General features: G+C 67.2%; 49 protein-coding genes (2 of these 49 running past the window's edge). 20 read left to right on the top strand and 29 right to left on the bottom strand.

Annotated features, from left to right (window positions below):
- On the top strand, positions 1-722 hold the 3' portion of the coding sequence (locus ENSA7_RS33055; protein ID WP_181234345.1) for a DUF4360 domain-containing protein. 121 nt of this gene lie to the left of the window's left edge; only the last 722 of its 843 coding nucleotides appear in the window; the start codon falls outside the window, past its left edge; the stop codon is at positions 720-722.
- On the opposite strand, the gene ENSA7_RS33050 is transcribed toward ENSA7_RS33055, so the two are convergent.
- Positions 719-1,903, bottom strand: coding sequence for an AgmX/PglI C-terminal domain-containing protein (locus ENSA7_RS33050; RefSeq protein WP_181234344.1), 1,185 nt, complete (start codon positions 1,901-1,903; stop codon positions 719-721). The two genes, ENSA7_RS33055 and ENSA7_RS33050, sit on opposite strands and share 4 nt — an antisense overlap.
- Positions 1,904-2,306: 403 nt before the next feature.
- On the opposite strand from ENSA7_RS33050, the gene ENSA7_RS42745 reads away from it, so the two are divergent.
- The 6 genes from ENSA7_RS42745 (at position 2,307) to ENSA7_RS33025 (ending at position 8,188) form a co-directional block, all read left to right on the top strand.
- Positions 2,307-2,510 (top strand): hypothetical protein, encoded by a 204-nt coding sequence (locus ENSA7_RS42745; protein WP_146158416.1) that lies wholly within the window; start codon positions 2,307-2,309, stop codon positions 2,508-2,510.
- A gap of 10 nt (positions 2,511-2,520) precedes the next feature.
- The gene (locus ENSA7_RS44475; protein ID WP_181234343.1) at positions 2,521-2,685 is read left to right on the top strand and encodes a hypothetical protein; all 165 of its coding nucleotides are present in this window, start codon (positions 2,521-2,523) and stop codon (positions 2,683-2,685) included.
- A gap of 28 nt (positions 2,686-2,713) precedes the next feature.
- Positions 2,714-4,882 carry a beta-propeller domain-containing protein gene (locus ENSA7_RS33040; protein ID WP_106093390.1) on the top strand — a complete coding sequence of 723 codons (2,169 nt, stop codon included), beginning with the start codon at positions 2,714-2,716 and terminating at the stop codon, positions 4,880-4,882.
- Between the two features lie 72 nt (positions 4,883-4,954).
- The gene (locus tag ENSA7_RS33035) at positions 4,955-5,581 is read left to right on the top strand and encodes a class I SAM-dependent methyltransferase (protein WP_181234342.1); all 627 of its coding nucleotides are present in this window, start codon (positions 4,955-4,957) and stop codon (positions 5,579-5,581) included.
- Between the two features lie 168 nt (positions 5,582-5,749).
- Positions 5,750-6,961, top strand: a complete 1,212-nt coding sequence (locus ENSA7_RS33030; protein ID WP_146158415.1) for a proprotein convertase P-domain-containing protein — start codon at positions 5,750-5,752, stop codon at positions 6,959-6,961.
- A 117-nt stretch (positions 6,962-7,078) separates the two neighbouring features.
- Positions 7,079-8,188, top strand: a complete 1,110-nt coding sequence (locus ENSA7_RS33025; protein ID WP_106093387.1) for a TFIIB-type zinc ribbon-containing protein — start codon at positions 7,079-7,081, stop codon at positions 8,186-8,188.
- A 5-nt stretch (positions 8,189-8,193) separates the two neighbouring features.
- Here ENSA7_RS33025 and ENSA7_RS33020 read toward each other — a convergent pair whose 3' ends face one another.
- Positions 8,194-9,150 (bottom strand): hypothetical protein, encoded by a 957-nt coding sequence (locus ENSA7_RS33020; protein ID WP_106093386.1) that lies wholly within the window; start codon positions 9,148-9,150, stop codon positions 8,194-8,196.
- Positions 9,151-9,401: 251 nt separating this feature from the next.
- Here ENSA7_RS33020 and ENSA7_RS33015 point away from each other — a divergent pair, with 251 nt between their 5' ends.
- Both ENSA7_RS33015 and ENSA7_RS33010 read left to right on the top strand, forming a co-directional pair.
- Positions 9,402-10,175: a lysophospholipid acyltransferase family protein gene (locus ENSA7_RS33015; protein ID WP_106093385.1), complete on the top strand. Its 774-nt coding sequence runs from the start codon at positions 9,402-9,404 to the stop codon at positions 10,173-10,175.
- A 53-nt stretch (positions 10,176-10,228) separates the two neighbouring features.
- The gene (locus tag ENSA7_RS33010) at positions 10,229-11,035 is read left to right on the top strand and encodes an SDR family NAD(P)-dependent oxidoreductase (RefSeq protein WP_106093384.1); all 807 of its coding nucleotides are present in this window, start codon (positions 10,229-10,231) and stop codon (positions 11,033-11,035) included.
- Positions 11,036-11,047: 12 nt separating this feature from the next.
- Here the strand turns inward: ENSA7_RS33010 and ENSA7_RS33005 are convergent, their stop codons facing one another.
- From ENSA7_RS33005 to ENSA7_RS32960, 10 genes are all read right to left on the bottom strand, one after another.
- Positions 11,048-11,971: a TerB family tellurite resistance protein gene (locus ENSA7_RS33005; protein WP_181234341.1), complete on the bottom strand. Its 924-nt coding sequence runs from the start codon at positions 11,969-11,971 to the stop codon at positions 11,048-11,050.
- A 51-nt stretch (positions 11,972-12,022) separates the two neighbouring features.
- Entirely contained in the window at positions 12,023-12,898 is an 876-nt protein-coding gene (locus ENSA7_RS45545; protein WP_244923991.1) for a Smr/MutS family protein, read from the bottom strand.
- A complete protein-coding gene (locus ENSA7_RS32995; protein ID WP_106093382.1) occupies positions 12,895-13,119 on the bottom strand; it encodes a hypothetical protein in 225 nt (74 codons plus the stop codon). Before ENSA7_RS32995 ends, ENSA7_RS45545 begins: the two co-directional genes overlap by 4 nt.
- Positions 13,120-13,129: 10 nt before the next feature.
- Complete coding sequence (locus tag ENSA7_RS32990) at positions 13,130-13,753, bottom strand: hypothetical protein (protein WP_106093381.1); 624 nt, start codon at positions 13,751-13,753, stop codon at positions 13,130-13,132.
- 32 nt (positions 13,754-13,785) lie between these two features.
- Positions 13,786-15,351, bottom strand: coding sequence for an FG-GAP repeat protein (locus ENSA7_RS32985; RefSeq protein WP_181234340.1), 1,566 nt, complete (start codon positions 15,349-15,351; stop codon positions 13,786-13,788).
- Between the two features lie 467 nt (positions 15,352-15,818).
- Positions 15,819-17,723, bottom strand: a complete 1,905-nt coding sequence (locus tag ENSA7_RS32980; protein ID WP_106093379.1) for a DUF3604 domain-containing protein — start codon at positions 17,721-17,723, stop codon at positions 15,819-15,821.
- Between the two features lie 10 nt (positions 17,724-17,733).
- Positions 17,734-18,798, bottom strand: a complete 1,065-nt coding sequence (locus tag ENSA7_RS32975) for a HupE/UreJ family protein (protein WP_219908101.1) — start codon at positions 18,796-18,798, stop codon at positions 17,734-17,736.
- Positions 18,791-19,615: a peptidylprolyl isomerase gene (locus ENSA7_RS32970; protein WP_106093378.1), complete on the bottom strand. Its 825-nt coding sequence runs from the start codon at positions 19,613-19,615 to the stop codon at positions 18,791-18,793. Before ENSA7_RS32970 ends, ENSA7_RS32975 begins: the two co-directional genes overlap by 8 nt.
- A 54-nt stretch (positions 19,616-19,669) precedes the next feature.
- Positions 19,670-20,689, bottom strand: coding sequence for a serine/threonine-protein kinase (locus ENSA7_RS32965; RefSeq protein ID WP_106093377.1), 1,020 nt, complete (start codon positions 20,687-20,689; stop codon positions 19,670-19,672).
- Positions 20,690-20,789: 100 nt separating this feature from the next.
- Positions 20,790-21,767 (bottom strand): hypothetical protein, encoded by a 978-nt coding sequence (locus ENSA7_RS32960; RefSeq protein ID WP_181234339.1) that lies wholly within the window; start codon positions 21,765-21,767, stop codon positions 20,790-20,792.
- Positions 21,768-21,777: 10 nt separating this feature from the next.
- On the opposite strand from ENSA7_RS32960, the gene ENSA7_RS32955 reads away from it, so the two are divergent.
- Entirely contained in the window at positions 21,778-22,410 is a 633-nt protein-coding gene (locus ENSA7_RS32955; protein ID WP_181234338.1) for a 2-thiouracil desulfurase family protein, read from the top strand.
- A 21-nt stretch (positions 22,411-22,431) separates the two neighbouring features.
- Here ENSA7_RS32955 and ENSA7_RS32950 read toward each other — a convergent pair whose 3' ends face one another.
- Positions 22,432-23,010 (bottom strand): ExbD/TolR family protein, encoded by a 579-nt coding sequence (locus ENSA7_RS32950; RefSeq protein WP_106093374.1) that lies wholly within the window; start codon positions 23,008-23,010, stop codon positions 22,432-22,434.
- Positions 23,011-23,118: 108 nt separating this feature from the next.
- Positions 23,119-24,828: an FG-GAP repeat domain-containing protein gene (locus ENSA7_RS32945; protein ID WP_181234337.1), complete on the bottom strand. Its 1,710-nt coding sequence runs from the start codon at positions 24,826-24,828 to the stop codon at positions 23,119-23,121.
- A gap of 637 nt (positions 24,829-25,465) precedes the next feature.
- Between ENSA7_RS32945 and ENSA7_RS32935 the strand changes: the two genes are divergently transcribed.
- The 3 genes from ENSA7_RS32935 (at position 25,466) to ENSA7_RS32925 (ending at position 29,301) form a co-directional block, all read left to right on the top strand.
- Positions 25,466-26,230 carry a GAF domain-containing protein gene (locus tag ENSA7_RS32935; protein ID WP_106093371.1) on the top strand — a complete coding sequence of 255 codons (765 nt, stop codon included), beginning with the start codon at positions 25,466-25,468 and terminating at the stop codon, positions 26,228-26,230.
- Positions 26,231-26,432: 202 nt separating this feature from the next.
- Positions 26,433-28,058 carry a peptide MFS transporter gene (locus ENSA7_RS32930; RefSeq protein ID WP_244923990.1) on the top strand — a complete coding sequence of 542 codons (1,626 nt, stop codon included), beginning with the start codon at positions 26,433-26,435 and terminating at the stop codon, positions 28,056-28,058.
- Positions 28,059-28,098: 40 nt separating this feature from the next.
- On the top strand, positions 28,099-29,301 hold the full coding sequence (locus ENSA7_RS32925; RefSeq protein ID WP_106093370.1) for a peptide-N-glycosidase F-related protein: 1,203 nt from the start codon (positions 28,099-28,101) through the stop codon (positions 29,299-29,301).
- Between the two features lie 167 nt (positions 29,302-29,468).
- On the opposite strand, the gene ENSA7_RS32920 is transcribed toward ENSA7_RS32925, so the two are convergent.
- Positions 29,469-30,596, bottom strand: a complete 1,128-nt coding sequence (locus ENSA7_RS32920; protein ID WP_146158411.1) for a hypothetical protein — start codon at positions 30,594-30,596, stop codon at positions 29,469-29,471.
- A gap of 349 nt (positions 30,597-30,945) precedes the next feature.
- Between ENSA7_RS32920 and ENSA7_RS32915 the strand changes: the two genes are divergently transcribed.
- Entirely contained in the window at positions 30,946-31,578 is a 633-nt protein-coding gene (locus tag ENSA7_RS32915; RefSeq protein ID WP_106093368.1) for a peptidoglycan-binding protein, read from the top strand.
- Between the two features lie 12 nt (positions 31,579-31,590).
- Positions 31,591-35,145 (top strand): protein-arginine deiminase family protein, encoded by a 3,555-nt coding sequence (locus tag ENSA7_RS32910; protein ID WP_106093367.1) that lies wholly within the window; start codon positions 31,591-31,593, stop codon positions 35,143-35,145.
- A gap of 61 nt (positions 35,146-35,206) precedes the next feature.
- Here the strand turns inward: ENSA7_RS32910 and ENSA7_RS32905 are convergent, their stop codons facing one another.
- Positions 35,207-36,160 carry a DUF808 domain-containing protein gene (locus ENSA7_RS32905; RefSeq protein ID WP_106093366.1) on the bottom strand — a complete coding sequence of 318 codons (954 nt, stop codon included), beginning with the start codon at positions 36,158-36,160 and terminating at the stop codon, positions 35,207-35,209.
- 287 nt (positions 36,161-36,447) lie between these two features.
- Between ENSA7_RS32905 and ENSA7_RS32900 the strand changes: the two genes are divergently transcribed.
- The 3 genes from ENSA7_RS32900 to ENSA7_RS44470 all read left to right on the top strand — a co-directional run bounded on the left by ENSA7_RS32900 (position 36,448) and on the right by ENSA7_RS44470 (position 39,008).
- The gene (locus ENSA7_RS32900) at positions 36,448-37,293 is read left to right on the top strand and encodes a DUF4349 domain-containing protein (RefSeq protein ID WP_181234336.1); all 846 of its coding nucleotides are present in this window, start codon (positions 36,448-36,450) and stop codon (positions 37,291-37,293) included.
- Positions 37,294-37,312: 19 nt separating this feature from the next.
- Positions 37,313-37,768, top strand: coding sequence for a hypothetical protein (locus ENSA7_RS32895; RefSeq protein ID WP_106093364.1), 456 nt, complete (start codon positions 37,313-37,315; stop codon positions 37,766-37,768).
- Positions 37,769-37,916: 148 nt separating this feature from the next.
- Positions 37,917-39,008: a hypothetical protein gene (locus tag ENSA7_RS44470; RefSeq protein WP_181234335.1), complete on the top strand. Its 1,092-nt coding sequence runs from the start codon at positions 37,917-37,919 to the stop codon at positions 39,006-39,008.
- A 45-nt stretch (positions 39,009-39,053) separates the two neighbouring features.
- Here ENSA7_RS44470 and ENSA7_RS32885 read toward each other — a convergent pair whose 3' ends face one another.
- Positions 39,054-39,635, bottom strand: a complete 582-nt coding sequence (locus ENSA7_RS32885) for a hypothetical protein (RefSeq protein WP_106093363.1) — start codon at positions 39,633-39,635, stop codon at positions 39,054-39,056.
- 96 nt (positions 39,636-39,731) lie between these two features.
- On the opposite strand from ENSA7_RS32885, the gene ENSA7_RS32880 reads away from it, so the two are divergent.
- The gene (locus ENSA7_RS32880) at positions 39,732-40,853 is read left to right on the top strand and encodes a tetratricopeptide repeat protein (RefSeq protein WP_106093362.1); all 1,122 of its coding nucleotides are present in this window, start codon (positions 39,732-39,734) and stop codon (positions 40,851-40,853) included.
- A 27-nt stretch (positions 40,854-40,880) separates the two neighbouring features.
- Here the strand turns inward: ENSA7_RS32880 and ENSA7_RS32875 are convergent, their stop codons facing one another.
- On the bottom strand, positions 40,881-41,537 hold the full coding sequence (locus ENSA7_RS32875; protein ID WP_181234334.1) for an RNA polymerase sigma factor: 657 nt from the start codon (positions 41,535-41,537) through the stop codon (positions 40,881-40,883).
- A gap of 292 nt (positions 41,538-41,829) precedes the next feature.
- Between ENSA7_RS32875 and ENSA7_RS32870 the strand changes: the two genes are divergently transcribed.
- The gene (locus ENSA7_RS32870) at positions 41,830-44,070 is read left to right on the top strand and encodes a substrate-binding and GGDEF domain-containing protein (RefSeq protein WP_181234333.1); all 2,241 of its coding nucleotides are present in this window, start codon (positions 41,830-41,832) and stop codon (positions 44,068-44,070) included.
- A gap of 16 nt (positions 44,071-44,086) precedes the next feature.
- On the opposite strand, the gene eda is transcribed toward ENSA7_RS32870, so the two are convergent.
- The 11 genes from eda to ENSA7_RS32815 all read right to left on the bottom strand — a co-directional run.
- Complete coding sequence (gene eda, locus ENSA7_RS32865) at positions 44,087-44,707, bottom strand: bifunctional 4-hydroxy-2-oxoglutarate aldolase/2-dehydro-3-deoxy-phosphogluconate aldolase (RefSeq protein ID WP_106093359.1); 621 nt, start codon at positions 44,705-44,707, stop codon at positions 44,087-44,089.
- Positions 44,704-45,672, bottom strand: a complete 969-nt coding sequence (glk, locus tag ENSA7_RS32860; RefSeq protein WP_106093358.1) for a glucokinase — start codon at positions 45,670-45,672, stop codon at positions 44,704-44,706. Before glk ends, eda begins: the two co-directional genes overlap by 4 nt.
- Entirely contained in the window at positions 45,672-47,492 is a 1,821-nt protein-coding gene (gene edd, locus ENSA7_RS32855) for a phosphogluconate dehydratase (RefSeq protein ID WP_106093357.1), read from the bottom strand. Before edd ends, glk begins: the two co-directional genes overlap by 1 nt.
- Positions 47,489-48,196: a 6-phosphogluconolactonase gene (gene pgl / locus ENSA7_RS32850; RefSeq protein ID WP_219908100.1), complete on the bottom strand. Its 708-nt coding sequence runs from the start codon at positions 48,194-48,196 to the stop codon at positions 47,489-47,491. The genes edd and pgl overlap by 4 nt, the downstream gene beginning before the upstream one ends.
- A 7-nt stretch (positions 48,197-48,203) precedes the next feature.
- Positions 48,204-49,658, bottom strand: a complete 1,455-nt coding sequence (gene zwf / locus ENSA7_RS32845; RefSeq protein ID WP_106093420.1) for a glucose-6-phosphate dehydrogenase — start codon at positions 49,656-49,658, stop codon at positions 48,204-48,206.
- A 21-nt stretch (positions 49,659-49,679) separates the two neighbouring features.
- Positions 49,680-51,377: a hypothetical protein gene (locus ENSA7_RS32840; RefSeq protein WP_106093355.1), complete on the bottom strand. Its 1,698-nt coding sequence runs from the start codon at positions 51,375-51,377 to the stop codon at positions 49,680-49,682.
- Positions 51,378-51,390: 13 nt separating this feature from the next.
- Positions 51,391-52,152, bottom strand: a complete 762-nt coding sequence (locus tag ENSA7_RS32835; RefSeq protein WP_146158410.1) for a hypothetical protein — start codon at positions 52,150-52,152, stop codon at positions 51,391-51,393.
- Positions 52,153-52,171: 19 nt separating this feature from the next.
- The gene (locus ENSA7_RS44465) at positions 52,172-52,945 is read right to left on the bottom strand and encodes a hypothetical protein (protein ID WP_181234332.1); all 774 of its coding nucleotides are present in this window, start codon (positions 52,943-52,945) and stop codon (positions 52,172-52,174) included.
- Between the two features lie 59 nt (positions 52,946-53,004).
- Positions 53,005-54,456: an NHL repeat-containing protein gene (locus ENSA7_RS32825; protein ID WP_106093353.1), complete on the bottom strand. Its 1,452-nt coding sequence runs from the start codon at positions 54,454-54,456 to the stop codon at positions 53,005-53,007.
- 82 nt (positions 54,457-54,538) lie between these two features.
- Positions 54,539-57,532 carry a glycoside hydrolase family 9 protein gene (locus tag ENSA7_RS32820; RefSeq protein WP_106093352.1) on the bottom strand — a complete coding sequence of 998 codons (2,994 nt, stop codon included), beginning with the start codon at positions 57,530-57,532 and terminating at the stop codon, positions 54,539-54,541.
- Between the two features lie 12 nt (positions 57,533-57,544).
- Positions 57,545-57,671: the 3' portion of a hypothetical protein gene (locus ENSA7_RS32815; RefSeq protein ID WP_181234331.1), read on the bottom strand. It continues 665 nt past the right edge of the window; the window shows 127 of its 792 coding nt (coding positions 666-792); its start codon lies beyond the right edge, outside the window — the gene reads right to left on this strand; it ends in the stop codon at positions 57,545-57,547.

The following is a 57,671-nucleotide window of genomic DNA, read 5'->3' as shown; positions in this document are numbered from 1 at the left end:
TCGAGGCGCTCGCCACGGTCGACGAGCTCGCCGTGCAAGAACAGATCGCCGCGCTCGAGCAGCTCGACGGCGACAGCCCCAACACGATCAACTTGTCCCCGGCCGGGGAGCTTCACAGCGACGACCCGGCGCTCACGTGGCAGGAGCCGGCTGACCAGCTCGCCGCGCTGCCCGACCCCAACGACGTGTACATCGAGGGCATCATCGCCAACGGCGCGGGCTGCCCGAGCAACAAGCCCGGGTCGGTCGTGTCGCAGATCGCCACCGACCAAAAGAGCTTCATCCTGATCTTCCAGGACATGCTGCTCGAGAACCCTCCCGGCCCGCCGATCAAGACCACGAACTGCCTCGCTAGCGTCAAGCTGCACGTGCCCAACGGCTGGCAGGTGTCGGTCGCGACCGTGAACACCCGCGGCTACGCGTTCCTCGAGAAGGGCCTCACGGCGCGGCAGACGTCAAACTACTTCTTCGCTGGCGATCCGATCGGATTCAGCGCCCACACCCAGCTGAAGGGCTACTACGACGACTTTTACGTGTTTACGGACAAAGTCCCGTTCCAGTCGGTCGTGTGGTCGAAGTGCGGCGCCTCGGCGATCTTCGCGATCAACACCACGCTGAACCTCAACGCCATCAAGAACAAGAAAGGCTACGGCATCTTCAACACCACGGATGTCGATGGCGCGTTCAAGAAGCAGCTCCACTGGCAGTGGAAGAAGTGCTAGAACGAAAAGCGCCCGCTGATGCGGCCGGGCGCTTCACTGGGGAATCGCCAGCGCCTGAGCTCGTGGGTGACGCAATTGACCAGCGTGGGATCGTCGCTCTCGACCTCCTGCTCGATGACCTTGCCGTCGACGCCGACCTTCAGCTCGAAGCCGATCGTGCCCGAGCGCTTCGCGTCCCGCTCGCTAGCCGTCGCGACGCAGCGAGCCACGGTCCGCGAGCGCGCGTTGATCAGCCGCTTGGCGGCCGCCCGCTCGATCCCATCGGTCGTGAGTGAAGCCAGCTCGACAACGGGTAGCGCGGCCTCGGCTGGCGGACTGACCGTGATTCCGCCGATTCCGCCGCCGTGGCGGTCCATGGTCAGCCCGTCAACACCATCGAGCACGCCCAGCGCGGCGCCGTCGGAGCCCTCACCCCACAGCTCCGCGATGAGGTCCGAGCTCGTGGGCTGTCCCTCGACGATCGCGTCAGCGGGAAAACATAGTCGACCCCCGGGGCTCGCCGTCGGACCCAGCACGATCGCAAAGCAGCTCAGCGCACCAACCTGGGGGTTCGCGTCCACACGCTCACCCGGCTCGGCGAACGCATGCAGCGCAACCACCTCTCCGGCCTCGCTGCCGTCCGGCCAGTAGGCCGTGGTGCCTGGCCGCACCCGCCAGTCGATGGTCGAGCCCGTAGCTCGGACACGACCGGACTGTAGCGGTGGATCGCCCGCGACGGTCCCGAGCAACACGCTGATCTGACCCCTCTCTACCAGCGGCGTGATCGACAACGCTTCCCCGCTGCCTGCCTGCACGTACAAGCGCAAGCGGTACACGTCCAGGTGCTCGATCGGCTCGGCGTCGATCTCTGGCAGCTCGCGCGCCCGCACGGTCTCGACGATCCACCGATCACCCTCGCTGCCGACCACCCGCACGACGCGTCCACGATCAGACGTCTGGGCATCCGCGTGGAGTGTCAGCGCGGCCTCGCCCACCGAGCTGGCGTAGAGTCTCGTGCCCCAAGGTAGCAACAGCCACTCGGGCGGCGCCTGCTCGGGCGCCTGCTCGGCCGCGGCTCCGGACTTGCTCGTCTCGCCGTCAGGCGCGTTCACAGCCTCGCCACCACGCTTGCAGCCGATCGTCAGACACGCGGCGCTCAGCAGGGCCAACGACACGAACATCGGCGACAGTCGGACGGACATGGGGCGGATTAGAGCCCCGCGTAGCGGCCAATGCAACCCGCCGAGTTCTGGGTTCTGAGGCCTTCTGTCCGGTGACATCAGCGACTGCGAGGGGCTCGACCTCCTGGCGTCGGTCGGGCCCGGCTGCCGGTTCTGGTGCGCATCGAGCGAGGGGTCAGCGCGCCACCCGCCACCGTCTTGGCGCCACGGCGACGCTGGGCGTGGCGCCACGCTGCTCAGCGCCTGACGACCCACAATTGTTCTGCCTCGGTTTGCAGGGTACACCCGCAACCAGCAAGTAGCGTGGAGAGCACCTCTCCCAGATTCAAACTGTGCTCAATTTCAAGCACGAGAGAGCCCCGAGCCACCGGAGGCCGACGGCAATCGTGACGTCGCTGGTCACTATCGCGCTCCTGCTCGTGGCGTGCCGCTCGAACACGAGCACCAGGACGCAACGGCCAAGCAAAACGAGCATTGCTACAATCTGGAGACTCTCGACAGCGCCAGCTTTCGCAACCGAATCGTCACCTTCGTGCGGCAAATCGCCACACGCGGCCCAGGCCTCGCCTGCACATTGCCAGCAATCGCTGCTGTTTTGGCTGCTGATGCAGTACACTCACTCGCCTGAGAATTCTTTCGTGACCAAGAATCCAGACATGGCCCGGGGCGGCTTGTTCTGGAACAGAATCGAACGAGTCGTCCGCACGGACTCGATCTGCCACGCGATGAATGCCTACGTGTTCATGATCGATCACCTGCCACGAGGCACCCTCCTCGAGCTACCCGAGCCCCCCTGTCGCTGATCCACGCTCCGTAGTTAGGCCCTCGAGTATGAAGACCGAACGAATCATCACCCCACTCGCCTTGACACTCCTGGCCGCGCAACCAATCGGCTGCACGGATTCGGACACAGAGTTGGCGTCGGCGTCGGCGTCGGCGTCGGCGTCGGAGTCGGAGTCGGGAACGACCAACGAGGGTGCCACCACCGACGAGGGCGAGCCTGGCTCGTCAGCGCTGGTCCCCGCCGGCTCGTGTGAAAGCGTCGAGGCCAAGCTCGAGCTGAAGCTCGTCCAGGACATGGAAGCGCGGTTGCTCGAGCAGCTAGACCGGGCCGTGCTGGCGGCCAACAATCCTTGCGAGCACTGGGGCGAAGAGGAGGAAGAGGAAGAAGAAGAGGAGGAGGAGGAAGAGGCCAGCGAGTACTCGGGGACCAACAACCAAGAGGCCGACGTCGACGAGGCCGACTTCGTCAAGAACGACGGCGGACACGTGTATGTCCTCGCTGACGGAAAGTTCTGGGTGCTCGACGCCTGGCCCGCGGACCAGGCCCACACGCTCTCGACCTTCCCGATTGAAGGCACGCCACGCCGGATGTACGTCCACGAAGATGTGGCGATCATCTACTCCACGATCGATGGGGTCTGGCCTGGAGGCTATGGCAATGAGTGTACCTACGGCTACGACTGCGACTTCACCGGGGACGGGAGTCCCCTGCGGATCACCGTGCTGGACATCAGTGATCGTGCCAATCCTCAGCGCACCCGCAAGTTGGAGTTCAACGGCGCCTACTTGAACTCTCGGCGGGTCGACATGGACGTCCACACCGCGATGGTGTTTCCCGACGTCGAAGTCCCGGGGCTGTCCTACTGGCCAGAGCAGCTCCCCAAGTCCTACTGCCGAGATAGGCGCCGCAGCTACACGGTGCCCGAGATCTATGAGCTGTTCGAGCAGCTGCGCCTCGCCAACGTGGCGCTCATCGAGCAGTTCCCGACGTCGTCGCTGCTCCCCTCGGTCAAGGACACGCGGTATGGCGAGAACGGCGGCCAGACCAGCGAGGGTCCGATCTCGTCCTGCGAGTCAATGTTCCTCTCGCCGGCCAGCGACGCCCGCGGGTTCCTGTCGCTGGTGTCGTTCGAGATCGGCGAAGAGCAGCCGGTCGCCGCGAGCACGATCATCAGCCGCCCCGGCGCGGTGTACGGCACCGCGGACTCGTTGTACGTCGCGGTCAGGCACAGGCGACCTTGGGGCGACGACGACTGGTTCCCCGAACTCGGGGACGCGATCGACGACGCCACCTCCGTGCACCGGTTCGCGCTGAACCCTGGCGGCGTGGCGGCGGACTACGAGGCCAGCGGCGTGGTCAAGGGCAGGATCCTCAACCAGTTCTCGATGAGCGAGCACGAGGACGTGCTCCGGATCGCCACCACCAGCGGTCACCTCCCCAGCCCGGACGTCCACAGCACCATCTCGATCCTGGAGGAGCAGGGTCCGCAGCTGGTCGAGCTCGGCCGAATCGATCACCTCGCCCCGACCGAGGACATTCGCTCCGTCCGGTTTCGCGGCGACGTGGGCTACGTCGTCACGTTCAAGAAGACTGACCCGCTGTTCGTGCTCGACCTCGAGCACCCGGCCGCACCCGGCGTGCTGGGCGAGCTCAAGATCCCGGGCTACTCCACGTACATGCACCCGTTGGGCGAGGACCACCTCCTCACGATGGGCTACGACGCCGATGACAAGGGCGACTTCGCGTATTTTCAGGGCATCCAGCTGCAGGTCATCAACGTGACCGATCTATCGGACCCGCTGCTGCAGCACAAAGAGATCATCGGCACCCGCGGCTCGACCTCGGAGGCCGCCACCAATCACCTTGGATTCACCTACTTCAAGGCCCGCGACCTGCTCGCGGTGCCCATGACGATCTGCGAGGACGGCGGCGGCTCGCAGTACGGAGACTTCATGACCTTCAGCGGGCTGCTGGTCTATCACGTCACCGTCGACGGCGGCTTCACCCTGCTCGGCGGGGTTCCGCACGAGGAGCCCGAGATGATGGGGGGCTGGAACAGCGCGTGCGGCAACTGGTGGACGAACTCGAATAGCAAGGTCAAGCGGTCGGTGTTCATGGAGGACTGGGTGTTCTCGATCGCTCATGATCTGGTCAACGTGGCGCAGATCGACGACCTCGAGAATCCGGCCGTGTCGATCCCGCTGGTCGGGGGCTGATCAGCCGGCTCAGCGCGCGCGCCGAAGCTGGTCGATGTCAGACGAGTCCCACGCTGGGCTATGATCCGCGCCGTGCCACAGCCAGACTGGGATGAACGCTACGCAACCGCCGACCTGCCATGGGACACGGGCAAGCCTGATCCGCACCTCGTCGAGCTCGTCGAAGCCGGCGTGATGGCGCCGGGCCGGGTGCTCGAGGTCGGCTGTGGAACCGGGACCAACGCGATCTGGCTGGCCGAGCGCGGCTTTACGGTTCACGGCGTGGACCTGTCTGCCCGCGCGATCGCACAGGCCAACACCAAGCGCGAGTCGGCCGGCGTAAGCGTGGAATTCTCGGCGCTCGACTTCCTGCGCGACGAAGTGCCTGGCGCCCCGTACGAGTGGGTGTTCGACCGCGGGGTCTTCCACGTGTTCGACCTCGCCGAGGATCGAGCTGCGTTCGCGCGACGCGTCGCCGCTGCCCTGCAGACGGGCGGGCGGTGGCTGAGCCTCGCTGGCAGCACCGAGGGGCCCGAGCGTGATCATGGACCGCCGCGCCGATCGGCTCGGGATCTCCTCGACGCCGTCGAGCCCGAGCTCGAGCTGCTCACGCTTCGCTCGACCGAGTTCGACGCCGACACACCGACCGTCGCCAAGGCCTGGCTGATGCTGACCAGGGTCCGTGAGCTGCCCGCGCAGCCATCGACCCGACGCGGGTAGATCAGCGCAGCGTCGCTGCGGATGCGCACGAGCCGGCGCCGATGATCGACGCGACCAGGGTCGGATCCGCCTGCGCATGCGGAGATCGGCGAGGTCGTACTCGAGTTGTCACGCAGCCGTCATGAGCTGGGCTGGGAGCACGGACGAGAATCGCATACCTTCCGCGCCGTGACCCGGCTTCCCATTTTCGTTTGCGTTGCTGCCTGTTTCTCGTTGCTCGGCGCGTGCAGTGATGACGCACCAGGCACGGATGGAACCACAGACACCGAGACCAGCGGTGACGGCGACGGCGATCCCGGCGACGGTGACGGCGATCCCGGTGACGGCGACGGCGACGGCGACGGTGACGGCGATGGCGATCCCGGCGACGGTGACGGTGACGGCGACGGCGACGGCGACGGCGACGGCGATGGCGACGGCGATGGAGATGGAGATGGAGATGGAGACGGCGACGGCGACGGCGACGGCGACGGCGATGGCGACGCTTGCCTCGATCCCGGCCGCCCGGAATCCCTCACCCACGCGCCCATCAATCTCCCGCTCTCGGAGTTCTTCGTCGACTCGAACTTCGCGGCGCTGTTCACCGACGACGCGGACTACCAGGCGTTCTTCGGCCAGGCTCCGCCCGTGAGCTTGGGGGCGACGTGGGTGCTGGCTACGCAGCTCGAGCGCCGCCCGTACGGAACCAGCTTCACGATTGACGAGATCGTCGAGGACGCCTGCACGCTGACCGCGACGCTGAACGTCACCACGCTCGCCAACACTTGCGAAACCTTCTCGCACACTCGAGTCGGTCCAGCGGGCGCCAGCTTTGACGCGCCCTTTCAGCCACCCGATCCCGCGCCCACCTTGATGGCCACGACTACCGAGTTCGACTGCGCGCAGGCGGGCGGGGGCGAATTCGACAATTGCACCGAGCAGCAGTGGTGTGCGCCCGGCCTGATCTGCGCAGGCATCACCCGCAGCAACGGCGGCCTGTGCATGGACGCCAGCTTGCGCGGCGAATTCGACAGCGGCCAGCTCGACGCGCCGATCCCCCACGACGACGTGCTCATGGTGATGCTCGAGGCCAGCGACCTCGCAACCGTGGACACCGACGTGGTCGTGTACATCGAGCTCGACCACCCCGATCCGAGCGCGCTGACGATCACGCTGACCAATCCCTCGGACAACGAGGTGATGGTCTGGGACCAGGAGCCGAGCCCCTACGATCTGAGCTGGTACCCCAGCCCCGGCTCGCTGTCGCTCGCTCGCGTGCCGCAAGGGTTCTCCGGCGACGAGTCCGTCAACGGCACATGGTTCTTGACGATCACCGACGACGCAGGCGGCGGGGGCACCCTGGTCTCGTGGGGTCTCGAGATCATGAGTCGCTTCGATTGAGTGAGCAGTTGCCACGTCCTCGTGACCACCATCATCCTCATCATCGCGGCCTGGCCAACACCCCGCCCACGAAAGGGCTCGTGGCGACCCCCGAGAGTCTAGTAGAGTCCCCGCAGCATGACCGAGCCGCACGCGCAGACCGGCACCCATGAAGAATTCCCCTGCCAGCAGTGCGGGGCCAAGCTCGAGTTCGCGCCGGGCAGCACCAACCTCCAGTGCCCCTACTGCGGCCACGCCCAGCAGATCGCAGCCCCGGCAGCCGCCGCCCCCGTGGTCGAGCGCTCGTTCGACGAGGCCCTCCGCGCGCTCAGGCAGCAGCCGGTCAGCACGCTCGCCGAGAACGGCCATGAGATCCAGTGCAACGGCTGCGGCGCGATCACCATGATCACCGCCCAGGCCAGCGCGTGTCCGTTTTGCGACTCGCCCGTGGTCGTGCCGATCACCGAGGACCGCGCGACGATCGTGCCCGAGAGCGTGCTGCCCTTCGCGATCGACGAGCGCACCGCGGGCGGCAAGTTCAAGGACTGGGTCACGAGCCGGTGGTTCGCGCCCAGCGATCTCGCCGCCAAGGCCAGGCGCGTGCGCATGGACGGGGTGTACCTGCCCTACTACACCTACGACGCCCTCGCCCACGCTTCGTACCGTGGCCAGCGCGGCACCTACTACTACGTGACCGAGACCTACCAGGACTCGGAGGGCAAGACCCAGACTCGGCAGGTCCGCAAGACCCGGTGGAGCCCCGTCAGCGGCCACATCCAGCGGCCCTTCGACGACCTGCTGATCTGCGCGTCCACGTCGTTGCCCGACAAGCTGATCGCCGATCTCGAGCCGTGGGATCTCGGCGCGCTCACGGCCTTCGACTCGCGCTACCTCAGCGGGTTCATGGCCGAGCGCGCGGTGCTCGGACTCGAAGAGGGATTCGGCGTGGCCAAGACCAAGATGGTCCCCGCGATCGAGAGCACGATCCGCTCGGACATTGGCGGCGACACCCAGTCGATCGACGGCTACTCGACCAACCACACCAACGTGACCTTCAAGCTGTTCCTGCTGCCGCTGTGGCTGTCCAGCTTTCGCTACGACAACACGGTGTACCGATTCGTGGTCAACGCTCGCACGGGCGAGGCGGTCGGTGAGCGGCCCTACAGCAAGCTGAAGATCGCGATGGCGGTGCTCGGCGGGATCGCCCTGATCGCGCTCATCGTGCTGCTGGTCCACACCTTCGGGTAGCGAGGCTACTCGCGCAGCGACGGGGCCAGCCCGAGCTCGCGGCGGACCTCGTCGAGGTCTCGCTCGAGCAGCGCGTTCCAGTCGGTCCGATGCAGATCGATCGCGGTCGCGTGCCCACGCGCGTAGGCGCGAAAGAACTCGTCGGGAACCAGCAGCCCCCGACTGGGCCCGTCGTCGAGGCGGATCCCGTGGTGGTATTGCAGCAGCGCGCGCAGCAGCAGCTCGATCGCCAGCGCCGGGGTATTGCCCGCGTGAAAGGCCGCGAGCAACATCTCGCCGTAGGGGTGGGGTGCGTAGCCAGTGAGGACGTGGGCGAGCTCGTGGACCACGAATTTATCCGAGATCCCCCTGCCCTCACCCGGAACCACCAGTCCGTGCACGCGATAGTGTCGCTGCAGCGCCCAGCCAACGCTGGTCGACGGCAGCAAACCCAGGCCCACGAACCGCGCGGCGACCAGTCGCTCGGCGCTCGAGCTCGTGAACACGGTGCCGACCAGCTGCCACCACAGCTCGCGCTTCGAGTCCGAGCGCTCGCCCCACAAGGTGTTCACGCTGTGATCGAGCATTCGCCAGCGCAGCTGCGCGAGCTTGCCGGCCGTCAGCAGCGAGAGCTGCTCGAGACCGCCGTCGGTGTCCGACACCCCGAGCTGCTCCGCGAGCGCGCGAATGCCCGCGGTCCGGGCCGGATCGCGGCGTTGATCCGCGAGCGACACGACCATCGCGGCGCGGACCAGCTCACACCGCGCGCCCATGTCGAACCCGCTCAGGGTCCGCAGCTCGGTGGCGTCGGACCGGGCGCCGAGCAACGAAGCCGCGACCTCGTCGTGCTCGAGCTCTCGGCCAAACACCCAGCGCAGCGCCGCGACGATCGCCGCCGGGATCAACGGATCCACGACCGAGCCGAGCGCCCTTGGGCACAGCGCGGCGACCAGCGCGGCCGAGCTCGCCTCCACGTTCGCCACCGCGGGCGGATCGAGCTTGGGACTCAGAGCGCCGCCTCGAAGACGGCTGGGAAGATGGCGGGCTTTGGGAGCCCGTGGTGGGCATCGCTGACCGCCGGCATGGGCGAGACGAATGACCCTTCTTGCCGCGGCTGGCAACCCATCCATCATAAGTATTTGATATCATTCACAATAATGACCATTGGTCGTCAGCGCCGCAACAGTGAAGCCGTGACACAACCGTTGCGTGGCGGTCCGGTATAACTGCGCCGATGGCCGACGCGCTGCGCAAGCTGCTCGCGCCCACACGCGGCGCGACCTTGGCTGGCTGGACCGCGGTGATGCTCGCGGCCGCGGAGTCGCACAAGCTCGTCGATCGCAAGCTGAGCGCGGGCGCGGAGCAAGAGCCGATCTTCGAGCGCTACATGAGGACCTGGACCGCCGGGATCCTGCGCGTGCTCTCGATCGATCTGCGCATGATCGGCGAGCTCCCGCCGCCGGCAGCCGGCCCGCGCCTGGTCATCAGCAACCATCGCACCGCGATCGATATCCCGCTGTTGCTGACCTACTTCGGCGGATCGGTGCTCAGCCGCGCCGACCTCGAGACCTGGCCGCTGCTCGGCCTCGCCGCCCAGAAGGCCCAGACGATCTTCGTCGACCGCGAGTCCAAGCACAGCGGCGCGGCTGCGATTCGCTCGATCCGCGCCCAGCTGCAGCGCGGCCGGACCGTGTGTGTGTTCCCCGAGGGCACGACCTTCGCGGGTGACGAGGTCCGGCCGTTCAACGCGGGCGCGTTCGCGGCCTGTCGCGGCCTCGACGTCGAGTTCGTGCCGGTCGGCCTCGCGTATCCGCCCGGCTGCGAGTACGTCACCGACAGCTTCCTGGCCCACGCGCGAGAGTTCGGCGCGCGTCGGCGAACGCCGGTCGCTATGGCCGTGGGCCAGCCGATTCGGCTCAGCGAGCGCACGGCCACGCTGACCGAGCGGCTCCACGCGCAGGTGCAGGCGCTCGCCCACGACGCCCGCGCGGGCTTGAACCGCGCCTGAGCCCAGCTCGAGCGCAGCTTGACCAGGTCGAGCCTCGGGCGTAGTCGATCGGCATGCGCAGCCTCGACAAACGCGTCGCCGTCGTCACCGGAGCCTCGAGCGGGATCGGCCGCGCGACTGCCAAAGCGCTGGCCGCCAAGGGCTGCACGCTGGCGATCGCCGACGTCGACGAGGGCGGTCTGGCCCAGACCGCCCGCGAGCTCGAGGGCGCCGGGCACACCACTCACGTCGTCGACGTCAGCGACAAGCAGCGCATGCTGGCGTTCGCCGACGAGGTCGAGCAGGCCCACGGCCCCGCGCACATCGTCGTCAACAACGCCGGGGTCACCGTGACCGACAAGCTCGAAGATCACAGCCTCGAGGACTTCGAGTGGATCGTCGGCATCAATTTCTGGGGCGTCGTGTACGGCTGCAAATTCTTCCTTCCGCAGCTGCAGGCCAACGGCTGGGGCGCGTTCGTCAACCTCTCGAGCATGTTCGGGCTGACCGGCGTGCCCAAGCAGAGCTCCTACTGCGCGACCAAATTCGCCGTCCGCGGGTTCACGGAGTCGCTGGCGATCGAGCTGGCCAACGAGAACATCGACGTGATCAGCGTGCACCCCGGGGGCATCCGCACCAACATCGCCCGCAACAGCCGCGGGGCCCCGGACGACAAGCGCCAGCAGGTCATTGACTGGTTCGACAACCACGGCATGAAGCCCGAGACCGCCGCGAGCAAGATCGTCTCCGCGATCGAGCACCGACGTCAGCGACTGGTGATCACCCGCGAGGCCTGGGCGACCGACATCGTCAAGCGCCTGTACCCGGCGATTCCCCGGCGCCTGGCCGGCTGGGTGGTCCGCAACCGCGAGCTTCTGTAGCCGACCCCGGCGTCACGCCGAGCGCGGGCCCACGTTCAGCTCGCGGCGCAGCTGCTCGAGATTTCGCGGAAACAGCTGCCACGGATCAAACCCGCTCGCGCTCAGATCCAAAGTCATCGCGGCGCCACGCTGAAACGCCCGGAGCACCGCGGGCGGATCGAACAGCCCGGTCTCTGGCGCGCTGTAGGGCGACATCGAGATCCCCAGGTGGAATTGCAGCGTGATCGTGAACAGCCAAAAGAACGGATCTTGGCGAGAGAAGCCCGCGACGAACGACACCAACTGGATCTCTTCGCTGGGCTCGATGCCGTACCCGCCCAGCACGTGAGCGCAGTCGTGCCACACGCCCGCCTCGGCGACGCCGTTGCCCTCGCCCGGGAACGGCAGCTCGTTACTGGTGACGAACTGAAAGTAGGCGTACCCCATCGTGTCGTGGGCCAGCGCGCCGGTCTCGATGTAGCGAGCCGCGAGCTCGGGATCCTTGGCGCGTCCGAGCATCGGTCCGACGATCTTCCACACGCCGCGGGGGCCCTCGGTCTCGAGCGCGCGCACGAACACGTCGCGCGCCCACGACCGCCGCGCGAGGTCCACCCACATCGCGCGGACCCGCCCCGCCGCGAGCTGCTCGAGGTTCTTCACGCGTGGCTCGTTCACGCCGAGCGCCGCCGCGATCGCGCGGACGATCGTCAGCTCGCTGGGGCTCACCTCACCGTCCATCAGCGCGGTGAGGATCGCGGCCTGCACGACCTGCTCGGCCTGCTTGGGGTCGAGCGCGGCGTCACGAAGCTCGTCGGGCTCGACCGCGTCCACGTCCGCGCTCGCGCCCAGCAGCTGGGCGGCGGCGATGACCAGCTCCGACTCGGTGGCGGTCTCCCCGTCACACCGGGCAACCGTCCGCATCACGCGGAGCGCGAGCGTGGCCACGGTCGGGCTCATGTCCATGAGGTGCACCCCGCAAGCGTGGCATCACTCGCGCGTGGGCAACAGCTAGGTCTTGGGCGGGTGCTCGCGCAGGCGCACGATCGTGGCCCCCCAGCTGCCTTCGCCGTGGCCGCCGAGCCGGAAGTCCTCGACCAGCGGGTGCTTCTCGAGCAGTGAGTGCACGGTTCGACGCAGCACCCCCTTGCCCTTGCCGTGCACGATCCGCAGGTCCCGGATCTCCCGCGCATGACAGACGTCGATGTACTCGCGGACCAGCGGCGCAACTTCTTTGGGCGAAAAATTGTGCAGGTCGAGCTCGCCGTCGACGGCGACCTCGGCGGCCGCCGTCTCAGCGCGGGCCGACGCCCCGGCCCACGGCGCGCCGGGCAGTCCGCGCGGCCCCGCGTTGCGCAGGGACTTGGGTCGACGCACCCGGCCTTCGTTGCCCCGCACGCGTCGCTCGAGGTCCCGCCGCAGCCACGCGCGAACGCCCGCGAGCCCGAGCGATCCGGTCTTGGCGTGGCGCCGCCAGGTGCCCGCGACGCAGACCTCGAGGCAGCGCTGAAGCACCTCGGCGTGGAGCCGGACCTCGACCACGCGCAGCTCGCCGAACATCGCCGCGGCCACGAAGTCGAGGGCCAGCTCGTTCGCGTCGTCGAGCTGCTCGGTCTCGCCTGTCTCGCCTGTCTCGCCTGTCACGGGATCGAGCGCCATCAGCTCGGTCCAGCCGCCGAAGCGCAGCCGGATCAACGTGGGGCCGACGCCAACCTCGATCCACTCGCCGCCCCCCGGCCCGATCTCGACCACTTTCAAGCGTTGCCCGGCGTCGGTGCCCAGCTCACCGCGGGGCGTGAGCGCGAGCTCGGACGGACAAGTCGCGATCAGACGCTCGAGCGCCACCAGCAGCTCCCTCGGCCCGCGCGACTCGACCCTATCGCTCACGAGCGCCGCTCGGCGAGGACGGCTATCAACACCGCCCGCACGCCGGGCTCGTCGAGTCCACGCAGACTCTGCATCAGCTCCTCGCTGCGATGCTGCAAGCCCACCAGCGCGAGGGTGGCCGGCGTGATCGGTGGCGCAATCTGCTGGCGATGCACGAGCCGCAACAGCTGCTCGAGCTCGCCTGTCGGCACACCTGTCAGGGCGATCGAAACTTGCGACATCGCGGAACACTTAGCGCAGCGAGCGGCCCGAGGCCAGCGCCAACGCGGGCGAACTCACGTAGTTCCTGGCAATACCAGCGCGACACCCGAGTTGGGTCCCCCGCGCCAGGGAAGCCCCTGCCGCCCACCAGACAACATGCTCATCACCATCATCGCCTCCGTCGCCTGTGTCAGTGTCGCCCTGCTCCCCGCCGCCGCCGAGCTCCAGCGGTTGCACGAGGACCGCCAAAACCCCGTGCGCCTGCTCGATGTCCCCACTCGCCGCGACCAGGCCAAGGCTCAGCCCAAGCGCTGAGCACCACCCCCACATGCGAGGCGGCTGCAGTCGGTCAGGTCCGAGCGCGTCTGGGAGCCCAGACGACTCGGACTGGCAGCCGATCTTGCCCAGCCACCCCGACGCGGACTCGCCCATCGACTTGCCCAGCTCCCCGGGCTGCTCGGTGCTCAGGGCCCCGCGCACCGCCGCGACCTCGTCGGCGAGCAGCCCCGTCAACCGCATCAACTTCTGCCCGCCCTCGCTGGCCTCGAACAGCTCGCGCCACTCGACCTTGCCGAGCTCGCGGGGATCGACCATCCCGGTCTCGTACACGCGACAGCCCTGCGGCACCTGCTTCAACAGGACATGCCGCAGCATCCCACACTACCTCGCCCGAGTGTTTGCTCGGATCAGCGGATCGACATGCCGAACCAGTCACCCACCTCGGCCACGCCCAGGACGCCCGAGCTGTTCTGATGCCAGATCTGGCAGTCGACGGACGTCAGCCCACCGACCGCGCCATACAGAACATTGGCCGCGCCCGCCTCCAGCTGAGCGCCGATCGCCTCCATCGGGACCCCGATCGCCAGATCCATGGAGCCGTCAGCGTCAAAGTCCCCCACCGTCAACGCGCTGCCGAGCGCATCGAAGCTCTCGGCGACCCCGAGCACGCCACCGCTGTTTTGGTGCCAGAGCTGATTGTCGACCGCCGCCAGGCCAATGTCCGATCCGTAGAGCAGGTTGACCGCGCCCGCGTCGGCTTCGGTGGTCGCGCCCTCCAGATCTTCGCCTGGCACGCCGATCGCCAGATCATCGCGGCCGTCGTCGTCGAAGTCACCCGCAGCCAGCGACCGACCGAAGTGATCGATCCCCTCGGCCACGCCCAGGATCCCCCCGCTGTTCTGATGCCAGATCTGATCGTCGGCCTCGTTGAGGCCAGCGGTGGATCCGTAGATCGTGTTCACGGCGCCGGCCTGGCTCGTCAGCCCCACCCCCTCGTTGGGGACGCCAACCGCGAGGTCAGCGTACCCGTCATTGTCGAAGTCCCCGACCGCGAGCGCGCGACCAAACTCGTCACCTGGCTCGCCTGCGCCGAGGATCCCCAGGCTGTTCTGATGCCAGATCTGGTCACCGGTCGCCGAGAGCCCCATGTTGGTGCCGTAGAGCACGTTGACCATGCCCGCGTTGGCGATCATGGCCAGGTCCTCTTCGGGCACACCGATCGCTAGATCAGCGTGTCCGTCGCTGTTGAAGTCGCCGGCCGCCAGCGCGCTGCCAAACGAGTCCCCCGGCTCCGCGCCGCCGCCGACCCCGGAGATGTCTTGATGCCAGATCTGGTTGCCGGCTGCGCTCAGGCCGGCCGCCGAGCCATAAATGACGTTCACCGCGCCCGCGTCCGCGAGCCCACCGATGTCCTCGGCGGGCACGCCGATCGCGAGATCGTGATACCCATCATTGTTGAAGTCAGCGCTGGTCAATGCCCAACCAAACAGGTCATCGGCCTCGGCGGCCCCAAGGATATTCGCGCTGTCTTGGTGCCACAGCTGATTGCCCGTCGCGGTCAAGCCCGCCCCGGAGCCATACAGCACATTGACGGCGCCGCCGTTGGCCAGCATGCCAATGCTCTCGTACGGAGCACCGATCGCGAGGTCAGCGAAGCCGTCAGCGTTGAAATCCCCGACCGCGAGCGTCGCGCCGAACCCGTCGCCTGGCTCGGCGGCCCCGTCGACACCCGCGCTGTCTTGATGCCACAGCTGGTTGCCAACCACGGTCAGGCCGGTCCCCGAGCCATACAACACGTTGACAGCCCCGGCCCACGGGAGGTTGCTGCCCAAGGCCTCACCCGGGGTTCCGATCGCCAGGTCGTCGTAACCGTCGCCGTTGAAGTCAGCCCGCGCCCCCGCGCTGGACCCACCAGCGCCGACCGGGCTCACCAAGCCTTCGGGTTGAACACCAACGTCATCGACTTCGGCCACGCGCTGGTCTTCGAGTGCCCCACCAGTCTCGGGCGCACATACACAAAGACCGATTAGCATGATTGCAGCGGCGCCCGAGCGAGCGCCGATGATTGGTGTTTGATGATTCACGGGACACTCCTGCTCTGGCCACACTGGACCGGGCGCCACATTCACCGCAACTTGACCAGTGTAGCCCCGAACGGCATCGATCAAGTCCGCGGCCAGCGCGGCGCTCTATCCGTCGGATTGTGTCGAGAGCGTCGCGCTCGCATGGAGTCCCCGCACCAATAAAATTGCGATCATGCCCACAACCTCCAAGACCACCCACATTCGGTTGTTCACACGCACATCTATCTATCTGGCGTGCATCTCTCACTCCGCGACTGGCAGCTGCGACACCCTGAGTCAGCCGAATTGATTGCACGCGCGCACGGGCAAAGCATCGGCGTCACGCCGTCTCCGCCGAGCAATCTGCGCGACCCTGACTAATTCCAGATCGGGCTGGTCCAGGCGCGCTCCTGGATCACGTCGATCGCGGTATCACACGCTCCAGGCAGTTCCTCGCCCGCGGCCGCGAGCGCGTTGCAGTCGCGCGTGGTCCATCGACACACTGGATTCTCGACCACCCGGGCGTAGTACCAGGCCCGCTCGGCTGGATCATAGGCTGGGTCGACCCAGTATCCACACAGTTGCGCGCTCCCGGCCCCTTGCGTCTCGCAAGTGTCAACATCCACGCTCGCGCCAGTTGGCGCGCCAGCGATCTCGTACACCTCCACGTGCGACTCGCCGTTTTCGTCGACCCAGCCCTTGATCAGCTGGATACGCTCGAGATCCGTCCCGGGCGCCGCCGCGGTGCCTGGGTCCTTGAGCGCCTGGACCACAAAGCCCGGCGCAGCGGACGAGCTTGGCTGGGTCGGAAGATCCCCACCCATCGGCACCCCGCGCTCATACCCAAGCTCGACCAGGTCCGCGCGCGAGCAGATGTCAGCGGGCAGATCCCAGCCTCCAAACATCCGCACGGCCATGCGCGGGCCCGAGGTCCCGTAGGTCTCGCGGCGTCGCATCGCGTCGAAGATCGACTCGCGGTTGTTCTGCTCGGCCCACACCGCGATCAGCCCGCCCGGAGAGTCCTGCGGACCGCCCGGCAGCGTCCCCGTCAGGCGCTGGTAGGGTGAGCCCTCGGCCGCGCCGAAGTGCCCGGGATAGTCGTACTCCTCGACCGCGCCCGGGGTGCCATTGTGGGTGTCGGTGCTGGCCATCAGGCCGAGCTTGTAGGGGTTGACGCCCAGGCGCTCGTGCTCGCGCAGACCCTCGGTCAAGATCCCCCGGGCGAAGTCGAGGCGCGACACGCAGCCGCCGTTGATCATGCCCTGGGTGCCCGTCCCGTCGCCGCAGTCCTCGAACTCACCCGTGCGCAGCTTCTCGAAGTCACACAATTCGTCCGGGGCGCCGAGCGGGTTGGCCAGGCCATTGGTACACTCGCTGTCGCCCTTGTGCTGATAGATCTCGAGCAGCGGCTCGAGCCGCGCGCGCAGGCTCGCTAGCTCGGCCTCGTCGCCTTCGGGATACTCGACCGCGAACATGTTGCCATTCGACCAGTTGCTGTTATGCGGGATCGCCAGCACGTCGCAGCCGTTGAGCCCCTCGATGCAGTCGCGGTCGAGCGCGCGCCACAGGCCCCAATAGTCGGGCTCCTCGAAGTGGGTGGCCGGGATCGCCGGGACCCGCTCGCTGCGAAACACCACATTGCGGTGCAGATTGGACAGGGTCTTGGCCCCCGACCACTCGTAGGCGACGAAGCTCGTGAAGCTGCACGCGGCGCTGCGATCGTAGGCGGCCTCGGCCGCCTCCTGGGTGCGGACCCAGGCGTCGCTCAGGCTGCTCGAGCAGTCGGTGACCTCGCAGATCGCCTTGGGACGCACGGGCGTCTGGGCGCCCAGCCCCAGCCCCCACTGCACGAGCACCGCCGGATCCCCCTCGCGCAGGCCAATGCACAGATCGCTGGAGTACGCGGGCGAGTCAGGATCTTTGCAGGCCGAGACCTCACCCAGGTACTCGCCGTGATCCGTGACCGCCGCGAAGTCCAGCGGCCGCTCGAGCTGGTGGAGGCGCACCCCGCCGGCGTCATCCGGGAGCTCGACGGCCTCGCCGCGGGCGAACTCGTAGGCGGCGAAGGGATCCACGTCGACGCGGTTGATGTACGCGTCGAACGAGTAGCTGGTGTGCACGTGGAGATCGCCGAAGTACACGTTGCGCAGCGGGTTGTTGTCGCTGCACGGCTCGCGATCCTCGACGAAGGGAGGCTCCTCGGCGGGCTTGCACGCGGTCAGCGAGGACGCGAGCGCCAGCGCGGTCAGGGGGAGCCGCGGACAGCGAGCGAGCGGGGTCATCGCCGGGAGCTTAACCCCAAAACCCCAGCACCCGATCGATCGTCCACGCGAACGCGAGCGCGCCCATCACCCAGGTCGGAGCCAGGGTCCCCAATCGCGCGATCTTTGGGCGGAGCTGGGCCGCGCGGGCCAGCGCGCGGGCGCCGAGCAGTACCACCAGCAACACCGCGACGACGGCCAGCTGGCCCAGCTCCACGCCGACGTTGAAGCCCAGCAGCGCCAGGGGGATCTGTCCCTGCGGCAGCCCGACCTCGCTGAGCGCGCCCGCGAACCCGAACCCGTGCAGCAGTCCAAACCCGAACGCGACCACCCACGGGTACCGCCAGCTCCAGGTGTCGCGCGCGGTCTCGTCGGTCTGGCCGCGCGCCAGCTCGCGCGCGAGCAGCAAGATCGACAGCGCGATCCCGGCCTCGACCGGCGGCCCCGGGACCTGGACCAGCTGCAAGGTCGCGGCCGCCAGGGTGATGCTGTGCGCCAGCGTGAACGCGGTCACCGTCCACACCAGGGTCCGCGTGTCGCTGCCCGCTGCGCGCACCAACAACACCAGGCCAAGCACGAACAGCAGGTGATCGGGGCCAAGCAAGATGTGTTCGATGCCCAGCGCCACGTAGTCCGAGAACACCGAGTCGGAGCCAGCTTGTTCGGTCGCACCGTCCACGGTCATCGTCGGTTGATCGGGCCCGAGCACCGAGGTGATCTGGGTCCCGTCGACGAACCGAAGCTCGACGATCACGTCGACCGGGTGACGGTCGAGCCCCGCGACCCCCAGCTCACCCACGAGACCCTGCGCGCCACAGTCGAGCCGGATCTGACGCAGCTCGCAGTGCGCGGGCACGATCGGGGTCAGCTCGCCCTCGCCGATCGCCCCGGCGGTGCTCTGCGCGGGCGCGACCAGGCGCAGGTCAAACGAGCCGTTCTCCCCGCTCGGGTTGGGCCGCTCGGTCAGCCGCAGCAGCGCGGGTCGAAACTCGTGGGCGCGCGCCGGACCGCTGGTCAGCACGATCGTGAGCAACAAGAGCAGCAGCGAGGCCCGCGGCAGCCAGACCCTGCGCGGCCCGGGACCGCCGCTACTCACCCTCGCCCTCGATCTCCAGCTGATAGCGATCGCGCAGCTCGTCCATCGCCCGCTGGCGCGCCCGCTCCCGCGCCTCGTTCAGCACCCCCTGGCGAGCCTGACCGCGGACCTCGTCGACGCTGGCCAGGCGGCCCGGCAGACGCTCCTCGACATGAACGAGGTGCCAGCCGTAGAGCGAGCGGATGCGATGCCAGCCGAGCTCAGGCAGCGCCCCGACGCTGTCGCCAAACTCCGGCCCGAAGCTGCGGTTGAGCTCAACCACGGTCTTGGGTTGCAGGACCTGGCCCAGGGCGAACCCCTCGCCGAGCGTGGCCGGGTCGGCGCCGTCGGCCAGCGCCTGCTCGAGCTCGACCAGCTTGGCCTCCGGCACCACCCGCGATGAACTCGGCACGAACACGTGGACCAGCCCGAACCGCGGCGCTTGCTCGAAGCGATCGGCGTGGTCCTTGATCCACTGCTCGAGCTGGGCGTCGCTCGGCTCGGGCGGGTCGTCGACCTCTTCGAACAAGAACGCCAGCTTCTGAACCAGGCGCCGACGGACGATCGGATCGCCGCGATCGAGACCCAGCGCCCGCGCCTCGCGGTACAGCATCTCGGCGTCGGCCCACTCGCGGATCGCCGCGTCACGCTCGTCGGCGGTCGGCTCGCGGCCAAGCCGACGCGCCTGCTGGTCGTGGATCCGCGCGAGCGTGTCTGCGGACACCACGATCGTCTCGCCGACCGGGGCTGGGCGGACCAGCTCGTACAGGCCAAACAGCGCGACGCCAGCGACCGCGAAGTGCAGCAGCGGCTCACGGTACCAGGGGCGGGCGCTCACGCGGCGATGATCACCAGCGCGGGGCCCAAGATCAAACGACCACGACGGTAGTCGTCAGCCCCGCAGCACGTCGGCGAGCGTCTCTTGCATGGCCCGCGCGCTCTCGAAACGCTTGTCGGGATCCTTGGCCGTGGCCTTTTGGATCACCACATCCAGCCCGCACACCAAGGTCGCGGGGTAGCTCTCGGGCAGGTAGGTGCTCGGTGGCGCGGGCACGCGATCGCGCTGGGCCGCGAGCAGGGCCTGGAACGGCCCGCCCATCAGATCGCTGAAGGGGTGGCGGTTGGTCAGCGCCTCGTACAGGGCCATGCCGGTCGCGTACACGTCTGCGCGCCCGTCGACCTGGCGGCCGTGCTGGGTCTGCTCGGGCGCGATGTAGCGCGGGTCCCCCACCAGGTGCGTTTCGGTCCGCGGCTTCGAGAGATCCAGCGCGACCCCAAAGTCCAGCAGCTTGCTGGTCACGAAGTTGGTGTTGGGATCGCGGGTCACGAACAGGTTCTCGGGCTTCACGTCCCGGTGGATCACGTTGCAGTCGTGGCTGTACTGCAGGGCGCCCAGGATCTGCCGAAACACGTCGGCGATCAGGCGCAGCGGGATCTGCTGCTCGCGTCGGCGCGCGCGACCCACCAGCGTGCCGAGGTCTCGACCCGGCAGGAACTCCATCACGAACCACGAGAAGCCCTGGCCCGGGACCCCGACCAGATCGAACACGCGGGCGATCGACGGGTGACAGAACCGGGCGCCCCAGATCGCCTCGCGTCGAAATCGATCGCGCTCGGACTCGGGCACATCCGGCTTCATGACCTTGAGCGCGACCGCGCGCTCGAGCACCGGGTCCCACGCCCGGTACACCCAGCCCATGCCGCCCTCTCCGATCAGGCCCTCGATCTGGTACTGCTTGGTGTGGGCGAGCATGGTCCCGGCCACGAGCTGCGCTTGATCGGGATCGAGCAACCACGACGGCGTCACCAGCTCGCGCGGCCGCCGGGGTCGCTCGGCACCGCCGCGCTGGGTCGGCGGCGTCGCGGGCTTGGTGGACGTGCGGAGCAGCGAAGCCGGGATCACCGTGGGCATGGCCCGAACCTACGGATTCACCCCGCGATCCGCGAAAAACTGGCGAAAACTACCGCCGTGTGGGATCGGCGTCGCACGCTCGAGCGAGAACGAGGTCAGATCAGACGGCTGGCACTGACAGTTCGTGCACGCCAGCCACGATTGTCTCCGGAAGATCGATCGGGCCTGCAGATGTCTCGATGCGGGTTGGGCCGGCGGGGAGCGGCTTCCACCCCTCCGCCCAGATCGTCCGCTCGCGAGCCCGGACCACCACGATCTCTGGCCTGCCAGCGGAGAAGAGGGCCGCCGATCCATCGACTCCCAGACGGACCTCCGAGACCGGCTGAGATCCGCTCGTCAATACGAACACCGCGAGCCGATCGAGCGCCGCCTCCAGCGGATGGAGACTGTGCCCCCGCTCCCGAAGCCAGCGCTCCACCTCGTCCGCGTCGCCGCCGTGGTAGAAGCTCTCGATCCGCTGGTTGACGTCCACTGCGGCCCAGGCTAGCTCGCCATCGCTGGCGACCAGCTCGCACAGCAAGTCCAGGAGATCGAGCGCGTCGTCCCAGTCGGCGTGCGCTTCGGGCTCCTCGACGGCATCCCAGAACTCGCCGAGGTCACCGCGGTGCGCGGCGAAGAACCAGGTGAGCTGAACCTCGCGACCAGCTGCGGGCTGGCCTGTCAGCGCTCGCGGGAGCGCTTCGGGCCGGCACCACACAACAGGGCCGCGGATGGTCTCATGGAGGTCGGCCGGCCAGATCTCAGCAGCGGCGGCGCAGCGGCAGGGCCCCGGGGCGAGCTCACGCATGGCTTCATGGAGTTTGGACGCCTGAGCGAGGTCGACGCCATGGGTGGCGAGCCAGGGCTCGTAGGATGACTCGTCGTGCTCGCAGGGCTCGTCCGCTGCCTCCAGCCAGTTGGTGAACGAGGCCCACTGATCGGCCGGGATGATCTCGCAAACGGTGAGATGTGCCTGGAGTCGCTGCATCGCCGGAGGGAGTGTACCGATTGGCCGGGCGTCCACAAGCTCCCCGTCGACAGGTCGCCATGTTGTGGAGGTGGTGTCGTGGTCTATCGGCAGGCTCGGGGGTTGTGCCAAGCTCCCCGGCGTGTCGGGTCCACGCGCTGTCGACTTTCGCCCAACGAGCGAAGACATCGCCGCGCTGCCCGTGGATCCGCTGCGGCTCTTGGTCAGCGCGTGCATCGCTGGGGTTGCCTGCGCCAACGATGGAGACAGCCGGACGCAGCCGGGGACGCTCGTCGAGCTTCTGAGTCTCGCCACCGTCGAGGTCACGCGCTACTGCCCTGAGCACGAGGCCTTCGGGTCGCCGCGGGAGCTATGCGACATCGTCGGTGGCGATGGCTTCGACGTGCTCGACGGCCTCGCGCGGGTCCTGACAGCGTCAGGGGTCGACTGGACCGCGGGCCTCGTCGACAGCGCGGCACGGATGGTCGAGCTCGCCCGGCGCTCGCGCGTCGACGTCGCGATCCTCATGGACACGAGCGCCGCCTGCGGATCGCAGGTCATCTACGACGGCGATCGCAGCCTCGGCCGCCGCGTGCCTGGCCAGGGGGTCTGCGCCGCGGCGCTCGCTCGCGCGGGGGTGTGGATCATTTCCCACCGCGACTTTCGGTCGCTCGAGGTGCTGCGCAGCCGCGTCGATCCCAGCCACGAGCCCGATCCCGACGCCCTCGACTACCCCGAGACCGAGTGGTACCGGCGCCTGTTTCCCTCGCGCTGAGGCCCCAGGGCCGTGTCCCCACTACCCCGCGCCGGCTTCGATCACCGGACGAAAGAACATGCACTCCGCCGGGATTTCCTGGTCCGCCTTCAGCTGGCCGAGCTTGCAGTCCCACCCGCGCAGCGCGTCCATGGTCTCGATCAACACCTGCGCGGGGATGTCGTTCTCGGCGCTGACGGTGACGACGGTCTCGCTCGGGTAGGCGGCCTTGAAGTCCACGGCGATCGCCCCGAGCGCGGCGTAGTCGTAGCGATCGTAGTCGTCAGCGGGCGCGTTGGGCTTGGCCAGCGGGATCGTCGGGGCTCGGCTGTCGAGGGCCTTGCCCGCGTCCGCGCCCTGCTGCTGGGCCGCGCTGCTGACCCGAAACCCGTCAGCCAGGATGAAGACCTTCAGCTCGAGCCGCTTGGCAGCATCGGGCGGCTCCGGATTCGGGGACGGGGCCACGGTGGTCTTTGGCGGAGAGATCGCGACAGCGGCCATGCTCGCGACTTCCATCGCCAAGAGCAGGGCCGGTATCAGCAAAAACATGATGTTCATGACCGGAAGCACGTTGGCTTCGCCAATCGACACTTCCTCGGGGTTTCGTGGGCGGCGTGGCATCGCTGCCCAGTCACCTCCGCCCGCCGTTGGTTCCAATCGCGCGACTCGCTCAGCCCGCGCGCAATCCCCCGCTCACCCCCTCACTCAGCCCCTCACTCAGCCCCTCACTCAGCCCTGTGGGTCGGGCAGGCACAGCCCCCCACCCTCGATCTGCGCGTTGGTCCGGTAGGTGTTGAGCGTCTCCCAGTTGTTGATCGGCTGGGTCGGGATGGTCCCGTCTTCGCGCACGTTGGTCACGTAGTAGGCGTGCTGATTCCAGATCCGGCGGGCCTGGATCCAGCGATCTTCGACGTCGCGGATCACCTGCAGGGCTGGCTGCGCCGACATCGAGACGACCAGGATCTCGGCCGAGCCGTCGTTGTCGACGTCGGCGACGGTCGGGTACTCGGAGATCGTCGCGCTCCCCCGCGCCTGCTGCAGCAGCACGGCGCCGGTCTGGCCGTCGTAGATCCGCATGAACTGCTCGTCGGCGTACATGGCCTCGGCCACGCCGTCGCCCAGAAAGTCGAAGGCCGTGCCTCCGGCCGCGCCCGAGTTGTCGGAGACCATCGCCTGCCACAGCACGTCGGCGTTCTGCGGGCCCTGATAGACGGCATAGAATTGCCGCGAGGAGCTGGCCATCTCGGCGATCCCGTCGCCGTCGAAGTCGTGGATCGTGCCCGGCCGCTGCCACACGAGGTACGCGCCCGCGGCCACCCCGGTCGGCGTGACGGGACCCCACTTGATCGTGCCGTCGTGCTCGACCAGGAACAGGCCCGAGCCCGAGGTCACGAAGATCTCGGGCTCGGGGTCGTCGTCGAGGTTGCCGATCTGTGGGATCGACTGACCCGTGATCGTTGGATAGTTCTCGAAGTACACGGTGCCGTCGAAGTGGTAGGCCGAGTGGCCGGTCACGACCTCCATCAGCCCGTCCCCGTCGAGATCGACGCCCACGCTGGCCTCGAGTTCGCCCGGCGCCGGATTGATATGCTCCCACAGCAAGACCCCGTCGCTGTCGTAGACCTCGTGATTGAAGATGATCTCGGGATTGCCGTCGGCGTCGAGATCGTGGATCGCAATGGCCCCCGACTGCCGATAAAATTGGTTGGCCGCGGCCCCATCGATCTGGTTGATCCACTTGACCGTGCCGTCGTGCTCGAACGCCTTGAGCCTGAACACCCCGCCGGGGCTGTTCCACACTGTGACCAGCTCCGGGAGCCCGTCATTGTCGATGTCACCAAACGCGGGGGTCGCGACGCACGAGACGTGCTCACTCGGTGGAATGTTGAAGTGCTCGACCCCCGTCTCGCCGTCCAGAAAGTGCACATAGCAGTCGGTGTTGTAGCTAATCGAGGTATTCGAGACCAGGATCGCGTCGGGGATGTCGCACAGATCGATCTCGCCGTCCTCGTTGTCGTCGGTGAAGTTGCCGACCAGGGGCGTGACCCAGCTCTTCTCGTTGGCCCCAAAGGTCCACTGAATGTCGGGCTCGAAGCTGTCGGGTGGCGCCGACTCCTCGCACTCGCCGACCGCGTTCATGTTGTCGGAGACCTTGCACTCGTCGACGAAGCCGCCCGTGTCGTCGGCGTCGGGGATCGTCATGTCGAACTTGATCGGGCCGCCGTCGCCATCGCCCGGATCGCCGTCGCCATCGCCCGGATCGCCGTCGCCGTCGCCAGAGTCACCATCACCGTCGCCCATGTCCGCGCTGGTGGTGTCCCCGATCGAGATCCCGACGTCGTCGTCGCCGTCGGCTTCAGTCTGCTGGCCACCACCGCAAGCGGCGAGCGAGAGCGCGGCAGTGATCACGGTCGAACGAACCGACGTAGGCGTAGACATGCGCGCACGCTAGCACCTGTACGGTCGATCGAGCAGCCCGTCGCTAGCGATCGTGATCACGACGCGACATCCCACGCCTAGAGCGCGTCGCCCCCCCCTTCCCTCGGTGTTCGCAGCTCCCGGAACATTTCCCTGGTGGCGTCGTGCATGGCTGCCTCCTGCGCCGGTCTGGCCCCGATCCGATCGACGACCATACCGACCCAGCGGGCCGCGCCGCGTGATCCAAAGCCCGATCCACCCCGACCCCAGTCGGGCCCGCGCTCCCCCAGCCGCGACGCTCACGACCGCGGCGCGACCCGCATCTCCCCCGAGGCGACCGCAACGGCGAAAATACCCACAAATTCCGAATGCCGCTGCTGGGCCGATGATGTTTCAGATGATGTGTTGGTGTCTCCTGGACCGCAGCTTGAACAGCGAGTGTTACGCCCAAGCGAGCAGCCTCGCCCGAGCTGAAAACAGTGTGAAGCGCGCTCCTGATCGTGGACGCTGTCGGTCCTGGCCTGAAGATCGACCAACGGGTCCAAAGACAGTAGGGTCAAAAGGCCGTCGAGCGGTCGGGAGATCGAATGATAATTGCGGGTGGTCCGGAGCTGGTTAACTCGCGTATGCTGATCGGGATGAGTCGTCGGAGGGCAGCGTGAGCGAGGGCGCAGCGGTCGAAGATCGCAACGTCCGCGTGGACACAGGCGATGCGTCGGTCGTCGATGGCGACAATCGTGACGCCCGCGTCGTCGCGCTGCACGAGTACGCGATCCTCGACAGCGATCCCGAGCCTCGCTTCGACTCGATCACCAAGATCTCATCGCTCGCCCTCGAATTCCCCGTCGCCCTGATCACGCTGGTCGACGCCGACCGCGAGTGGACCAAGTCGGCGTTCGGCGTCGAGCCAACCTCGCTCCCGACTGGGCACGGATTTGGCGCCGCCGCGATCGCAGCCAAGCAGCTGCTGGTGATCGAGGACCTCAGCGTCGACCCTCGCTTCGCCGCGCATCCGCTAGTCACCGGGCCGCACCAGCTTCGGTGCTTCGTCGGCGTGCCGCTCGAGGTCCACTGCGGCCACCAGATCGGCAGCCTGTGCGTGCTGGGTCACACGCCGCGCCCCCTCGCCGCGCGTGACACCGAGCTCCTGCACACGCTCGCAGCCCAGGCCGTGGCGATGCTCGAGCTGCGTCGCACCGAGGCCCAGCTCGAGGGTGCCATCCAGCGGATCCGCACGCTGGCCACGCTCATCCCGATCTGCTCGCACTGCCGCAAGGTCCGCGACGACGAGAACCACTGGTCCACGCTCGAGCGCCTGGTCCAGGCCAAGACCGGCAGCCGCTTCACCCACGGCATCTGCCCCGAGTGCGTCCGCGAGCACTACCCAGACGCCGCCGACGAGCTGCTGCGCCTCGGCAAGTGACTGGTACACAGATCGGGCGCGCAGACCGGGCGCGCAGACGGGCGCGCAGATCGCTTCGCGCAGCTGGCTCTCGCACGAGCCGCGCGCGAGCCGGCGACAGCCCGGGGCTGCGCCGGATCATCTGTTCACCGACTGACGTGCAATCGCTCATTGCAGGGCACGGCTCACCCTGTCAGCATCGCCCGTCCCTCGGAGCACGACCTTGAGCAACTCGACCGCCGCATCTCCCAGTCAGCAAAAAGGCCACCCGCCTGGCCTCTACGTCCTGTTCTTCGCCGAGATGTGGGAGCGGTTTTGCTACTACGGCATGCGCACGCTGCTGGTCCTGTACCTGACCAAGGAGCTGCTCATGGCCGACAAGCCGGCCTACGGCATCTACGGCGCCTACACGGCGCTGGTCTACGCGGCCCCGGTGCTCGGCGGCAAGCTGGCCGACGAGCTGCTCGGCTACCGCCGCGCGGTCGTGATGGGCGGCGTGCTCATGGCGATCGGCGAGTTCATGCTGGTCTTCAACGGGCAGATGCCAGACAGCAACGTGCTGCTGTTCCTGGGCATGGGCACGATCATCGTCGGCAACGGCTACTTCAAGGCCAACATCTCGTCGATCGTCGGCAAGCTCTACGAAGAAGGTGACGCCCGCCGCGACTCGGGCTTCACGATCTTCTACATGGGCATCAACATTGGCGCGGTGCTGGCAACCACGGTCGTCGGCTACGTCGGCGAGGTGTACGGCTACGTGTGGGGCTTCGGCCTCGCAGGCATCGGCATGCTGGTCGGCATTGGCATCTTCATGGGTGGCCAGGGCCTGCTGCAGGACCTCGGTCACCCGCCCGACGCGAACAAGCTCATGCAGCCGTGGAAAGGCCCGCTGAGTCGCTGGCACGTGACCGTGCTGGGCTCGCTGGGGATCATCCCGATCCTGTACTTCTTGCTGGTCAGCGAGGGCGCGGTCGCGGCTGCGGGCGACAGCGCCGCGGGCTGGGTCAACGCCGTCGCAACCATCCAGCAAAACGTGTTCTTCGGGTTCAGCTTCGTCGACGTGCTGCTCGCCGTGACCATGACGGTCGTCGTGATCAACCTGCTGCGCGGCGCCAACGCGGCCGGCAAGCTCGCGCCGCCCGAACAGCGCACCGTGCAGCGCGATCGCATGATCGTGCTGTTCATCCTGATGGTGTTCAACATCATGTTTTGGGCGCTGTTCGAGCAGGCCGGGACCTCGCTGACGCTGTTTGCCGACCGCGCCGTCGACCGCCAGATCGACCTGGTCAACTGGGAGCTGCCCACCACCAACACTCAGGCGTTCAACCCGGCGTTCATCATCATCTTCGGCAGCGTGTTCTCGTGGATGTGGGTCAAGCTCGACAAGAAGGGGCTCAACCCCAACATCCCGCTCAAGTTTGCGTTTGGTCTGATCCAGCTCGGCTGCGGGTTCTTGGTCTTGCTGGTTGGCGCGTCGATGGTCGGCCCCGACTACAAGGTCGCGCTGGTGTTCTTGGTGGTCATGTACTTGCTGCACACCACCGGTGAGCTGTTCATCTCGCCGATCGGCCTGTCGATGGTCACCAAGCTCGCGCCCGCGCACCTCACGGGTACGGTGATGGGCGCATGGTTCCTGAGCTTCGCGTTCGCCAACAAAGTCGCCGCCGGCCTGGCCAAGCTGACCGGCGCCGAGGAGGGCGCGGGCGAGGGCGCCGAGATGGCCGCGCAGGAGGTCATGAACACCTATATCGGCACCTATCAGACCTTTGGGTTCGTGATCGTCGGGGTCGGCGTGGTCCTGATCTTGATGTCGCGTTGGCTCAACAAGATGATGCACGGCGTCAAGTAGCGCGCGCCGAGCGGACCTCCCGATCTGCTACCCTGCGCGGATGAGGTCGACGCTCCTTCGCTCCATCCCGTGTGTCTGCCTGCTGGCTGCACCCCTCGCTTGCGGGGGTCCGCAGGCCGACGATATCGGCGAGGGCGAGACCACCGGGACCGAGGGGAGCACCGACACCGACGGTGGTGACGGCGACGGTGATGGCGACGGCGATCCGGTCCCCGACCCAGATCCCGAGATCATCTGGGTCATGGAGGACGTCGTGTTCTACGACGGCTACGCCGCGACCGTGGACGAGCCCGTGCCCGAGGGCGTGCTGCGGCACAGCAACTCGCTGCACGCGATCAAGTTCACCGACGAGCAGGTCGCCAAGATCCAGAACACCCTGAAGATCGGCGTGATCGTCGGCGCGCTGTGTGACAACTACGACAGGATCGGCGCCGTCCACCTCGCGCTGGTCCCCAAGGGCGCGCAGACCTACGTGCCCGCGGACGTCCAGCGCGTCGAGCTGGCCCGGTTCATCACGCCGTTCATGAACATGAACAAGAACCCCAAGGAGGTCCCCTACGAATTCGAGGTCGACAGCGTCGCGCCGATCTTGAAGAACGAGGCCCTGCTCGCCGAGTACGACCTGTGGTTCGAGCTGAGCATCTTTGGGGTGCCCTACGCCGCCAACACCGAGGTCCCCGGGTGCGAGGGTCGGATCGACACCCAGCTCGGCTCGCTGCTGCTCTACACCGACAGCATGCAGGCGCCCGAAGACTTCAATGTCTTGCTCCCGCTGGCGATCGGCGAGGCGTTCAACAACTACGCCGAGGGGGCCAGCGACGCGATCGGCACCACCCGCAAGACCGTGGAATTCGAGCTCGACGCGGACACCGACAACGCTCAGCTCGTGCTGATCACCTCGAACCACGGCGCGAACGCGGGGGGCGAAGAGTACATTCGCCGCGAGCACTACGCCTATGTCGATGGTGAGCTCGCGCTCCAGTACAAGCCAGGGCGCGACACCTGTGAGCCCTTCCGCATCTACAACACCCAGGGCAACGGCATCTACGGCCAGTTTCCCAAGTCAGACGAAGAGTGGCAGTCATTCAGCAACTGGTGTCCGGGGGACGTGATCGACATTCGGATCATCCCCTGGGGCCCGGCCAGCGCGGGCACCCACGAGTTCGTGCTCGACGTCCCCGACGCGACCTTCGTCGGCGGGCAGGGCAACTTCCCGTTCTCGCTCTACGTCCAGGCCCAATGAGGGCTGTATATGACCCCCACAGGCGGCTTCGCACTTCGCGGTCACTCGCTTCGCTCGCTCCCAACGGGCTGGCTGTTTGCGAGCGCATGTGTGGCCCCCTGGAAGGGGGCTGTATATGACCCCCACATACGCACTGCACTTCGCCGACTGCAGCCGCTCGCGCATTTCTAGGGGCGAGCGAGCTCGTCCCACACCATCGCGTCGAGCTCGACGAAGCTGATCGTGCAGTCGCCCGCCGCGGCGATCCGTGGGACTCGGATCAGCCCGCGGGCGTCGGTCCGCAGCCGTAGCTGCTCGCCGGTCGGCAGCTTGATCTCGCACAGCTCCCCAGCCACGCCCGCGCCGCTCTCGTCCACGAGCTCGACCTCAATCCAATGAGCGGGCGGATCGCTGACGTCGTCGAACTGGTTGAGCAGCGGGGCGGTCGTCGTGGTCGTCGTGGTCGTCGTGGCCTGCGTCGCCCTCGTGGTCTGCGTGTCCTGGCGCCCAACCGGGTAAAGCGACGCCACAGCGCCCTCGTCGAGCTCGGGAAATCGAATCTCGCAGTCGCCCACGGCCGCGATGCTCGGGATCCGGACCAACCCGCGAGCGTCGGTCCGCTGGCGTAGCAGCTCGCCGGTCGGCAGCCTGATCTCGCACGGCTCCCCAGCCACGCCAGCACCGCTCTCGTCCACGAGTTCGACCTCGACCCAGTGGTGGGAACCTGTCGCTAAGCCTGTCGCTAAGCCGGCGCCCTGTACGCCCTGCATGCCCTCGGTGTCCCGATGGGGCAGGCCTGTCAGCGAGGCGGTGGCCTCCGCGTCGAGCTCGGGGAAGGTGATGGTGCATGAACCGGCGACGGTTCGATCGATCCGGACCAAGCCATCGTGGTTGGTGTGAGCCACCCGTTCACTCCCGTTGGGGAGCACGATCCGGCAGCGCTCGTCAGCCACCGGCGCGCCGCTCTCATCCACGAGTTCGACCTCGACCCAGTGGTGATCGCCCCCGATGACGCCGAGCGGCTCGGACTCGGGCGCTGACGCTGACCAGTCGAAGCGCTGGACCTCGTCCGAGCTCATCGGCACATCGGGCTCGGTCTCGACGCGCAGGTATCCGCGACGGATCTGGTTGGCCACGCGCTCGGCCAGCTCGGCGTCGGCGACAAAGCCGAGCGACGCGGCCTCGCCGAGTTCAAACAGCAGCGCGCGCAGCGACGTCGCCACGCCCGGGACCTCGGCGATCAGCCAACGCAGCTGCTCGACCTCCAAGGTCGGCTCGTCATGGGCGAGCCGCGCCTGCGCCTCGTGCCAAGGCACGAGCGTGATCAAACGAAACCAGCCGCGCAGACGAACACGCATCAGTCGTGGGGGCCCGCGGGCGCGCTTCGGGCGTGGGTCACAACGAGCACGTGACACCGTATCATCTCGTCTTTTGTGAATCGAGTGAACGCCGGGCCGGACAGGCGCCGAGTCGCCCACCGATGCTCAATCCACCGGTCTCAACCGCAAAATCCAGCCAACCAGCCAGCTGCGCCAGCACCCCGCAGGCGACAGTCACCGCGTTGGACCGGCACCGACTTGGGCGCGCGGGAATCCACCCGGCGCCGTCCCGCCGTGTCTCGCTTTGCTTCCCGTCACGAGTCGGTATGATGCGCGGCGAGCAGTCATGCCGATCAAGCACACCGTGGTCCAGGGAGATTCGATCTCGAGCATCGGGTTCGCGCATGGCATCCATCCCGACACGGTCTGGAACGACCCGGACAACGCCGACCTCAGGGCGCTGCGGGGCGATCCGAACACCCTGTTCCCGGGCGACGTGGTGACGGTCCCCGACAAGCGAGTTCGAACCTATGTGGGCGCGACCGACGAGCGCCATCGTTTCCAACGCAAGGGCGTCCCGGCCCGCCTCCGCGTGCAGTTCTTCCTGGACGATCGCCCCCGCGCAGACGAGGTCTACACGCTGGAGATCAACGCAGTCGAGGTCGAGACTGGATTGACGGATGCCAACGGCGCGGTCGAGGTGTGGATCCCACCGTCCGCACGCACCGGGCGGATCCTGTTCCACGGCGGCGCCGAAGCACACGACCTGAGCATCGGGCACCTCGATCCCATCGATGAGCTCAGCGGCGTGCAGGGACGGCTGCGCAATCTCGGATTCTTCCATGGCGCCGTCGACGGCGAACTGTCCGACGCCCTGGAGCTGTCGCTTCAGGAGTTTCAAGCGAGTCACGGGCTCGATGCCCATGGCCTCATCGACGACCCCACGCGCGATGCTCTCGTGCGCGCTTACGGTGAATAGGGAGTTCGCGGCGTGAAGTGGAAAAACGTATTCATCAAGGTCAAAGGCGTCGGGATCCTGCGTGGCGAGGAGGCGAAGCGGTGGATCATCGAAAACTTGCAGCCCGAACAGCCCAGCATCACCAAGCTCAACGACAACGTCTGGCTGAAGTTCACAGGAGGCCATCCGTTGATCAAACTCGGGCACTTGCGAGACGCCCTGATCTGGCAGTCCAAGGGCCAGGTCGTGGACTTCGGGGTGGTCGAGGATGTCGAGCGTCCAGTCTCCGACGCGCCCAATACCGTGCGCCTGTTCGGGAATAACGTGATCAAGAGCCGCTCGTCGCGGCTCGCCATGCACCTCGATGTCGATCGGGACGGCCGCGTCGACGATGAGCCCGCGAACAATGTGGAGTGGGCGTGGGGCCTCGCCAGCAAAGGCGCGATCATCCTCCCGAAGCTGAAGGTGTACGACAACCCCGAGGACCTGGTCCTCGAGCGGGCCGAGATCCAGTTGCGTTGGGCGGGGACCTATCTCGAGGGATGGACCGCATCGCTCTCGGTCGACAAGCCTGAAAAGGTCCGGGTATACGGCCCCAGCGAGGGCTACACCGGGCAGCAGCATGGGGCCCAAGCCGTGATCGAGCAGCGCGAGACGAACTGCACCTACCAGCTCGACGAGCTGCCCGGCTTGGAGGGGGCGTCGCACAGCGCCGCAATCAACATCGAGCCGAAGGTCGCGATCGAGGGTTGCGAGGGCATGGCAGCTAAACTCACCGGTCAATCGTTTCCAGACGAGGCCACCTTCAAGACGGCGTGCCAGGAGCACTACCTGCCCGCGGCCCATGAGGCGTACAAGCGGCACCACCTCAACCAGCTCGAGCCCGAGATCGCCAAGCACAAGGCTACTCTCGAGCAGCATCTCGTCATCGGCAAGAAACTCAATTTTGGGGCCATCAGGAAGGCCGCACAGGCAATAAAGGAATCCAAGCGCCTGGAGGCTGCGGTTCGGGGACTGCAGGACCAAACGGTCTCCTCGTGGGACGACCTGGTCATCAAGCTGAACGAGGCGGCCGCCGAGAAGCTCATGGTACCTGGTCCCACCGAGTTTCTCGGCCGACTCGATGAATTGTGGGGTCGCATCGCTGCGGCCGCAAAGCGCCCAGAATACGACACCAAGGCTTCGTTCGATCTGCAACCGGGCGTCGCGGCGTTCGATGCCATTCACGACTCCAACGGAACAGACAACGCGTCGCTGTGGATCGAGGCGGTGGCGTTCCCGGAGGTCACAGATGACACACAGTGGGAGGTCACGCTCACGTTCCGGTTCACGCCACCAACGGGACGCGGCGATGAAGTCGAACAAAGCGCCGTCGTGCGTATCGCACCGTGGCTGATGGCCAATGACCTCGACCCGACCGAAGTGGTCTACGTAAAGGACCTGACGGATGAACCTCTGGATATAGCGGCGTCAATCCAGGCGTTTGCGACGACAGCAGGAAGCGAATCACGCACCACGCTCGCGCAGAGGGCTGCGACAAAGGGGTTCTGTCGCGACCTCATCAAGAGTGGGTACGCGACCGCGCCCCACTATCAGGTTCGCGTCGTGATGACGGGGCTCGACCAACAAGCGGGTCTCTCAATCGTGCCGTCCGGGCCCGACATCGCGCTGCTCGACCGCCGCGTCGGAGCGGGCACGGGATCGTCGCAGGACAACGGCGGTAACTACATGGTGAGCCCGCCGACCGAGCAGCATCCCTTTGGCCGTATCATCTACGGTCACCAAGAAAACTTCGAGTGCAACCACGCCGGCTTCCTCGACGCCCAACGGGTGCAGTCGGCCATTCGCATCGACTCCACGTGGCTCAAGGTGGGCCACGTCGACGAGATGCTCGCCTTTTTGCCTGATCGCAGCAGCAAACCGAACCCGAAATGGCCATTCAAGCTCCTATTTGCCAACTCACGACTCGCGTTGCTGATGTTGCTCGAGGTCGCCGCGGAGGCAAACCCGGCAACGGCGGATGTCGCGGCCGTGATCGCGCGCGCCGTAAAAAAACATGAAGAGCATCGCGAGACAACGATCGACGAGAAATTCATCGCTACGCACTACCCCGCTACCGAAGCGGTCACCCCAGCCGCCGGGTTCGAGCTGCCGAACGAGCGCGGCCTGGTCGACGATGGCAACATCTTCAGGACGAGCGCGCGCGACTACTTCAATTCACACCGCGAGCTGTTCTTGGATTTTGCCCGCAAGATTCAGCCGGTCATTGACAACGCTCGCGCGACGCTGATCCGCGAACTCGAGATCGATGAGGGGGACGTGCTCGATGTTCCGGTGCTGTTTCACGGGAAGATTCCGGTCACGGGCGACAGCGTCAACATGCTCGTGCTCAGTCATGCAGAGGCGACGCACTGCCTGGTACCCAAGCCCTTTGGCCCGGTCGTTAGCGGCGCCTACGTGTTCGAGAAGTACCTCCACGACAAGTTGACCGAGCTCGAGGTGACATTCGAGTTCCTGAACGACTGGGCCGACTTTCATCTGGAGCACGGCGAGATTCACTGCGGCACCAACCAGCTCCCGCGGCCGCTCGCAGATTATCAGTGGTGGCACATGGCTGCTCCCGACATCGTTCAGCACGCCGGGACCGCTGGCGCGTCCGCAACGGACGAGGTACACAACGAAACCGTGGAGGTCGTGGGTTTCCAGAACATGGGCAATACCTGCTACCTCGCCTCGACGCTCCAGGTCTTGATCCACTCGACCTACGTCGACACGGTAGCCGCGATCGCCTCGATGCCGCTGCGAAACGTCGTGACGAACTACCGAAACGACGCAGCAAATGGGACGTACACGCGCGTCGACGAGCAGGTGCGCTACACCCGATCGGTCATCGGGCTGCGCGATGAACTCGTCACCAGCATTCAGGTGGGGGTAGGGACCCAAGAGGACCCCAGTCAAGTCTGGGGGCATCTGCTCGACACCCCATGCCTCGACCAGCAAGTCCAACTGCAGCTGAGGCGGCGCTACACGGTCCCAAACCCCACCGGACCCGGGCCGACCGTCGATGTGACCGAGCTGGACGCCGAGGGCTGGGTGCTCAACCCCGACGTCCAAGATCACAGCCTCGTGATCATTCCACCAGGCGGTCACCCAACGCTCGACCAGGCGGTTGCGGCGGCGTGGAACCGCCCAGGCCCCCCCGACGTCTCTCTTCACGAGGCCCACATCAACGGTACAATTTATCAAGACCTGCCGCTGGCACAGGAGGTGACGAGCTGGCACGGTAATGCGCCACAGCGCTTCGTGCTGCAGCTTGCACGGTTTGAGTGGCGCGATGGCGCACCACACAAAATCACAGCTGCGGTGCAGGTCACCCCGCAGTTGACAATCGGCGGAATACAGTTCGAACTCCGCGGGGTCATCGAGCACATTGGAGGTTTCACAAATGTGGGCCACTACGTCGCTTATGTCAAGGAACGCACCAACAACAATTGGTTCCGAGCCGACGACACACGCATCGAGCATTTGGCCGAGCAGGCGGTGCTCGACAGGGCGAAGGTCGGCTACCTGTTCTATTTCGAGCGCTAGTGTGCAGCCAGGCACGATCGGAGCGGAACTTCGACTGCGCCGTCTGGCTCGCGCGGTCGCTTCACGGCTGGGTGGGATTGGGCTTGGCCGGCCGCAACTTGCCCACCAGCGTCACCAACGCGAGCACGATCGCCCCCGCGAGGACGCCGGTCAGCGCGTTGAGCAGCTGCGGGGTGACCCAGCCCGCGAAGGCGCCGACGCCCGTCGCCCACGCGGTCGCCTGCTCGAGCACGTGGTGCAGCGGGGGGATGCCGTGGGTGAGGATGCCGCCGCCAACCAGGAACATCGCCGCGGTCCCGGCGATCGACAGAAACTTCATCAGGTACGGCGCCGCGCTGACCAAGAACCGACCCACGCGGTGGGCCACGTCGACCAGGCGCCCCTCGCCCTCGCGCCGGGTCAGGTACAGGCCGACGTCGTCGAGCTTCACGATCCCCGCGACCAGTCCGTACACGCCGACCGTGATGAGCACCGCGATGCCGATCAGCACGCCAACCCGAGTCACGAACGGCTCGGATGAGACGGTGCCAAGCGCGATCACGATGATCTCGGCCGAGAGGATCAAGTCCGTCTTGATCGCGCCTTTGATCTTGTCGCGCTCGAGCGCGACCAAGTCGACCGTGGGATCGACGACCGCCGCGGCGAGCTTGGCCTTGTGCGCCTCGATCTCGGCCTTGGGGTGCAAGAACTTGTGGGCGAGCTTCTCGACGCCCTCGTAACAGAGGAACAGCCCCCCCAGGACCAACAGCGGCGTGATGCCCCACGGGGCGAACGCGCTGATCGCCAGCGCGGCGGGCACGAGGATCGTCTTGTTGATCATCGACCCCTTGAAGACCGCCCACACGACCGGCAGCTCGCGGCTGGCCTTGACCCCGGTGACCTGCTGCGCGTTGAGGGCCAGGTCATCACCGAGCACGCCCGCGGTCTTCTGTGTCGCGACCTTGGTGAAGGTGGCGACGTCGTCGAGGATCGTCGTGATGTCATCGAGCAGAGTGAGCAGGCTGGATCCGGGCATGGCGTTCCGTGCGGCCCGCGATGATAGCGGAAACTTCGGGCCGTGCAGCGCGCTTGGGGCCTGCGTGCTGCGTAGCCGCCCCGGGCCTCGATGGGGCTGTCGCCGAGAGTCGCAGTCCACGGCGCGTCCTCACGCGTCGCCGCGAGGCTGCCTCGCCGTCGATGTAAGGGCCCCGAACTCACCCTGCGTTGGGCCGCGGCAACCCAGGAACTTCGACCATGCGCGTCCCGATCTCTGTCTTGTCTGTGCTCCTCGTCTCAACCCTTGGCTGTGCCCAAAAATCCGCCATGTCCGAGGCACCCGGATACCATGCAGATTCGTATCGCGACGACGCCGCGATGGGTGCCGATCCCGGCGGCCTGGCTGGCCCGGCGCCGGCCGCTGGGGGTGCCGCCAGCCTGCCGCCGATGCCCGAGTCTACTGCTGCGCTGCCAGCTAGCGTGTTTGGGGCCCCAGCGCCCCCGCCCGTCACCGCCGTCGCCGTCGCCCCTGGTGAGGCCGAGCCCGCGATCGAGCCGCTCGACACGATTGGGGCCGACGCCGTCGATCAGATGCTGATCTTCACCGGTCAGCTCGCGATCCGGGTCGACTTCTCCGTCACGGCCAAGACCATCGACACCGCGGTCGGGCTGGCGGTCGGCGCGGGTGGCTACGTCGCCCAGATGACCGACACCACGCTGACCTTGCGGGTCCCGTCGAAGCGGTTTCGCAAGGTGATGATGCAGCTCGAGGATCTTGGCGAGGTCGAGTCGCGGGCCGTGCAAGCGCTCGATGTCTCCGAAGAGTTTCACGATCTGCAGGTCCAGCTCGACAACCTCAAGGCTACCCGCGCCCGGATCGAGAAGCTGCTCGCCCAGTCGAAGGACCTCGCTCAGATCCTGACCGTCGAGAAGGAGCTGCAGCGGGTGACCGCCGAGATCGATCGGATCGAGGGCCGCATTCGGCTGCTGTCCTCGCAGGCCGCGTTCTCGACCATCTCGATCGCGTTCAGTGAGCGGCCCGAGCAGCGCGAGGTCAAGATCGCCGTCGACGACGGCTCGACCCCGCCCCCGAGCTCGCCACGCACCCTGTCGACCTCCGCTGGCTGGATCTCCACCGTCGGCGTCGACAGCCTCATGAACTTCAGCAACTAACCGCATAGGACCACGACACATGAAACGCTCAATCTGGATCATCGCCGCGCTCGTCGGTCTGCTTGGCGGCTGCGCCACGACGCAGCTCGACACCCCAACCGGCTTCGCCTCGCACGACGAGAGCAAGACCTACGACTTTCGGGCCAGCGACGGCGAGGGCGTCGTGATCGCCGTGCGGACCGAGAAGAACCGGCCCAGCGGTGATCTGCTGTACTGGTCGTCGACCATTGACGTGCAGCTGCGCAAGTCCGGGTACGAGCCGCTCGACCGGATCGACGTGAAGTCGGCCGACGGTCACGCCGGGAAGCAGCTGCGCTATGTCCTCCACGAGGGTGGCCGCGAGATGGTGTATTGGCTGTCGGTCTTTGTGACGGATGCTCGGGTGATCGTGGTCGAGGCTGGCGGGGACGCGGCGTTCTTCGAGCCGAAGGCGTCGCAGGTGGAGGCGGCGATCGGGTCGCTGAGCGTCGGGTGACGCGGTCGGGTGCGAGGGGCGCGTCTGCGTGCCGCAGCGATCATTGGCAGCGAAGCAGTCTGCGCGGCAGGCACGTGTGCAGCGAAGCATGCGGGCCCTTGACCGCTCGTATCGGGATCTGGATACTCACTTTGCCCCGATTGATTGAATGCTCCGCCTCCTCCTCCTCACGTCGGTCCTGGGGCCCGCGCCGACGTCTCCGCCACCCGAGCCTGAGGTCCACCGCGCACGGCCCGAGGTCTCGGCGGTCGTGGACATCGCGTTCGCGCTGGTCGGCGACTGGACCGATCTCAGCTCCGAGACCCTCGAGCCCGTGCTCGCGGCCAGCTTGGTCGACCTGAGCATCGACGTCAGCGTCACGCAGCGGCCGCTCGAGAACGTGTTCGTGCAGCTCGCGTGGGCGCGCGAGCTCGGGGCCGAGCAGCGCGGGCGGGCTGTGTTCTGGCTGGTCCGACGCGATCCTCAGACCATCCAGCTGTTCGTGCTGCCGCCGGGGACCGACCTCGGCTACGTTCGCGACATCGAGTTTGTCGAAGACGCCGACGAGCTCGCCGAGTCGCTGGCCGTGATCGTCCGTGGGGCCGCGGAGTCGCTGCGAGCGGGTGCCCCGAGTGGAATGCGCAGCCTCGCGCCCGAGCCAGAGCCAGAGCCAGAGCCAGAGCCAACACCGGAGCCAGAGCCAACCCCGGAGCCGGAGCCAACAATCGAGCCCACCCCCGAGTTTGGTCCGCGCCTGCGCGTGGGACTGAGCTACCTCGGAGCCACCCTCGCGTCGAACGCCCCGTGGCAGAGCGGCGCGGCGCTCGACGTCGGCATTCGGTTCCCGATCCGTCTGACAGCTGCGATCACGGCCGGCTGGACCGCCGGCCAGGCCCGCCACGAGCTCACGGATCTCGCGCTGCATCGGGTCCCCCTGGGTGTGGCCGTCGGCTACGCCTTCAACCCGGAGCGCGCGGTGACAGGCCGCGTGCTGGCGACCGGCGTGGCCGAGCTGATGTGGTGGAAGCCCGAGCTGAGCACGAGCCTCAATTCAGGCTCGGACGTGCGCGTGGGTCTGGGACTGCGTGCCGACCTCGTGGTCCATCTGCACCGCGGCCTCAGCCTCGTCGTCAGCGCAGCTGGAGTCGGGTGGCTTAGAAATGTACGGGTCGACGTGGCGCAGAGCGCCGCGGCCCGAGCGGTGCTCGACCCTGCCCCGATCGGCGCTGAAGCCCGCGCGGGCGTGCAGTACGAATTCTAGCTGCGGCAGTCGGCGAAGACTGAGGTCCATGTGGGGGTCATTGCCTCAGGGCATGCACGTCAGGCAGCTACCGAACACGATCGTCTCGCCCGCCACCACGACGATGTTGCCGGCTTCGTCGGTCCCGCTGAACCGCCAGTCGGACGCATTGAGCTGCTCGACCTCGGACGTCCACCAAGAGTCGAGCGTGCCACCGAAGCGAAGATCCCGGGCCCAGATCACATCGTCCCGGGTCTCATTCGTCAGGTAGAAGTGATAGCAACCGCCGGTCTCCCACGGCATCCCCATGATCACGATGTCGATGGTGATGCCCTCGTCTCCGCCAAGATCCACGATGTCGCAGGGGTCCGGGATCGGACCGTCGGTGTCGTCGCCATCGCCATCCCCATCCCCGTCGCCACCGCCATCCCCATCGCCATCCCCATCCCCGCTCGTCTCGAAGCTCGAGTCCATGCTGCCGCCGGAGCTCGTGCTGACCGAGTCGTCGGACTCGTCCAAGTCCTCCGAGGGCAGCGATGACGTAGCGTCGTCCGCGCTGTCCTCGAGCTGCCCGAGCTGGTGCACCTGCGTACAGCCGGCCGCCCAACAGCCCACGACAGCGACGAACCGGATGCGCACCGAGCCCACTACTGGGGTAGTATACCTCCGCCACCGCCCCGATACGGCGCTCACTTATTTTTTTGTTCGTCCGGTTGAGGCGCTGCGGGCCACCAAGCATACGAGATGTCCACGGACCCGAGCACAGGCGAGGACCAGGTCGAGCGAGCGCTCCTCGCCGCCCTCCATCAACGCGCGAGCGTGGATGCGTCGCCCGAGGACGACGACGAGCTGATCTCGGCAGCGGTCGCCGCCCATCTCGACGTCGTCCGGTTCCAGCGAAGGCGCAAGAGCGTGACGCCCTGGCTCGCCGCTGCCGGACTGCTCGCCGCCGCGGCCGCGGTGACCTGGTGGCTGCTGCCCGCCGGCTCGGGCGACATCACTCGTGAGGCGTCGACCGTGGCTCAGGTCGATCCAAGCGTGCCGACCCAGGCGATGTGGGTGTTGGAACACCGCGACACCCCCCTCGAAGGCGTCGTGACCGCGACGGCGCGCGAGACCTGTGGGATCCGAGCCAACGCGCGCGCCTGTCTGACACCCGGCTCGCGCGGGGCCTTCGAGCCTGACGGCAACCTCCAGCTCCACGACGGGACCGCCCGCGTCGAGGCCGAGGACCCGATCGTCGTGTCGCTGGCTGGCGTTCGCGTTCAAGCGACCACCGTCGCCGCAGACTTCAGCGCGACCCGTCGGGCCCGAGCGTGGACCGTGTCCGTCGAGCGCGGCACGGTGACCGTGACCGGCCCCGATGGCGCATCCCAGGTGCTCGAAGCGGGCGAGTCCGCCGGCAGTGACCCGCCCGACGCGGCGGTACCGGTCGCCGCGATCGAACCGGCAGAGCCGGAAGCGGCCGATCCACTCGACCCCCCCAAGCCCAGTCCCAAACAACCAGTACCCAGCGCGGACGAGCTGTTGACGCTCGCCCGGAGTCAGCGCGCGGCGAGAAATTTCAGCGCTGCCGCGTCAACCTACGAGCAGCTGGTCGCAGCCTACCCCACCTCGCCAAAGGTCCGCGCGACGCTGGTCTCGCTCGCGCAGCTCTACCAGGGTCCGCTCGACGATCCGGCCAAGGCGCTTCGCCACTTCGACGAGTACCTCGACCACGGAGGCCCGCTCGCCGAAGATGCTCACCACGGAAAGATCCGTGCGCTGCGCTCGCTCGGGCGAGCCACCGACGCGAAGGCCGAAGTCGACGCGTTCTTGAGCAAGTACCCAAACAGCGCCCACGCAGACGCGCTGCGGGACGAGTAGCTCCGCTCAGTCTTCAGTCTTCAGTCTTCAGTCTTCAGGGTCGGCGTCCGCACGGCGCACGCCCAGATTCAGATCTCGACGGACCAGGCGACTCAGCTCCTGGTGGCCCTTTTGAACCCGTGACTTCGCGGTTGGAACCGGCACATCGGTGATTCCTGCGATCTCCGGGATGGTGTGGCCCAGCACGAAGCGCAACAGCACCGCGGTCCGCTGCACCTCGCTGAGCTGATCGAGATACTCGTCGAGCGGCCGCGGCAGCCGATCGAGCGCCTCGGTGTGCAGCACCTCCTGACGATCGTGGGTCCCCGTCTGTTGGGCCTGGGCCAGGGCACGCTCCCGCACCCGCCGCTGCTTGTTCATCCACCGCAGGGTCGAGCGCGTCGCAATCAGCTGCGCCCAGGCCTCGAGTGGACCGCGACCCGCATAATTGGACGCGGAGCTGAGCAGCTCCATCAGTGAGATCTGCGCGGCATCGTTCGCGTCGTCACTTCCGCGCAGGAGTCCACGCGACACCCGACGCACGATCGGCAGCAACCGGCGGGCAAACGCCTCGCAGGCGCGCTTGTCCCCGCGCACGACGGAGCGAACGAGGGTCAGATCCTCGGCGTGCGCGCTCCCGACCGCCTCCATCGCGGACCCGTCTCGCGCGTCGTCCACAGGAATGGCGTCGCCACTGGACCCCATCGACGCGAGCCTATCGGAGCGCTTCGTCTTTGTCCACGTTACGTTGTCCACGTTACGTCCAAACCGCCCCGACATATTCGAGCTCGAGTCCACTTCGCGCAGCACACGCAGTGCTCGCCGATCTCGACGCCGCAAACAGCGCGGCAGCCACGCGAGCCGTCCGGATCCCCAGTGTCCGAGCAAACCCGGTAACATGGCCCGGGCTCGATGACATTCTACTGCATGGCTCTCGAGAGACTTTTAGACGATGACACGCTCCCGCCCCCGCCCTGGTACAAGGAAGCGAGTTGCCTTGTTGGTCGATGCTTTCGAGGACGAGTTTCAAAGCAGGCTGCTCCGAGCGGCCGCGCGGGCAACGTGTGAAAATGGCCTGGACTTCGTCGCGGTCGGTGGCGGCGTGCTGGGTCTGGAACAGTCAAATCCCAAGACCTTCATCTACGACTTGATCTCGGCCCAGAGCGTCGACGCGCTCCTGATTGCGTCACACGTCATCGGCCATCATTCAACGCTGACGGAGGTGCAGGACTTTGTTGATCGCTACACCCCACTCCCGCGTATTAGCCTCGGGGTGGAGCTGGAGGGGATTCCATCGTTGTTGACCGACAACGAGGCTGGAATGCACACGATGGTCAATCACCTGCTCACGGCGCATGGGCACCGAAACATCGCATTCGTCACGGGCCCAAAGGCGAGCCAGGAGGCCGACGCGCGCTATCAGGGCTACAGTCGCGCCCTGCGGGAAGCGGGGATCGCCGAGGACCCGCGCCTGCTGGTCCACGGGGACTTCTTGCGCGAGTCGGGTGAGCGGGCGGTCCACACCCTGTTCGAGGCGCGCGGGCTGCAAAAAACCGAGGTCGACGCGATCGTCTGTGCCGACGACGCGATGGCGCTCGGCGCTCTGACGGCGCTGCTGGCCCGGGGGCTCCGCGTCCCTCGCGACATCGCGCTCACCGGCTTCGACGACATCGAATTTGGTCGCTACGCACCCGCACCGCTGACGACCGTCCGCCAGCCGATCGTGCAGCAGGTGCGCCACGGCGTGCGGCTGCTGGCGTCCGCGCTCAACGGCGAGGCCCCGGAGCCAGTCAGCGTCACGTTTCAAAGTGAGTTCGTGCAGCGTCGCTCGTGCGGATGCACCGTGCGTGAATGCGACTCGACCCCATCGTGGAGCGCTGTCGACGAGCGCCGCGACTTTGCGCTCGCGCTGCGATCACGCTGGGACGACGTCACCCGAGACCTGCAGATCGCGGCCCACGGGGCGCTCGAGCTGGTGACACAAGCGTGGGAGACCCGGCTGCTGAACGGCCTACTCTCGCAGCTGAGCGGCGAGACCCCCGAGGCCTTCTTCGAAGCGGTCGAGGACATCCTCAACGCGCTGTTGCAGCAGCGCGGCGAGGTGGGTGCCTGCCAAGATGTCTTGGTCGCGCTGCGTCGCCACGCCATGCGCTGCGCGTCCACCCCAGACGATCGCGCCCGCCTCGGCGACCTGCTGCAAGAAGCCCTGTTGATGGCCAGCGACACGAGCGCGATCTCTCAGGCCCAGCGACGCGCGGAGGCACTCGCGACCCGCCGGGTGCTCGGTGACGCGACGACCGCCCTGTTGGTCGCGCCGGACCTCGCGACGCTCTCGGAGATCGCGGCCAATCACCTGCCCCAGCTCGGCATCAAGTCGGCCGTCATCGCGCTATTCACCGAGCCCAACCGCCTGACCGAGGAGCTCGACGCGGTGCTGGTGTTCAACGAGCGCGGCCGCACCTCGCTGTCGGGTCAGTTCGAGAGTCGCGCGCTGGCGCCTGCGGGCTTCCTCGACGGGCGCAGCGTGATCGCCGAGCCGCTCGGGTTTCGCGGCGAGCGCCTGGGCATTGGTCTGTTCGAGTACGGATCATACGACAGCATCTTGGTCGGCGAGCTTCGCCAGGCGATCTCCTCGTCCGTCAAGGGAGCGCTGCTGGCTCGCGCGCTCGAGGAGGCCAAGCGCAAGGTCGAAGCGCTGGCCGTGACCGATCCCTTGACCGGCCTCTACAACCGTCGGCATCTGTCGGTTCGACTCCGCGAAGAGTACGCCCGGGCCAACCGACATCAGCGACCCCTGAGCGTGATCATGGTCGACCTCGACGGCTTCAAGCAGATCAACGACGAGTACGGGCACGACGAAGGCGACAAAGTCCTGAAGCGGGTCGCTGGAATTCTAGGTGGCAAGGTCCGAGCGGTCGACACGGTCGCGCGGTTCGGCGGCGATGAATTCGTGATCGTGCTATCGGAGGCCTCAAAAGAGATCGCCGAGAAGGTCGGGCAGCGGATTCTCGACAAGATGGAGGGTGATCTCGACGCCCACGGGGTCGTGTCGGCGAGCCTGGGCATTGCCACGAACACCTTCGGCGACAACCCGACCACGGACGAAGAGCAGCTGATCCGCCAGGCTGACCACGCGATGTTCTCTGCAAAACGGTCCGGCAAGAATCGGGTGTGTCACTTCGACGATTGCGCGACGCAATCGCTGACACCCAAGCGCTTCACTCGCAGTCGTGAATAGGCGCCGGTCAGGGCGCTCAAACGGTGGGCTTGGCGAGATTCGAGGCCGCTCGTGCCAGGTCGCGGATCTGCTCGGGATCCATCGCGTCCTTCACGAGCCACGAGCCACCGACGCATGTGACAGACTCGAGCATCAGCCATTCGGCCATGTTGTCGGCGGTGATGCCCCCGGTCGGACAAAAGCGTAGATCGCCGAACGGTCCGAGCAGGGCCTTCAGCGCCGCGAGACCCCCCGAAGCCTCGGCCGGGAAGAACTTGAAGTGCCGAAGTCCGAGCTCGAGCCCGCGCATGATGTCGCTGGCACTGGCGACCCCGGGCAGGAACGGGACGCCCGCTGCGATCGCGGCGCGGGCCAGCGTATCGGTGAGCCCGGGCGAGACGATGAACTGGGCGCCGGCTGCGATCGCGCGCTCGAGGCTGGCTGGGTCGAGCACGGTCCCCGCCCCCACGATCGCGCCCTCGACCTTGCGCATCTCGGCGATCACATCGAGCGCTGCCGGGGTCCGCAGGGTCACCTCGAGCACCCGCAGACCGCCGGCGACCAACGCCTCGGCGACCGGGCGCGCGCGCGCGACATCGCTGATGACGAGGACCGGGATGACCGGCGCCGTGCGCATGATCGACTCAATCGGCTTCATCGCGTGAACTCCTGCGCATAGGCAGCGGCAGCCCCAAACAGGCCAGGTTCGGGGTGCGTGATCAGCTTGACCGGGAGCGACTCCATCAAGCTGCGATGTCGGCCCTTCGAGACAAACCGCTCGGCGAAGCCGGACTTTGGGAGGTGGTTCGCTAGCCGCTGGCCGAGCCCGCCCGCCAGCACCACCGGTCCGGGCCCGTGGGTCAGCGCGATGTCTCCGGCGACCGAGCCCAGCGCCAGGCAGAAGCGATCGAGCGCCGCGGCGGCGATGCTGTCTTCGCCGGTCAGCGCCATCGTCCACAGCGCCTTGTTGTCACCGCGCGGAACGTCGCGGCCTTCCATCGCGGCGAGCACCTCCCAGATCGCGCGCAGCCCCGGCCCCGCGACCACCCGCTCGACCGAGACCCGCGTGTGCTGGGCCCGGAGGTGGGCGAGGATCCGATCCTCGATGCTGTCGAGCGGCGCGAAGTCACTGTGTCCGCCCTCGGTCGCGAGGACATGGACGCGGGAAGCCGTTCGCAACAAGGCCGCCACCCCCAGCCCGGTACCGGGACCGATGACGCTGATCATACCGGTATCCGGCAGCGGGACGTCCGGACCCGTGATGCGGACAAAGTCGGTCTCAGCGACCGCGCCAACGGCATGGGCGACCGCCTCGAAGTCGTTGATCAGCACATGCGTGTCGACGGCCAGCTTGTCTGGAATCAGCGCCGGCCGGACGATCCACGGATTGTTGGTCAGCTTGATCAGATCACCGCGGACCGGGGCGGCGATCGCGATTGCCGCGGCGCGTGGCAGGGCGCGGCCCAGACCGGTGCCAAACGCCTGCCACGCGATCTGCAAGCTGGCGTGATCCGACGTCACCATCTTGACCGGCTCCGACAGCGCCACGACACGCCCCGACTCCACGGTTGCGATCGCAAAGCGGGCATGGGTGCCGCCGATATCTGCGGTGACGATCTCCATCACAACCCCGCCGCCCCGAGCATGGCCGACGCCCCTGCTTCGGCCTCGGTCGCCGTCGCGCGCATCATTGCGAACAGCTCGCGGCCAGTTCCGGGCACGAACGCCGGGGGCGTCGCGAGCTCGCGCGCGCGCCACTGGGCCGGGTCGACCTGCGCCTCGAGGACCCCCGCTTCGGCGCACACGCGCACGATGTCCCCGTCGCGCAGCCGCCCGAGGCCGCCGCCCTTCAGCGCCTCCGGGCTGCAGTGAATCGCGGCGGGGACCTTTCCGCTCGCGCCCGACATCCGCCCATCGGTGATCAACGCAACGCGAAAGCCACGGTCCTGCAGGACACCCAGCGGCGGAGTCAGCTTGTGCAGCTCGGGCATGCCGTTGGCCGCCGGACCCTGAAAGCGCACGACGACGACCGTGTCTCGCTCGAGCTCGCCCGCGCTGAACGCCGCGACTACAGCATGCTGATCCGAGAACACGCGGCACGGCGCCTCGATCGTCCAGCGGCTGCGATCGACCGCGCTCACCTTCATCGTCGCCCGCCCCAGGTTGCCGCGAAGCAGCCGCATGCCGCCCTCGGGCTGGAACGGGTTGGCCACGGGCCGCAGCATGGTCTCGTCCCCGCTCGCCGAGGGTGCGTCGGTCCAGACCAGGGCGCGATCGTCGAGCCGTGGCTGCTTTGCCCCGTCCGACAGGCTGGCGCCGTAGACCGTGAGAATATCGTCGTGAGCGAGGCCCGCTCCGACCAGCTCACGAATGACGTAGGGCATGCCGCCAGCAGCTGCGAAGCCGTTCACGTCGCCCGATCCGTTGGGGTAGATGCTGGTGATCAGCGGGACCACGCGCGAGAGCTGATCGATGTCGTCCCAGTCGATCAGGACCCCCGCCGCCCGGGCGATCGCGGGTAGATGGATGACGTGATTGGTCGAGCCGCCAGTGGCGAGCAGGCCGACGATCGCGTTGACGATCGCCTTTTCGTCGACGCAGTGGCCGAGCGGCCGATAGTCGGCGCCGCTCCAGCCGATCTCGAGGACGCGGCGCACGGCGGCGCGCGTCAGCGACTGGCGGAGCTCGCCGCCCGGATTGACGAAGCTGGCGCCCGGCATGTGCAGGCCCATCATCTCCATCATCATCTGATTCGAATTGGCGGTCCCGTAGAATGTGCAGGTCCCCGCCGCGTGATAGCTCGCGCTCTCTGCCTCGAGTAGCTCGGCCTTGGACGCCTTGCCCTCCGCGTAGAACTGGCGAAGCCGCACCTTCTCCTTGTTGGGGAGGCCCGACGGCATCGGCCCGCCGGGGACCAGGATCGTTGGCAAGTGGCCGAACCGGAGCGCCCCGATCAGCAGGCCAGGCACGATCTTGTCGCAGATGCCGAGCAGCAGCGCGCCCTCGAACATGTGGTGCGACAGCGCCACCGCGGCCGCCATCGCAATCACGTCGCGGCTGAACAGCGACAGCTCCATGCCGTCCTGGCCCTGCGTCACGCCGTCGCACATCGCCGGGACCCCGCCTGCGACCTGGGCGGTCGCCCCCGCTTCGCGCGCCCAGATCTTGATCTGATCCGGGTAGCTACCGTAGGGCTGATGCGCCGACAGCATGTCGTTGTAGGCCGTGACAATGCCGATATTCATGGCCTCGCCGGCCTTGATCTGGGCCTTGTCTTGGCCGGCCGCGGCGAAACCGTGGGCAAGGTTGCCGCACGACAGCTGCGGGCGGTGGGTCCCCGCGTCGCGCTGGGAATTGACGAGATCCAGATACACGCGTCGACTCGCTCGAGAGCGTTCGGCGATCCGTGCGGTCACGCGTTCAATATCGGGGTGCAACGTCATTGGGGTGCCCAGTATATGTGGACGGGAGCGCGGATGGCCGCCAGCACGCGGCCGACAGGGTACGGTGAGCGGTCACGCGCTTCAATCGCGTCCTCGATCACGGCGCGCTTGTGGGGCCCGGTCGCGGCGATCGCCACGGTCCGCGCCGCGGAGATGGCTGCGAGGGACAGGCTGACTCGCGCAACAGGCGCTTCAGGCGGCAGCGGATCCGGCATCACCCCCAGCGCCCGCGCCGAACTACAGGGATCGATCGCGGCGGCGTAGTCCTCACCGGGGAAGATCGAGGCAGTGTGCCCGTCGCCACCAACCCCGAGCAGGACGAAGTCGAGCGGCCAGGGCAAGCTGCGCAGCCGCGTGTCCGCGGCCTGGCCGGCTGCGACATGATCGGCGACGGCTCCATTGGTCAGCGACTCGACCCACGCGCCGAGTGGCTCGAATATCCTCGCCACCGCGGCGACGTTTGAGAGTGGATCGTCGAGCGATACCAGCCGGTCGTCCGTGGGAATGAAGATCACCCGATCCCACGCCAGCGGTTGGTTCGAGAGCGCTTCATAGGCCGGCCATGGCGTGTTCCCACCCGACAGCGCGAGCACGGCGATGCCCCGGGCGGCGACGGCGGCCTCGATCGCCTGGCCAAGGGCGCTTGCAACGGCGCTCGCCAGCGCGTCGCGATCTGCTTGGTCGCACCAGCGAGTGTCGCTCATCGCATCCTCACTCATGCCAGCTACGTCCGTCGCGCTCAGTCAGAGCCAGACCCGCGACGGGCCCCCAGCTGCCGGCAGCATAGCGCTTGGGCGCGTCGCCGTGTTCGGCCCAGATCGCACGGATCGCGTCGATCCAGCGCCACTGCGCCTCGACCTCGTCACGCCGAACAAACAGGGTCTGGTCGCCCTCGATCAGGTCGAGCAGCAGCCGCTCATAGGCGATCCGGCGCCGCGACCGGTGAAACGCCTCGCTCAGCGACAGGTCGAGCGGCACCTCGCGCAGGACCACCTTCTTGCGGTCGAGCCCCGGCTCCTTGGCCATGACCAGCAGCCGAACATACTCCTGCGGCTGCAATCGAATGATCAACGTATTGGCCTGAAGCCTGCCGTGGCGGCCCTCGAAGATATTGTGGGGCACGGACTTGAACTGCACCACGATCTCGCTGCGCCGCTCGGCCATGCGCTTGCCGGTCCGCAGGTAGAACGGCACGCCCTGCCAGCGCCAATTGTCGATCTGGGCCTTCAGCGCGACAAAGGTCTCGGTGTCCGACTCGGCGCCGAGCTCGGTATCGTAGCCCGCCACGGCCACCCCGCCCGACGCCCCATTGTCGTACTTGCCGCGGACGCTCTCCCCTTCGCGCAGCGGCCGCAGAGCCCGCAGGACCTTGACCTTTTCGTCCCGGATCGCCGTCGCATCAAACGCGCCTGGCGGCTCCATCGCGATCAGGGCGAGCAGCTGCAACATGTGATTCTGGACCATGTCGCGCAGCGCACCCGTCCCATTGTAGAAGTCGGCGCGACCCTCGAGGCCGACCGTCTCGCTGACGGTGATCTGGACATGATCGACATGCGCCGAATTCCAGACCGGCTCGAACAACATGTTGCCGAAGCGCAGCGCCATCAGGTTCTGCACGGTCTCCTTGCCGAGGTAGTGGTCGATCCGAAAGATCCGATGCTCGGGGAACACCGCCGAGACCGCGTCGTTGATCTTCGCCGCGCTGCCCAGATCAATGCCAAGCGGCTTCTCGAGCCCGATCCGGACATTGGCGCCCGCCAACCCCGCCGACTCGAGGCCCTTGATCGTCGGCTCGAACAGCGACGGCGCCGTTGACAAGACGATCGCCAGGCCGCCGGAGATGTCGCCCGCCTTCGCAGCCAGGCGATCAAAGCCCTCGACCGTCGACGCGTCGAGCGGCTGATACGACAGGCGCGCCAAGAAGCCCGCGAGCAGCTCGCCGGTCTTGCGCTCGGCAGGAACGTACTCGTCGAGGGCGGCGCGCGCTAACTCGCGAAAGCCGGCGTCGTCGAGCCCCGTTCGTGCGGTCCCGATGATCCGCAGATCGGGCGCGAGCAATTCGTCGGCGTGCAGGGCATACAGCGACGGCAGCAGCATCCGCTGCGCCAGGTCGCCTGTCGCGCCGAACAGGATGATTGTTTCATGACGTTGCGCGGACTCGGCCATCTCGAGGCTGTACATGCTTTCTCACCACCAAATATTGGCGCCGATCGTGATCACGTTCATGTCGGGCAAGTTCAGCGGCGCGCCGCGGTCGTTGTCCAGAGATGCCGACCCCCAGCCGTCGGGCGGGACCGCGGTGACCGGCGGCTGAACGCAGAAATACAGCTCCTCCGGATCGGCGCACTCACGCTGGGCGTAGAAGTAGTGCGAGTACTGGATGTAGACCTGCTCGCGGGTCAACCACGAGGTGCGGAACACCAGCCGCGGCGACATGACGGCGAAGCTCTGCTCGGGCAGCTCGCTGTGCGGCTGGACCCGATCGAAGCGCAGCGCGGCGCCCAGCCAGGGCAGCGCGCTGTAGAACAGATCCGCGCCGTACTTGAGCTTGTGGGTGCCGTCGACGTCGGGATCCGGCGACTCGATGAAGTTCATCATGCCGTAGAGGGTCAGCCGCAGATCCCACCCAGACCCCCAAAACGAGTCACCCTGCAGGATCTTCTTGAGGCTGTGCTCGGTCTGGGCGCCGATCGTGTAGACGGCACCGTCGCCGTCCGACTGCTTGGTCGGCCCCTCGAGGTAGTTGTCCACGATGCCAAGCGTGAAGTTGCCGCCGCCCTGGGCGTGAATCACCTCGATCGCGGGTCCGATCGTCCGCGCCTTGTTCGAGTCGATGACCGAGAACGCGACGTACCAGTAGCCGGCTCGGTTGGCGTCGATGCGCAGCTCGGGCCCGAACACCTGCATGCGTCCGCGACGGTTGTCCGGCATCAGCTCGCCGCGTCGGTCTTCCTCCATCGAGTAGGCGGCGAGGTAGTGGAGGTTGAACTCCACCATCTCGTTCCACTCGAACCCGGCGTGCGCGTGGTTGAGCACCGTGAACCGCGACGTGTTGTAGATGCTCGGGTTGGGTCGGTTGATCCCAAACCCGTGCTCGAGGTTGAGCTTGAACTTCTTCTTGATCGGGATGCTGAGGCTGAGCGTCTCCCCCATCGCGCGGGTTCGACCGAAGATGTAGGTCTCGTACTCGCCGAGGTCGTAGCGACCCGACATGCCGTAGCGATTGTCGAACGCGCCCACGCGGGCCCGAAACTGGATCGGCGTCGAGCGAAACCGCGGCGTGAGCGTGACGAAGGCCTGACCGACGCCGAGCTGCGCTTGCTGCTGGTTCCAGTTCACGTCCGTGAAGTTGAACGCCTCGATGACCGTGGTCCCGCGCACGACGTCGTTGCCGTAGGAGAAGTACATCTCCGACCAGCTGCGCCGCATGTGCGAGGTGTGCTGCCAGCTCAGAAATTGATCGTCGGCGACGAGCGGCGCGTGCAGGGTCGTGCGTCCCGTGTTCGGGTGCTCTCCGATCCCGAGCTGCATCGGCGCGTTGATGTAGCCGTTGAAGTCGAAGCCCCAGCCGCTCTCTGACACGGCGCCGCCGCCGTGGGTGCTTACCGTGTCGGGGGTGGTCCCGCTGCGTCGCGGGCCCGGCCCGTTCTTGGATGCGTCCGAGTCACCCGCGGCCGGATGCGCCTCGTCTGGTCGCTGGGCCTCCGGTTGGAGTCGGACAGTGGGCGGTCCTTCGGCGGATTCGGTCGTCGCGGCTTCGGCCTCGCTCGCGGCTGGCGAAGCGGCGTCTGTTTCCGTGTCAGGGTCGGGATCGGGGTCGGACTCCGGCGGACTCGAAACACCGAGGCCGAGGAGCAAGAACAACAGCGAGAAGGTCGTGGTCATCGTCGGCCTCGGGTTACTTGGGGTTCTCGGCGCCGAGGCGAGCTCGCCGACGCTCGTGTTCTTCGCGATCGATGATCCCGTCGCGGAGCAGCTCATCGAGCAGCTCGAGCTTGGCCGCGCTCGCGGCCGGGAGGTCCAATGCGCTCGGTGGGGCCGCGTCCTCGCTCAGACGCCACGCCACCCACAGCCGCGGCGCGCCGTCGTCGGCCGGTCCGAGATCCTCGCCGGTCTCACTGACGAGCCGAGCGCGTGTCTGCGCCCGCTCGGTGGGATCGTAGGGATCGAGCTCGTCAGGATCGACGCGATCGTCGAGCAGATCGAAGGCCAGGTGAAACCGGCCGTCGATGTCGACGAACGCGACGCCTCGGGTCTGGCGATCGCTCGGCGTGAGCCAGGGCGTATGTGCTTGATCCTCGACGCTGAGCAAGAATCGAATTCGCTCGCGTGGCCCGGCGCTGGTGAGCCCGCGCGCGAGCGCGGTGGCGAGCCGCTGGCGATCCTCGACCTCGATCGCGCTGACCAGGCGACGCCCCTTGGGCCGTCCGTAGACCAGCTCGGCGAGCAGGACGTCGAGCCGCTCGGCCAGGTGCTGCTCGTCGTCCGTGATCGGGTGGGCGAATCGGACCGGGGTTCCCGGCTGTGCCGCCTCGAGCTGGACGAGCAGGCGATGCCCGGCGATCTCCTCTCGCACCACCGTCTGCGCGGGGGTGGCGATCAGGCTGCACCCGGCCAGCGAGAGCCCGAGCACGAACAGCGCAGGTCGAAGTCCTAGCACGATGGAATCGAGAGCGGCGTCAGCAGCCGGGCGTGCCGCAATCGCACGAGTTGGCGCAGTCCAGGTCCTGGATCTGGAAGTTGTCGCTGAGCCCACAAGTGACCGAGCACGAGTCCGGGCCGCAGGTGACGTTCGTGTTTCCGCAGCTGCCCTGGCCGCTGCACGAGACGTCGCACTGGCCCTGACCGCAGAGAATTGTTGCGTCGTTGCACGAGCCACCGTTGCCGCACGAGATGGTGCAGTCGCCGTCTGAACAATTGATGGTCGTGCCCTGGCAGGCGCCGCTGCCGTCGCATGCGACGTCGCACGGCCAACCGGGCGGACAGCTCAGGTCTTGGCCGTTGCAGCTACCGCCGTTGAGGCACTGAATTTCGCATCGGCCACCGGCACAGCTCGCGCACTGGGGCGGACAATTTCCCATGCCGATCGGGCTGGGGATGCCGTCGCAGCCATCGCCGCCGTCTCCATCCCCGTCTCCGTCGCCATCTCCGTCACCATCGCCGGTCGGATCTCCATCGCCGTCGCCATCACCGTCGCCATCACCATCGCCATCGCCGGTCAGATCTCCATCACCGTCACCGGGCGGATCTCCGTCGCCGTCGCCCGGCGGATCTCCGTCGCCGTCACCGGGTGGGTCACCGTCGCCGTCGCCTAGCGGATCGCCGTCGCCGTCGCCGGGCGGGTCACCGTCGCCATCACCGATCGAGTCACTGCTCGTCTCTTGCTGCGCAACAAACGGCCAATCGCCGTCGGTCTGCGTCGAGCATGACAGCGCCAGCCCGAGGGCGAGCAACGAAGCGAAGAGGGGCGGACGTGAACAGTACATAGGCGGCTCGATCGGCAGTGGCGGGCTCAGCCCTCCGGTGGAAAACCGACTTGGTTCAGCGCGAACCCGGTCATGTCGCTGTAGGTGTAGGGCTGGTTGAGCCCGTCGACCCGCGTGTAGCTGTTGGGGTTCCCCGCGTTGATTTTGTAGGCGCCGTTGCTGAAGGTGTCGACCAGCCACACGTAGCCCTCGACGTCGATGCTGATCCCGGCCGCGTGCTGCAGCTGATCGCCGAGCGTCTCCTTGCCGAAGTACTCGTACACGAACGGGGTCTGGGTCGTGTCCACCTTCAAGACCCCGGGGAACGGCCCGCCCCCGAATTCCTGCACCGTCGCAATCCACAGCACCTTCTCGCTGTCCATCATGAGGCCCCGCAAGATGTTGTTGGGGTTGCCCTTGTTGGCGAAGAACGCGTCGACCTCGGGCTTGAAGTTGGCCCAATCACCGTTGACGGAGTCGTAGTAATAGAGGCTGTTGTTCTGCCCCGCCATCCAGACCCGGCCGTCAAAGTCGACGGTGATGCCGTAGGGATCCATGTTGGCGTCGGGGCGGTCATAGACTTCCCAGCAGACGTCTCCCCCACCCGGCTCGCAGCCGTACTCGGCCATATACAGGGCCTTGCGCGAGTCGTTCTCGACGAACCAGAAGTTATTCTTCCTGTCGAGGCCGCCGCCGTAGGGGCCCATCATCTGGCACATCATCCCCTGGATCGGAATCTCGACGTCGACGTCGCCGGTCATGCCGTCCACCAGCCACACGGTGCCGTCGTTGTTGTCCGCGTTGCAGAAGGCCACCCAGACCTTCGCGCCTGTGAAGTCGCAGCTCTCGATCCCGTCGGGAAGCGTCCACTGGACGGCGCGTGGGCCTCGACGATCCTCGAAGGTGCCCGCCATGCGCGGAATCTCGATGCGCCACGCGAGGCACTCGTCCTCGCCGTAGGCCCGGGGCACGTTGTTGGTCGAGGTGTCGATCTGGCCGTTGTTGTTGGCGTCGATGCAGTCGTCTTCGCGGGCGTAGATCTTGGCCAATCCGCCGCTGCGGTCCGCCACCGCCATGTCGCCGTGAAGGCTGACGGACGTGCGCGAGGGTCCCACGAGCACGTTGTTCTGTGGCTGCGGCGTGACCTGAAATCGCCCGATCTCGGTCGCGGTCAAGGTGTCGATCTTCGAGATCGTCCCGTCGGGCGAGTTGGCGATCCAGATGTTGGAGAACTCGATCTCGCCGGTTCCGGGTCCGCCGCCGCCCCCACCCTCTTCACAGCCCATGCCACCACCGGTCTCCTCGGTGCTCGTGTCGAGCTTGAGCCCGCCGCTGTCATTGTCGTCGTCCCCGCTCGAGTCGGTGGTCTCCGCTCCAAAGGTGACCCCGTCGCCGTAGCGGTCGTCCGAGCTCTGACCGTCGTCGCCACACCCGGCGACGGCGAGGCTGCCCGCGAGGAGCGCGAAGGGGACGAACGAGCGAGGGACGATTCGGGACATGCGAACTCCAATTTCAGCGCCGGGTGAGATGAGGCCCGTCCCAGTTTTGGTGTCACCCATGCGACACGAATGGATGACTTTTTCAGGGCCGTACTTGATCGTCGACGTAGGCGGCGACCCACGCGAACGGCGCATTCCAGTTGATCGCAACCTCGTTGGTGGACCACGACTCGATGTGGTCCACGAAGCACTTCATTGGCGGGCAGCCAGGCAGCCCCGCCTGCTGCACGTAGGGATCCTGCAGGTCGGAGTTTGGCCCGCCCGAGATCGCCCCCGGCGGAGGTCCCGGAAACGCGGGATCGAGCTGCGCGCCCCAGTGGCGGTGGTGCGGGTTCAACAGCGGATAGCTGCCGTAGCCGCTGACGTAGGACTGCGAGTTCGGGTTGCGGCCAAGCAGGTAGTCCATGCCCTGCAGCATGCCCTCGAGGTACACGCTGTCTCCGGTGATCTGATGCGCCAGGCCCAGGATCACCATGTTGTTCAGGACCAGCGAATTGCTGCCCCACGGGTACTTGCCGGCCCCGCCAGCGGTCAGGGGGACGGGGTAGCCCTCGGCCGCGACGTGGTGAAGATAGCCCTTGGCCGCGTCGACCACTGCCTCGCGCGCCGCGTCGACGCCCTTGTCGCCGAGCTCGTTCGGCACCATCGCCAGCGTGAGCGTGCCGAGCGTGCCAACTTGCTGCCAACTCATGGAAGCCTGGGCCCCCTCGCCGCTCGCGTTCGGGCCCTGCACGCGCCCAAACTGCTTGGATGCCTTCAGCGCTTTGGCGTAGTCGGGCTTGCCGGTCGTGACAAACAGCTCCGCGGCCGCCCAATAGAATTCGTCGGACAGATCCTTGTCGTCGTAGGGGCCGCCGCCGATGTTGTCGTCGCTCGGGGCGAACAGCTCGGGCTCGGCCAGGGCCGCCGCGTAGGCACGCTCGGCCGCGGCCAGGCACCGCTTGGCGAACGCGGGGTCCAGCTCACGCCACACGCGAGCGGCCTGAGCGGCCGTGGCCGCGAGGTTCAGACCCGCCGCGGTGCTCGGCCGATGCAGGTAGCGGGGCGCGGCCTCGATCGCCGGATCGTGCGGAAGCCCGGTCCACTTGTCTTCGTGGATCTTGTGGTGGGCCAGGCCCGCGTGCGGCTTGCCGGCCGGAACCTGCATGCGCAGCATCCACTCGAGCTCCCAGCGGGCCTCGTCGAGCAGATCTGGCACTCCGTTTCCGCCCTCGGGGATGTGGAGCGTACCGTCACCCATGCGCGCGCGGGCCTTCGCGTCCGCGCGCTCCCACAGGTTCAGCAGCGTCCACACCGAGATGCCCGCGTTCACGACGTACTTGCCGTGATCGCCAGCGTCGTACCAACCGCCCGACGCGTCGAGTGTGTACTGGCAGCCGCTCCCGGCCCGGCACGCCGCCTTCGCGTCATTCGGGTGCCCCGCCCCTCGGACCCACCGCTCGTGTCCGGCGTGCGGCAGCTCGATCGGGATGCCGCTGCGGTTGTGATAGAAGTACGCGAGCGCGTCGCTGCGAAGCGTCTGGTAGAGGCCCCCACCAATTGCGAAGGGCGGGCTGACCTGGTCGCCGACGGCGATCGTGTAGCCCTCGCCGACGTCCGCGACCGCCGAGAAGTCAATGTGGTGCAGGAACTCGCCCGAGGCTGGATCTTCGCCGTGGACCCGGGTCTTGCCGTCCGCCACGACCGAGCCATTTTCGCGGCGTAAGGCCCACGCAATCGGCTGCTTGTCCGCCGTCGCCAGCACCGCGAGCTTCTTATGGTTCGGCACATAGCCGACCTGATTGATCCGCACCCGGGGGGCCCGCTCCGAGATCGGTGGCGGTGGCGGTGTGAACTGCGGATCAGAAAGCGAGATCCGGTCAAAGCACACGCGCGAGCCCACGCGCGCCGCCGAGCCACCCAGCTGCAAGCTGAGCTCGACCAACCTCGCGCCGTCGTTCGGCTTCTCGAACTGCCCGACAAACCGCTGGTCGGTCGTGCCGATCTCCGCGCTGCTCGCCCAATAGTCAACATAGGGTGGCCCCGCGCTGCCCACCCGCGCGCGCACGGGCGTCGGCTCGGACGAGCGCGCCACGAAGTCGGACAGATAGACGTGGCTGTTCTCGAGCCGGACCCGATGCCGCAATTGCACGTCGGAGATCCGATCGCCGGGAGACTCGATGTCGACGCACGCGCGGCCCTCGTCGATCTCGACGCTGGCGGCAGCCTTGGGCCCGAGCGTGAGCACCCAGGGCGCGAGGGCGCCCTGATCAAAGCGTGCGTTTCGAATCAGGTCGTGGTCACCGTCGATCGCCGGCTCGCTCACGTCCGTGATCGGGGCGACCTCGCCCTGCGGGGACTCGCCCGCGCACCCGACAAACGCCAGATCATCGATCCAGATGTCGAAGGTCGCGCCGGCCTCCATCACCTGAAACTGAATCCCGAACAGCGCCGCGGCCTCGACACTCGCCGGGCGTGGGGAGCCCCAGCCGGCGAGCTGCTGCAGCTCCTCGAATCGAAACACATAGTGCTGCCACTCGACGCCGAGCTCGAGATCGACCCCAAAGTCGTTGAAGCACTCCGTGCATTCACCACCATCGGGGGAGGTCGCGCGGTCGGGGATCTTCAGCCGTACGCGGCCGCTCGAGTCGGCTGCGCGGCGGGCAAAGAACGAGATCCCCTCGTACTTCGACGCGTCGAACCCGGCCTGAGGCTCGGTGAAGTTGAACCCCAGACCCGCGAACGCGCCCTCCTGGCCGCCAACCGTCCCAAGCATGCGCGCGGCATACTGCGAGCCGTTAGCGCCGCCGAGGCTCATGGTGAACACCCCACCGTCGGCGCCCGGGGTTGGCTCGACCTGCGTGTCGCCGCCGCGGAAGGTGTAGATGTAGCCGTTGCGCTCGGCGTGCACGATCACCTGGTGATCGTTGTTCTCGCCATCTTCGACCACAGCCGATCGCGTACACGCGATCGGCTGGTTCGAGCCCTCGGGCTGCGTCGACGAGTGGTCCGCGTTGATGAGCGCGCACGCTGACCCCAGCGCGGTCAGGATGAACGCGCCACGTCGCGCGTGACGGCTGAGGTCAGTACCACTCATGTCGCTAGCCGATCAGTAAAAGCCGACTTCGTCGATCCAGAAGTCGAAGTCGGTGCCCTTGGCGACCTTGAACTGGACGCCGACGATCTTGGTCGCGTCCCACGAGGCCGGCGTGCCCCACCCCTCCTGATTGAGCTGA

The organism is Enhygromyxa salina, assembly GCF_002994635.1.
Taxonomy (GTDB): Bacteria; Myxococcota_A; Polyangia; order Nannocystales; family Nannocystaceae; genus Plesiocystis; species Plesiocystis salina_B.
This window is presented reverse-complemented; position numbering and strand designations above follow the sequence as displayed.

Bases quoted from the DNA above. Each gene is read 5' to 3' on its own strand.
- eda (WP_106093359.1), bottom strand. From the start codon at position 44,707: ATGAAGCCGATTGAGTCGATCATGCGCACGGCGCCGGTCATCCCGGTC.
- ENSA7_RS32915 (WP_106093368.1), top strand. From the start codon at position 30,946: ATGCCGATCAAGCACACCGTGGTCCAGGGAGATTCGATCTCGAGCATC.
- ENSA7_RS44470 (WP_181234335.1), top strand. From the start codon at position 37,917: ATGCTCCGCCTCCTCCTCCTCACGTCGGTCCTGGGGCCCGCGCCGACG.
- ENSA7_RS32875 (WP_181234334.1), bottom strand. From the start codon at position 41,537: ATGGGGTCCAGTGGCGACGCCATTCCTGTGGACGACGCGCGAGACGGG.
- ENSA7_RS32980 (WP_106093379.1), bottom strand. From the start codon at position 17,723: ATGACCCCGCTCGCTCGCTGTCCGCGGCTCCCCCTGACCGCGCTGGCG.
- zwf (WP_106093420.1), bottom strand. From the start codon at position 49,658: ATGGCCGAGTCCGCGCAACGTCATGAAACAATCATCCTGTTCGGCGCG.
- edd (WP_106093357.1), bottom strand. From the start codon at position 47,492: ATGACGTTGCACCCCGATATTGAACGCGTGACCGCACGGATCGCCGAA.
- ENSA7_RS32950 (WP_106093374.1), bottom strand. From the start codon at position 23,010: ATGCCACGCCGCCCACGAAACCCCGAGGAAGTGTCGATTGGCGAAGCC.
- ENSA7_RS32840 (WP_106093355.1), bottom strand. From the start codon at position 51,377: ATGACCACGACCTTCTCGCTGTTGTTCTTGCTCCTCGGCCTCGGTGTT.
- ENSA7_RS32905 (WP_106093366.1), bottom strand. From the start codon at position 36,160: ATGCCCGGATCCAGCCTGCTCACTCTGCTCGATGACATCACGACGATC.
- ENSA7_RS33050 (WP_181234344.1), bottom strand. From the start codon at position 1,903: ATGTCCGTCCGACTGTCGCCGATGTTCGTGTCGTTGGCCCTGCTGAGC.
- ENSA7_RS32895 (WP_106093364.1), top strand. From the start codon at position 37,313: ATGAAACGCTCAATCTGGATCATCGCCGCGCTCGTCGGTCTGCTTGGC.
- ENSA7_RS32995 (WP_106093382.1), bottom strand. From the start codon at position 13,119: ATGTCGCAAGTTTCGATCGCCCTGACAGGTGTGCCGACAGGCGAGCTC.
- ENSA7_RS32900 (WP_181234336.1), top strand. From the start codon at position 36,448: ATGTCCGAGGCACCCGGATACCATGCAGATTCGTATCGCGACGACGCC.
- ENSA7_RS33025 (WP_106093387.1), top strand. From the start codon at position 7,079: ATGACCGAGCCGCACGCGCAGACCGGCACCCATGAAGAATTCCCCTGC.
- ENSA7_RS33040 (WP_106093390.1), top strand. From the start codon at position 2,714: ATGAAGACCGAACGAATCATCACCCCACTCGCCTTGACACTCCTGGCC.
- ENSA7_RS32820 (WP_106093352.1), bottom strand. From the start codon at position 57,532: ATGAGTGGTACTGACCTCAGCCGTCACGCGCGACGTGGCGCGTTCATC.
- ENSA7_RS33005 (WP_181234341.1), bottom strand. From the start codon at position 11,971: ATGAGCCCGACCGTGGCCACGCTCGCGCTCCGCGTGATGCGGACGGTT.
- glk (WP_106093358.1), bottom strand. From the start codon at position 45,672: ATGGAGATCGTCACCGCAGATATCGGCGGCACCCATGCCCGCTTTGCG.
- ENSA7_RS32880 (WP_106093362.1), top strand. From the start codon at position 39,732: ATGTCCACGGACCCGAGCACAGGCGAGGACCAGGTCGAGCGAGCGCTC.
- ENSA7_RS33015 (WP_106093385.1), top strand. From the start codon at position 9,402: ATGGCCGACGCGCTGCGCAAGCTGCTCGCGCCCACACGCGGCGCGACC.
- ENSA7_RS32945 (WP_181234337.1), bottom strand. From the start codon at position 24,828: ATGTCTACGCCTACGTCGGTTCGTTCGACCGTGATCACTGCCGCGCTC.
- ENSA7_RS32925 (WP_106093370.1), top strand. From the start codon at position 28,099: ATGAGGTCGACGCTCCTTCGCTCCATCCCGTGTGTCTGCCTGCTGGCT.
- ENSA7_RS32825 (WP_106093353.1), bottom strand. From the start codon at position 54,456: ATGTCCCGAATCGTCCCTCGCTCGTTCGTCCCCTTCGCGCTCCTCGCG.
- ENSA7_RS32990 (WP_106093381.1), bottom strand. From the start codon at position 13,753: ATGCTGCGGCATGTCCTGTTGAAGCAGGTGCCGCAGGGCTGTCGCGTG.
- pgl (WP_219908100.1), bottom strand. From the start codon at position 48,196: ATGAGCGACACTCGCTGGTGCGACCAAGCAGATCGCGACGCGCTGGCG.
- ENSA7_RS32965 (WP_106093377.1), bottom strand. From the start codon at position 20,689: ATGCCCACGGTGATCCCGGCTTCGCTGCTCCGCACGTCCACCAAGCCC.
- ENSA7_RS33010 (WP_106093384.1), top strand. From the start codon at position 10,229: ATGCGCAGCCTCGACAAACGCGTCGCCGTCGTCACCGGAGCCTCGAGC.